The sequence below is a fragment of the Pseudoalteromonas sp. J010 genome, from assembly GCF_003934235.1.
Classification (GTDB): Bacteria; Pseudomonadota; Gammaproteobacteria; order Enterobacterales; family Alteromonadaceae; genus Pseudoalteromonas; species Pseudoalteromonas peptidolytica.
Window position 1 is genome coordinate 1 of the sequence record NZ_RDBW01000005.1, and the last position, 57,671, is coordinate 57,671.

Sequence of the window (57,671 nt, forward strand, 5' to 3'; positions counted from 1 at the left end):
GTTAAAAGCGTGCGAGGTAAACTCGCTCCTACACGGGTAATTTGCTCCCATAGGTGAACACTTTGGTAGGAGCCACTTTATGTGGCGAGCAGTGAAAAGATCGCGAGGTAAACTCGCTCCTACACGAGAGTTTTGCTCCTATAGGTGAACACTTTGGTAGGAGCCACTTTATGTGGCGCGCAGTCAAGAGATCGCGAGGTAAACTCCCTCCTACAAGTGTAATTTGCTCCCATAGGTGAACACTTTGGTAGGAGCCACTTTATGTGGCGAGCAGTGAAAAGATCGCGAGCTAAACTCGCTCCTACACGGGTAATTTGCTCCCATAGGCGAACACTATGGTAGGAGCCACTTTATGTGGCGAGCAGTTAAAAGCGTGCGAGATAAACTCGCTCCTACACGGGTAATTTGCTCCCATAGGTGAACACTTTGGTAGGAGCCGCTTTATGTGGCGCGCAGTTAACAGATCGCGAGGTAAACTCGCTCCTACACGAGAGTTTTGCTCCTGTAGGTGAACACTTTGGTAGGAGCCACTTTATGTGGCGAGCAGTGAAAAGATCGCGAGGTAAACTCGCTCCTACACGGGTAATTTGCTCCCATAGGCGAACACTATGGTAGGAGCCACTTTATGTGGCGAGCAGTTAACAGATCGCGAGGTAAACTCGCTTCTACACGAGAGTTTTGCTCCTGTAGGTGAGCACTTTGGTAGGAGACGCTTTATGTGGCGAGCAGTTAAAAGCCTGCGAGGTAAACTCGCTCCTACACGAGAGTTTTGCTCCCATAGGCGAACACTATGGTAGGAGCCACTTTATGTGGCGAGCAGTTAAGAGATCGCGAGGTAAACTCGCTCCTACACGGGTAATTTGCTCCCATAGGTGAACACTATGGTAGGAGCCGCTTTACGCGGCGAGCAGTGAAAAGATCGCGAGGTAAACTCGCTCCTACACGGGTAACTTGCTCCCAAAGGCGAACACTATGGTAGGAGCCACTGTATGTGGCGAGCAGTCAAGAGATCGCGAGGTAAACTCGCTCCTACACGGGTAATTTGCTCCCATAGGTGAACACTTTGGTAGGAGCCACTTTATGTGGCGAGCAGTGAAAAGATCGCGAGGTAAACTCGCTCCTACACGGATAATTTGCTCCCATAGGTGAACACTTTGGTAGGAGCCGCTTTACGCGGCGAGCAGTGAAAAGGTCGCGAGCTAAACTCGCTCCCACAAGCCCACAACTCTCTCAAACAAAATAACCCATCGCGCTACGCTTGCTTCTTTTCTCAAAGCTTAGCTACCATCTCTCTACATCAACTAAAAAAACTCAAAAATGAATCTCTTACTACGTGCTGCATGCACCTCATTTGCTGCTTGCGTGGCGTCAATCGCCTCTGCAAAAGCAATTTACCCAGATGTACCAGAGCAGATTAATCCATCTGCCAAATACGTTTTTTACTCTCATGGCTACATCGTTGAAGGTGATAATGAAACGCCTATTCATAAGCGCTGGGGTAAATATGACTTTCCAGCCATCAAACAAGCATTAAGTGACGATGCCTATACACTAATTGCGAAGCACCGACCTAAAGGTGTTGCACCAGAAACATACACAAAGATCCTAGTAAGCAAGGTTCACAAATTACTCGATGCGGGCGTCAGCGCCAGCAACATTACGCTCGTGGGGTTTTCTCGCGGCGGAGCGTTAACGATAATGGCAAGTGACACATTAAAAAATGATGCCATTCACTACGTGGTACTCGCGGGCTGCGCTGGGCTTATCAAAAGTAAAACCGAGCTCCAGCTCTACGGCAAGGTGTTATCCGTTTACGAAACCTCAGATCAAGTGGGCTCTTGCGACTTTGTGAAAGCACGCTCCGAAACCCTCAAAAGCTTTACAGAATTTTCTATTTCAACTGGTGAGGAGCACGGTGCTTTTTACCTCCCAAGAGACGAGTGGGTAAAGCCCGTTAAAAGCTGGATTTTAAATCACTAAATAATTAGCGTGGCGTTCTCTCAGCAGAACGCCGTAAAAAAACCTTCATTCTAATCCATCCTATCTCTTTAAATCTTTTCTGCGAGCAAACAATGCTCTGTTTACTTATTGCACTTTTAAAAACCAACCTTATAATTGAAGCGCATTCGAATATTATTCGAATTAGGTTCATTATCACAGGAGAAAACATGGCACCAGCACCAAAGTATGATAACGAAACTCAGCAACGTATGATTTTAAGTGCTGCAGAGCAGTGCATCAATGAGACGTCAGTCACTGATTTTACAATGGCTAAAGTCTCTTTGCATGCAGGGTTATCTATGGGTTCTATTTATAAGTTTGTGCAAACCAAAGAAGACTTAATCATGGCATTGGCTTATGAGTCATTTACCCATGTATCTAGTGTATTTAAACAAATCTTATCGCTGCCATTAAGCACGCCAGAGCGAATGCTCGCCGTGTGCTTGGTTTCTCCACAAAAAATTAAGCGTTTTTCCTTCGATTTCGAGCTGCAATCTTACTCTACTAACAAAGCCGTAATTAAAAGAGCTTCAGAATATTGGACCAATAAAATTATTGAATCATGTAGCGGCTGTGAAAATGTTTTCAAGCAAACCTTGCTTGATGGCATTGAGGCAGGAGAACTACAAAATATACCAAATCTGCATGATGTCATTGAAGAAATCATAATCAGCGGTTGGGCACTAACCGTGGGATATGAACAGGTTTTACGTTTGCAACAAACTAACCAAATTGTCGAAGGTACTGACTCTTTGCTGGCACCTCTTGCGCTCAATGATCCGCTCATTCGAAGCGCAGTGAGGCTGCTAAATAGTTATCCATGGCAAGCACCAATAACCCATGACTCTCTACTTCGTATAGAGAAAGAATTGCAAGCGCTCGAGCTTCGTTAACTTAAGGAAAATCACAATGAACATAAAACGCTGGCTTATCGCCTTTGTACTTATTCTCATCGTCATTACCAGTTTAGGATTTGTTAAATTTACGCAAATCCAAGCTGCTATTGCCTTTGGAGAATCCTTCCCTGAACCCTCGGCATCGGTTAAAAGTACCTATGTCTCTACAACTGAACATCTTAAAACGGTAAAAGTAGTTGGCCAACTTCATGCAAAACAGACCGTAACTGTCAGCAATGAATATGCAGGACTTATTACATATGTTGGCTTTCAACCTGGTGACTTAGTAAAAGCTAATCAAGTATTGCTGCGCCTCGACAGCAGCATTGATGAAGCAAATCTACAAGCAGCTAAAGCGCGAGTAAAACTTGCCAAGTCAACCTATCAACGTGTTGCAAAGTTACTTGAACAAAAACGCATTAGTCCCGATGAAGTAGACAAAGCGGAAGCTGAGGTTGCTATCAATGAAGCTGATGTAAAACGACTCACCACCCTTATCGAAAAAAAGACCATCCGAGCACCATTTACTGGCTATACCGGTATGGAGCAATATCAAGTTGGTCAGTTGCTTGATGCCAACAATGCCGTGACGTTTTTAGTAGGTACTAACGACAAAATTTGGGTTGATTTCAACATGCCGCAAACGTTACCACAACCAAAGTTGGGTGAAGAGGTAATGGTCGCGGTATCACACTCGCAAGTGCAGCAACCAGCACGAGTGTTAGCGAAAACCCCTAGTGTTGACGTCGCCTCCCGCCAACAACGCTATCGTGCAGAGCTTAATAATTATCACGAAGCACTAAGCCACAACCAAATGGTAATGGTAAACGTGCCAGTAGCAAAAGTAAGCGCAGCGATAGTACCGACCAATGCTATTACTCGAAACCATTTTGGTGAGTTTGTTTATATCTTAGAAAAAGATGACGCACAAAACTGGCGAGCAAAACCTGTCAAAGTCACACTTGGCGATAAGATCCATGACCAGCAGCTGGTATTAACAGGTTTGAGCGGCGGTGAGTTTATTGCTGCTGAAGGTGCATTTAAACTACAGGAGAACTTACTGGTTTACACCGACCAAGTTGCTGCGATTGATGGCAATAATGGAGAGCAGTAATGAGTGCTTTACATGAAAATAAACCATCCATTATGGATATATTTGTCAATCGCCCCGTGCTTGCGATTGTATTTTCACTCCTTATTGTACTGGCAGGGTTAAACGCTGCTAGAGATATTTCTGTACAGCAGTACCCCAAAATAGAAAGTGCGTCGTTAGTAATAAATACCGTCTACACTGGTGCCTCAGCTGAGGTAGTTAAAGGTTATGTGACAGAACCGATTGAACGCGTTGCTTCAACGGTTCCTGGTGTGGACTATGTTGATTCAGTAACAATGGCAGGTCTCAGTCGAGTTACGGCATGGTTAGAGTTAAACCATAGCACTCCTGACGCCCTAGCTGAACTCACAACACGGTTAAACCAAATAAAGTTTGAATTGCCAAGTGGTGCAGAAGACCCTGCAATTCATACTGTGCGTGCCGATAGTCCCTATGCTGTATTCTATCTAGATGTAGAGTCTCAAGGACTATCGCGTAACAATGTGAGCGATTATTTGATCAGAAATGTTGTGCCTTCAATGTCAGATATTCCTGGTGTGCAAAAAATCACCCTCGAAGGTGGCCGAAATCCAGCGATGCGTATTTGGCTTGATTCTGAAAAGCTAGCCATTTACGGGCTTAGCGCCAGTGATGTATTTGGTGCACTACGCGCCAATAATACCATTGCAACCATTGGATATAGTGAAAACAACAGACAACGTATTGATGTCATGGCAAATACGTCTTTGCGCTCAATCGCGGACTTTAATAACCTCATTGTCAAAGAGGTTGATGGTGCACAATTAAAACTAGGAGATCTGGCCACCGTAGAGCTAGGTGAAGCTGACAGCCTAGTGACTGCACGACTTGATGATCACGATACGGTCTTTTTAGCCTTATGGGCACTACCTGGCGCCAATGAAATTGACATTGGTGATGCACTTTATAAAAAGATTGATGAGATAAACCCTATCTTACCTGACGGCATGAACCTTAGAATTGGTTACGATGGCACCTTGTACATGCGAGATTCTATCAAAGAGATCTTTACCACACTGGCTGAGACGGTGTTACTTGTTGGTATTGTGGTATTGGCGATGATGGGGTCATTCAGAACCGCGATGGTGCCACTCATCACTATCCCTATCTCTATTTTAGGTGCCATAGCGGTGATCTCTGCAATGGGCTTTTCCCTTAACCTACTTACCATTTTGGCCATTGTACTTTCGGTAGGCCTAGTGGTAGATGATGCCATTGTGGTGGTGGAAAATGTTGCCCGTCATATGCGCGAGGGCAAACCTAGATTTCAAGCCGCGCTTATTAGCTCACGTCAATTACTTGTGCCTGTTATTGCGATGACACTGACCCTAGCAGCAGTATACGCACCCATTGGATTTTTAACGGGATTAACTGGCTTTTTATTTAGAGAATTTGCTTTCACACTGGCGATTGCTGTGATCATCTCAGGTTTAGTTGCCATCACCTTATCTCCAATTATGGCGGCATACGTAAACCCAGAGGGGGGTAAAGAAGGCAAGTTAACACAAAAGGTCAATAGTTACTTCGATAAGCTCCAAAAGTTCTACTTTAATGCGCTAGACACGCTATTTAAATGGCGTCCACAAATCTTCTTCATCGCTATTATATTTTCTTTGTTATCGGTACCATTTTATATGTTATCGCAAAAAGAACTTGCGCCTATCGAAGATCAAAGCAGTATCCAGGTTGTGGTGGAAGCCCCACCTGAGTCCTCTCTTGCTTATACCTCAAATAAAATGAACGATACCGCTGCGGTAATGAATGCAACCGAAGGTGCTGAATTTACTTGGCAGGTTATTACCGCTTCTGCTGGTTTTGGTGGTGTGACATTAGCGCCCTTTAGTGAGCGAGAAAACTCAGTTCACAATATGCTCTTTGACTTGTACGGCCGCTTAAGTAGCGTCACAGGGTTAACCCTGTTCCCTATTTTACCTGCGTCTTTACCAACTGCTGGGCAATTTGATGTTGAAGTGGTTTTCCGTTCTAGTGATGACCCTATCACCATGAAAGCATATGCGGATGAAATTATTCAACGAGCGACTGCGACAGGCAGTTTTATGTTCATGAATACCGACCTAAAAATCGATTTGCCACAAGCAGAACTTGAGATTGATAGGGAGTTAGTCGCAGACCTTGGGCTAAGTTTATCTTCAGTGAATGAGCAACTTAGCGTGTATATGTCTAATAACTTTGCCAACTACTTTAATAAGGATGGTAAAGCTTATCGCGTGATCCCAATTGTGGGTGATAAAGATAGATACAACCCTGAGAATATTTTAAATATGCAAGTAAGCACAGATACAGGTGTTCTAATTCCTGTTTCTGCATTTGCTACATTGCGTACATTTACCAGCCCTCGAGTACTTGGCTCCTTTAACCAACAAGGCGCGTTTAGGATTTTAGCAGGTACCCTACCTCACGTGACTAAAGAACAAGCGCTAACCCTAGTTGAAGAGATTGCGCGAGAAATACTACCAAGCCACTACTCTATTGATTACGCTGGTGAGTCCAGACAGTTAAGAAAAGAAGGTAACACCATGGTTGGCGTCTTGCTATTTGCGATGGTGATTGTGTTCTTCTTATTAACTATTCAGTTCAATAGCTTTAGAGATCCACTTGTTGTGTTACTAGGGTGTGCGCCACTGGCATTGGCAGGCGCGCTTATGCTGCCGTTTTTATCACTGACGACAGTGAATATTTATAGTCAAATTGGGTTGATCACCTTGATTGGTCTAATTGCTAAAAATGGTATCTTAATCGTTGAATTTGCCAACCATTTGCAACTTGAAGGTAAGTCTAAGTACGATGCTGTAAAAGGCGCAGCAGCCACAAGACTAAGGCCAATCTTAATGACAACGGGCGCGACTGTACTTGGTCACTTCCCTCTTGTATTGGTAACTGGTGCTGGTGCTGAAGCCCGTAACAGTATTGGTATCATTTTGGTTGCTGGCATGCTCATTGGTACTTTCTTTACACTTATCGTACTGCCTTTACTTTATGAGAAACTAGCAAGTGATCATCGTAGTGAGGCACAAGAGACTGAGTCATACCCACAAGAACAAGCGGTAGCTCAAGCTTAGTACAATCAAGAGAGGAACGATAAGCAGACTAATTTAATTTATTGTTCCACTCTGATAAGCCACTATGAGCACATGCTTAGCCTGGCTTTCGGTAAAACACGGTACCTAGTACTTAAATTAAGTTTGCTCGGTGTCGTGTTTTATTTCACCCATAGCATCACGCTCAGTGACAATATATGTTTTCAAGTAACAACTTGTTCTAGAAGGAAAGGAAAGTAAAGCAAACAGCCTGTTGTTACAAAAAAATTACACAAAACTAATCTTTAATATTCAATTATTTACACAATCAAAGGATAGGCAGTTAAAATGATTGTAGACAACATAGAAAATGTGGATCTCTGTATTGTAGGCGCAGGGCTTGCAGGATTAAATGCACTGTATGCAGCTAAGCAGTACTTACCAAAAAACGCGACTGTGGCACTCGTAGATAAGCGAGAATCTATTGGCGGTATGTGGAATGACACCTACGATTATGTAAGGTTACATCAGCCCTACAAACAATTTACGATAGGTAATATGAAGTGGGGTTTAGATCGACACGAGTCCTATTTAGCTGACAGACATGAGATCTTAGCCCACTTTAAGCGCTGTGTAAGCGAAGTAGAACAGCATTTGACTGTTATTCCCTTAATGCAGCATAGCTACCTTAGTCATGACTCACAAGATGATGGCATCGTACAAGTTCGCTTAGCCTCAAAAGAAACAACACGACAAATCCATACTAAAAAATTAATAAAAAGTGTTGGATTTGGCATTGAGCCAAGCCAAGTATTAGCCTTTTCGAGTGACAAAGTACATTCAATTACGCCTGAACAAATACCACAAAATCAACAGCACATTATAGATAGTAATAAACCAATCTATATTGTTGGTGGTGGTAAGACGGCGATGGATACTGCCCATTATTTATTACAAGCAAACCCACAGTTACCCATTCACCTTATTATCGGTAAAGGAACCTACTTCCTAAATAGAGACATCATGTTTCCGCCGGGTTTGGATAAATATTGGAAAGGGACAACTAGCCTAGATATGATGACGCAGTGTGCAACCCTCTTCAACGGCGATAATGAGGCAGAAGTCACCCAATTTGTAAAATCCAAATATGCTCTCTCACCGCACAAAGATGCCCAGCAATTTCTACTTGGTTTATTGTCTCAAAGTGAGCTGGATATTGTTACTCAAGGCTGTAAAACAATAGTAAGAGACTACTTAGATGACATAAAAGACAATGGTGACGAAACGCAATTGTGTTTTAGAAGTGGCGAAACACAGCCTATTGAATCTGGCGCTTGGATCATTAATTGTACTGGGTATCTCCTCAACTCTGACGTGCAGTCGGAGCAATACCACTCTCAATGCGGCAATGTTATCTCAATTAACAACAGTGATAACCCTCTGCTTTTTAGCTCTGGCTACTTTCTTCCACATGTTTTCTTTCAAGACAAGATTAAAGACACGCCACTATTGAGCATAGATCATGTTGCCTTGAAAAAGGCTAACGCAGAAGCCTTCCCATTTGTTGCCATGACTCAATTGCTCTATAACTTTTATACTCTGATGGACAAACTTCCATTAAAAGTCATTGACCAATTCCATGCAAACTTTGATAAGTGGTACCCTCTACACCGTCAACTATTTGGGTTTACGAAGTTTATGATCAATAAAAAGAAAAACAAAAAGCACTTTGAAAGCAGCCTATTGAGGGTCAAAGAAAAGTATAATCTTTAATCAAATGCTTACTAGCACAGTAATTTGATTGGTGAGTTAAAAAAAAGTATTAGCCAATTTTCTTCACCCTGATTTGAAATAATGCATGCAATACACGTTATCTTGAATCAGGGGCAGGGAAAATTTATTGGTAAATCAAACAACGCAAACTTCTGGACTCAAAATCAGCCGAAGCGACATTACTATCAGCTTTTTCCTAAATAAGTTAAATAAGCCATGTTCAAAAGAAGTGGCTCCTTGTGAATGAGTAAACGGTGTCCAACCATATCAAGCAAACATTTATTGACACAGCACATTACCAGTACAGAGCTGAGCCACACCTATAAATAAGTAAATACACAGACAACTTAAACAGTATAACTGCGAGAGTATTTTGTATAGGATTTGGCCTAAAATCTGGCTTTGAAAAGGCATTTTCAAAAATTCATAATCTCAGACACAAGGGTTTATTAGTTAGGTATCATCTCTGGTTTCTCTTATGAATTCGTGGACGCATAAAAAAAATTGCTAGTTTGATGATAAAGCGTGATATCTAATGACAATTAAAAATTCTAACAAACCGGTAAGGTAATTTCTTGTTATTTCCCTAATTTTCTCATATTGTAACTAAGTTCATTATTGAGATAATCCAATGACAGACGAAATACTTACGATTCAAGAGGTTGCTAAATACCTCAAGTTGAATGAAAAAACAGCTTATCGCCTTGCGAGCGAAGGTAAGCTTCCCGGCTTTAAAGTGGGTGGTTCATGGCGCTTTAAGCGAATTGACCTAGAGAAATGGATTGAAGAACAAAAACAATAAGGATATTGCATGCTCCACAATTACCAACAATTTATAAACCCATTATTACAGATCGCGAATGATACAAGTAGCAATCAAGTAAATCGACGCGATGTAATCAATCAACCAGCTTATCAATTTAGTTTATCGAATGAAGCAGAGTAAAAAGCTGGCCTGCCAAAGGCTGCTAATCAATATAATTTCGCTAATAAGAGATGCTATCGGTGTAGACGCTGAGCTTAAACCATTTGTAGAACAAGCATTTGCCAAATTTAAAAAATGGATCTTCCGCCATAATGCCCAAAGAAAAACAGCATTTACCAAAGAGCAAACCTCATGGCTTAGGTTGATAAAAGACCATATTGCAGCAAGCTGCTCTATTGAGCGCGATGACTTTGACTATAGCCCTTTTTCAGATCGTGACGGATTACAAAAAGCTTGGGGCTTGTTTAATACCGAAACTAAAAACGAATTAGATAGCCTTATGGCTGAAATGAATCAGGAATTACTTGCGTGAGTGAACAAAAATCACAGATTAAAGGCTGGACGGAAATTAAATTTGGCGATTACTTAGATATACAGGGAGGAAGTCAACCGCCTAAGAGCACATTTGTGGATTCCCCCAAGAAAGGGTACGTAAGATTACTTCAAATTCGAGACTTTGGAAATAAACCTGTGCCGACCTATGTTCCCGAAGACTCGGTTACAAAATTTTGTACTAAGGAAGATATTTTTGTTGCTAGGTACGGTGCTTCATTAGGGCGTATTCTGACAGGAATGGAAGGTGCTTATAACGTTGCGTTAGCCAAAGTTATTTATCCTAACTCTCTATTTGATAATAAGTACTTATATTATTTGTTGCACACACCTATTTTTCAGCATCCCATAAAAATGATTTCTCGATCAGCGCAGAATGGGTTTAACAAAGGCGATCTATCTCCAATTAAATTGCCAGTCCCTCCGTATGAAGAGCAATTTCGCATTTCGGAAAAATTAGATGAATTATTTTCAGAATTAGACTTTGGTGCTCAAGAGCTAAAAACAGCTCAAGTTAAACTCAAACACTATCGCCAATCCTTACTCAAAAGTGCGGTTGAAGGTGCGCTTACTCAAAAATGGCGAGATGACAATAAAGATAAAATTGAAGAAACAGGCAAAGAGCTTTTAAATCGTATCCTAATTGAACGTAAGCAACGCTGGGAACAGGAAAAACTCGCAGAGTTTAAAGAAAAAGGCAAAAAGCCACCCAAAAACTGGCAAGACAAATATCCTGAGCCAGTCCAGCCTGATACAACTGATTTACCTGAAYTTCCTGAAGGTTGGGTTTGGGCGAGCATGTCGCAAATATCTCACATTCAAGGCGGAATCCAAAAACAGCCAAAAAGAAGACCAGTAGAAAATAAATACCCGTTTCTTAGAGTCGCCAATGTATATAGAAATGAATTACGCCTTGATGAAATCCATGAAATAGAGCTGTTTGGAGATGAGTTGCAACGTTTATCTCTGTTAAAAGGTGATATTTTAATTGTGGAAGGAAATGGTAGTAAAAGTGAAATTGGTAGATGCGCAATTTGGAATAATGAGATTGAAAATGCAGTTCATCAGAATCATTTGATTAGAACGCGACCTGTTTTAGCACTTAGTAAATATGTGGCACTTTGGCTTAACTCTCCAGCAGGAATGGACATTATGTCAAATTTAGCCGCAACAACTAGTGGGCTATACACGCTAAGTGTATCTAAAATATCTAAAGTTCCTGTACCAATACCTTCACTGTGTGAACAGCAAATGATCACAAATAAAATTGATACTGAATTTGATTCGATCGACCGACAAGTTGAAGCAACAGCTCTTGGCTTAAAACAATCCGAAGCCCAGCGTAAAAACATCTTAAAGTCAGCTTTTTCTGGCCAACTAGTGCCACAAGACCCTGATGACGAACCCGCTTCAGTATTGCTTGAGAAAATTAAGCAAGAACGTGTAGCTTTAGCAAAAATATCAAAACCTCGAAAACAGAGTAAACCTAGAAAAAGAGTTGAGCTGATGAATACCTTACTCGAAGTGTTGACCGCTGAAAATGACTGGATTGATGCCCAAAATGCCTTTCAAAAATGTGGCATTGTTGACGGCACTTCAACCGATCGTATCGAAGAAATTTATACCGAACTGCGCAAACTAGAAAAAACAGGCAGAATCGAAATTCAGCGCCAAGGTGACTTCGACCAATTAAAATTAACTACGCAAGACATTAAGGAAGACTAATGCGCCTAGCCTCATTTACAATCGGATCAGATCGCGAAGGTGAGCGCCAGCGATTTAAAAACCTTAAAAATGTCACCATCGACTTTGAAGAACAAGAGTGGATCACCTTAGTCATTGGCTGGAATGGCACAGGTAAGTCAAACGTACTTGAGGCATTAGCTGTTTTATTTCGCGACCTTATTATGGGTAAAAATGAGAGAGGAGACAAAGATAAACCAACGTTTTCTTACGTCCTTCGTTATTTTTGCCATGAAAAAGAGATCGAGATAGATGCTGACCCTGATCGTGTTAAAGAGGCCTATAAAATCAGTTACAGAGATTTAGGTGAAAATAAGTCAGAAGAGTCATCTCAAGCAGATTTATTGAGCGAGCTGAAAGGAAAGAAAGAGCTAGCTGAAATTGCATTTAGTAAGTTCAAAAAGCAGCAAGACGACTTCTTGCCAAAATATGTTTTTGGTTACTACTCAGGCCATAGCGATAGGATGCAGTCAGTTTTTAGGCCGTACCTTCAGCAATATGATAAAAAGCTTCGCAATGCAAAATCTGAAGATCCGGGTTTAAGGCGTTTATTTTATGCATTACCTGTACATAGCCAATTTGTGTTACTTGCCTTTGTATTAAGACAAGATGACTTAGTTAGGCATTTTCTAGACACTCAATTAGGTCTAGAAACGGATGAAAATGCGGAAAGTATTGATTCTGTGCTGCTAGAGCTAAATGAGCCTTCATGGAACTTAAATAAAAGTAAAGATCCAAAAGGTAAATATGGCGCTTGCAAAGAAAAACCCGATATCTTTTGGGGAGCCGAAGGTGTTGTGCGTGATTTTTTAGATCGTGTCCATGAGGTTTCTACCGCACCTATAAAAATTAAGCGCAAAGATGAAGCAACGTTATGGAATAAAAAAGAGCGGGAATATCTTTATATGTTTATCAAAGATATTTACAAGCTCGATGAACTGGTTGGAGAGCAAGAGCCAAGAGAGTTTTTCCGTGATCTTGAAAGCACCTACGTTTCAGAGTTAATTAGCGAAGTTCGTATTAGAGTAAAACTTAAAAAGAATGATGGTAGTGTCACCTTCAGAGAGTTAAGTGAAGGCGAGCAACAATTGCTAACAGTGTTAGGTCTATTAAGGTTTACTGCTGAGGAAGAAAGTTTATTTTTACTTGATGAACCAGACACTCACTTAAACCCTAAGTGGAGCGTTGATTACATTGATTATCTTAATAAATTTGTAACCTCTAGCTCTAAAGGTGAAAACAATAGCCATATCGTTCTCACTACACATAACCCAATTGCAATTGCCGAATTAACCCGTGATCAAGTACAAATATTAAACCGCGACGATGAGACCCGCACCATAGCGTCACATAAACCTAACTTTGACCCCAGAGGCATGGGCTATGCGGGTATTATCACCAGTGATATGTTTGGATTAGCAACATCGCTTGATAGCTACACAGAGGATTTGCTGGAGAAAAAAAGGCAAATAACCGCTAAAGATGGCACTTTATCATCAGATGAAAAGGTCGAACTGCACGCTATAAACGCAAAACTGGATAATCTCGGTTTTAGATTCTCACACCGCGATAGAGTATTTGAAGAGTACCTGCGTGCTCGCTATGAATTTGATGCCAGTGCCAACAGCAAGCAAAAAATCGATCAACTGCCATCAGATAAAAAACGAGCAACGAGTAAAAAGTTAATCTTAGAAGTGCTGGCGAAACTGAAACAAGAAGGTGGAGGTCAAGATGAGAAGAATTGATTTACGTAAACTGAACCCTTCTCCTGATTGGCGTGCTCGCGCACTAAGCAAACAAGCTGACATTGATAATGGCGTTATCGACGCTAAAACTGCTTCGGCAATGTGGTCAGAGTTGAAGCCTCAGCTAAAGGATTTGTCTCAGAATAAGTGTTGGTATTGTGAATCTAGAGAGGATAGATCGGACAACGCAGTCGATCATTTTCGACCCAAAAGCCTCTATCCTTGGTTTGCACTTGACTATGAGAACTTTCGCTTCGCTTGTACTTTTTGCAATAGCATTAGAAAAAACCCTAAAACAGGTGAAAGTGAAGGTAAAGGTGATCATYTCCCCCTACTATCTGGGAATAAAGCGGAAAATAGAGCACAGCGTAATACGGAAAATTACATATTAATTGACCCTTGTGAACCTGCTGATGTTGGCTTACTTGATTTTACCGAGGATGGATTACCGAGAGCAAAATTCCCACACCAAAGAAATCGTAATCGGCGAGCGATAGACTCCATTAAATACTACCATTTAGATCATCCTGATTTGGTAGAGTCTAGGCGACAATTAGCCTTAGATATTCGCGATTGGGTAGAAAGTGCTGATGCTATTTATGATCCAAATGATCAGGGAGATCCTAAAATTGAAAAAGCATTTAAAGGCTATGTTAGTAACATTGCCAAAGTTATTGCAGCCGATGCCCCCTTTTCAGTCTTTGCGAAGAAAATGGTTAAAGGTTATCAAGATAGATACTGGATAGAAGTTTTACTGGAGTGCGCCTAATGTCAAAACTCAATATTGAGCCAGAGCTGTTTTCAGATATCCAAACTTTAATCACACAAGCAAAACAGCAAGCGGCAGTTGCTGTTAATGCATCATTAACTATGTTGTATTGGCAAATTGGTCAACGTATTCATCAAGCGGTATTAAAGGGTGAGCGCGCTGAATATGGTAAGCAGGTGATTGCAAATTTATCCGAGCAGCTGACCCATGATTTAGGCAAAGGCTGGGGCAAGCGTAATTTGCAATATATGGTGCAGTTTTACGAAACATTCCCTGAGCAGCAGATTGTGCACGCGCTGCGTGCAAAATTAAGCTGGACGCATTTTAAGCAATTAATTCATTTAAAAGATCCTCTACAACGTGAATTTTACGCTCAAATGTGTGCGCTAGAAGGTTGGAGTGCGCGTACCTTAGATGATCGAATTAACAGTATGTTATTTGAACGCACGGCATTGTCTAAAAAACCTCAAGAGCTGATAAAGTTGGAGTTGCAAAAATTAGCAACACAGCAATCCGTTTCAGCTCCTTTGCTGCTTAAAGATCCGTACGTGTTAGATTTTTTAGGTCTAAATGATCATTATCTAGAAAAAGATTTAGAAGATGCCATTTTGCGCGAGCTTGAGCAGTTTTTGCTTGAGCTAGGTGCTGGCTTTTCGTTTATTGCTCGGCAAAAACGCATCCAGCTTGATGGTGATGATTTTTATATCGATTTATTGTTTTATAACCGCCAACTCAAACGCTTAGTGGCCATTGATTTAAAGCTGGGCAAGTTCAAACCTCACTACAAGGGGCAAATGGAGCTTTACCTTCGCTGGTTAGATAAACATGAGCGCCAAGCGGATGAGCAAGCTCCGCTTGGAATTATTTTATGCGCACAAAAAAATCAAGAACAAATAGAATTACTAGAAATGGATGAAGCGGGCATTCACGTAGCTGAGTACTTAGCGGTATTACCAAAACGAGAAATATTGCATCAACGCTTACAAGATGCGATTAATTCTGCCAAAAATCGGTATAATCCCACTCTTTTAGACGGTAGCGATCCTGAGAGCAGTCAATCAGGTTTGGATAGAAACAAATGAATGCCCCCGCATTAGTACAAAAAGTTTGGAATTACTGTCATACATTGCGTGATGACGGTGTAGGTTATGGCGACTACTTAGAACAGCTAACCTATCTATTATTTTTAAAAATGGCGCATGAGTATGCGCAGCCGCCTTACGACAGAGATACTAAAGTCCCGACAGAGTATAACTGGGAATCTCTAAGTGGGTTAACAGGTGAAAAACTTGAAGAGCAATATAGGAAGGTTTTAAAAAACCTCGCGAAAGCTGGCGGCATGTTAGGCGCTATCTTCTATAAAGCTGAAAATAAGATCCCTGACCCTGCAAAGCTATCTCGTATTGTTACCATGATTAATAGCGAAAACTGGATAAGTTTAGATGCAGATGCAAAAGGTGATTTATATGAAGGGCTTTTGCAAAAGAATGCGGAAGATACAAAAAGTGGGGCTGGACAATACTTCACGCCTAGACCTTTAATTGATGCCATATTAGCCTGCGTTCAGCCTGAGCCAGAGAAAACCATTGCAGATCCAGCTTGTGGAACGGGAGGGTTCTTTTTAAGTGCTAGTGATTGGATTACTTATGGCGATCCGCAGTGGATTCAAAAAGAAATGACTCACTGGAATTCATCAAAGCATGATGAGAGCACCATAGCAAAATCAAAATTGAATAACGATCAAGTTCAATTTTTGCGTGATAAAACTTTCAGTGGTAATGAAATCGTCCCCTCTACTCGTCGCATGTGTTTAATGAACTTATTCTTACACAACATTGGCAGCATAGATGGTGAACCTGATATTGAACGCGCAGACGCTTTACTTACACAAGTAAAAGACGAGGATAAAGTAGATTACGTGTTAGCTAACCCACCATTTGGTAAGAAAAGTAGCATGACTATTACTAATGCTGAAGGTGGCGAAGATAAAGAAGCGTTAACCTATGTGCGTCAAGACTTTTGGGCTACCACTACCAACAAACAGCTTAACTTTTTACAGCATATTATTTCTAGCCTAAAAGACACTGGTAAAGCCGCTGTTGTATTACCTGATAACGTATTGTTTGAAGGTGGTGCAGGTGAGCGTATTCGTAGAAAGTGGTTAAATAACTGCGATGTGCATACCATCTTAAGATTACCAACTGGTATCTTTTACGCTAATGGTGTGAAAGCTAATGTTGTGTTTTTTGACAATGCCACTCGTGATGAAAAAGTTCACACCAAAGGCATTTGGTTTTACGATCTAAGGACTAATAAACATTTCACACTAAAACAACGACCAATGACACTGAATGACTTAAAAGACTTCATTAAGTGTTACAACCCTGAAAACCGTCATGAACGTCAAGAGACTGAGAGGTTCAAATATTACAGTTATGATGAGCTGGTCAACCGAGACAAAGCGAGTTTGGATATATTCTGGCTAAAAGATGACAGCTTAGATAACTTAGATAACCTGCCACCCCCTGATATTTTACAACAAGAAATAATCGACCACTTAGAAGCTGCCTTAGCTGCTTTTAAAGATGTAGCTGCTGGGTTGCCATCTAGCGTAGAAGAATAATTTTTATCCTGTAGCCAGTTATTTGATAACTGGCTACAGTCCCCTGTTAACATTAACAATAGTGATGCTGCCTTGTTAAACCTTCATATAGATGGTTAAAAAGTCAGGATTAGATCCATGCATTTAGTATGTTTTTAATCACAAATTTCCTAATATCAAACTTTACTGCAAAAATAGTAGAGGTGGCTTGTGGATACTATAGTTTGCGATTGGCAAATCTAACAAGCTTGTCCACACGCCCAGCCACAGCTCCACGCATATTGAAAATTATATCCTCCGAGCCAACCAGTAACATCGGTGACTTCGCCGATAAAGTACAGACCCTTTTGTTTTTTAGCTTCGAAGGTTTTGGAGCTGAGTTCGTCAGTATCGACACCACCAAGTGTGACTTCTGCTGTGCGATAGCCTTCGGTGCCATTTGGTTTGATTTTCCAGCTGGTTAGGGTTCTAGTTAAGGTTTCAATTTCTGTATGGCTGAGTTGGTTGGCATTTTTATCCACAATGCTGCCATCGCTGATCAGGGCTTCTATAAAGCGCTTCGGTAAGATGGTCGAAAGCAGATTTTTTAAGTGCTTTTGACCTTGTTCACTACGCCACTCATGAAGCAGTGTTTGGACGTCTAAATCAGGAAGTAGGTTAATACTCACAAACTCTCCAGCGCTCCAAAATGAGCTGATCTGCAAAATTGCTGGGCCAGATAGTCCTCTGTGAGTAAAGAGAATATTCTCTCTAAACTGAACACCGCTTTCACTGGTTACTACGCTATCAATACTGATCCCAGAGAGACCATCAAAACGTGCTTTATCATGATCGTGAAGTGTAAAAGGTACGAGAGCAGCCATAGTGGGCAAAACAGCTAGACCAAATTGTTCCGCTATTTTATAGCCGATAGGAGTTGCGCCCAGTTTTGGCATTGTTAAGCCACCTGCTGCGACCACCACCGACTCACAGTTAAAGGTTTGTGTTGTGGTTTTGACTACATAGCGGCCGTCGGCTTGATGCTCAACCGCAATGACTTCTTGACGTAAATGGAGTGAAACGCCCGCCCAATCACACTCAGTAAGCAGGATATCAACGATGTCTTGTGCACTGTTATCGCAAAACAACTGTCCAAGTGTTTTATGATGATATGCAAGACCATGACGGTCTACCAACTCAATAAAGTCATGTTGGGTATAGCGACTCAGACATGATTTTACAAAGTGTGGATTTTTACACAGATAATTGGCTGGAGAGGCATTCTCATTAGTAAAATTACATCGGCCACCGCCACTTATCAAAATCTTACGGCCTGGCTTCTTACCCATATCAACCACAGCAACTTGTCGCCCTCGATACCCTGCCTGCGCAGCGCACATTAACCCCGCAGCACCAGCACCGATCACAACTACATCTGTTTGTTGCATAACTTCACTCAACCCTATTTTTAAAACCTTGCAGCTTATACCAACTCTTTTAATTAATACCAATGTTCTTAATTAAGTGGTCTATTTTGAGGCGAGAAAATCTTGTCGATAACGAGGCAAAAATTTTGCTATTTAGTTGTTCTAAATAAGAAATTTTTAACGCTGTTAGCGTCAGATTTACTCCTTCAAATTGAACAAGTATTAAGTCAAATTGGTATAACCTGAGCTTCAGATAATTAATGTCTTTCTAGCAGTCAGTTGTAGCGCCAAAACAACTCCCCTAACTGGAGCAGATATTAAGTCAACATGGTATCACTACTTCCTGCTAACACTTAACGCACAAAGTAAACGTTTAACCAAAAACAAATTATACCGAGATCCACACAACAAGCACAGTATGGATGAGCATCACTTGGTTGCAATTTGTTCAATGTTRATAATGTACCTAAAAAAGTCCATGTCGCAGTGCTGTGATTACGAATAAGAGACTTAATATTGCCAAAAAAACCATACTTTAAAACTAAAAATAATCAATTTCAGTCCCTTCATAAGGCACATTTAGTTAAAACAACCCTTCCGTTTACACTCATTTACAATGTAACTGAAATTTATTCACACTCACATAAAAATGAAAAATAAGCACTAAAAACAACACGCTAAGAATTTTTTATAGCCATTTATCCATCTATATATAACTAAATAATTAGTGCAAATAACAAAACAGCGCTTTCTTTTTTTTAGATAGGCGTTTAATTTCACTGGCCATCAGCTTTTTATTAACAGCTGAACAACAAGTTAGAAACTAGGGAAACATTATGACAATCAATAAAAACTTTAAGCGCGCAACACTTAGCGTTGCTGTCGCTGCGCTATTTAGCGCATCAGCAGCTACCGCAGCACCAGCTATTCAAAACGATACAGCACTTGCAGCTACCGCACAGAAGCTCTCATCTCAGAACACACTTGGCACTCAATTTATTATTAAATATAAAGATGCTAGTTCACAAATGATGGGACTTGCAGCGGAGGATCTGCAACCAACAAAAATGCAACAACGTGCAGAAAGCTTTGTAAAAGGTTTTAAAAGTAACAAAGCGAGTGCCAAAGCTCACTATGTCCGTCCTATGGCGTTGAGTAACCACCATGTAATGCGTGCAGACAAAAAGCTATCAGCTAAAGAAGCACAGGTATTTATGAGTGAAGTTATGGCGTCTGGCAACGTTGAATATATTGAAATCGATCAGATGTTGAAACCATTTGCAACACCTAACGACCCTCGTTATAGCGACCAATGGCATTATTTTGAAGCTGCTGCGGGGATCAATGCTCCAGCGGCTTGGGATAAAGCGACAGGACAAGGGGTTGTAGTCGCGGTGCTTGATACAGGTTATCGACCGCACCTTGACTTAGACGCAAATATTTTGCCGGGCTATGACATGATCTCAGACACGTTTGTTGCGAATGATGGCGGTGCTCGTGACAACGATGCTCGCGATCCAGGTGATGCCGTAACACGTGGTGAATGTGGTACCGATTCTACAGGTCAGCCAGTTCCTCGTGCCGATCAAGACTCAAGCTGGCACGGCACGCACGTAGCGGGGACTGTTGCTGCAGTATCAAATAACGGCGAAGGTGTTGCCGGTGTTGCTTACGACGCAAAGGTAGTACCTGTTCGTGTGCTTGGTAAATGTGGTGGTTTAACCTCAGACATCGCTGACGGTATTATTTGGGCTTCTGGCGGTTCAGTGTCTGGAATTCCAGCAAATGCAAACCCAGCTGACGTAATTAACATGAGTCTAGGTGGTGGTGGCGCTTGTAGTGCAACAACACAAAACGCAATCAACCAAGCCCGTAATAATGGTACTGTGATTGTCATTGCAGCAGGTAACGACAACGATAATTCAGCTAACTATAACCCTGGTAACTGTAACGGCGTGGTAAACGTAGCGTCAGTCGGCCGAGATGGTAGTCGTGCTTACTACTCTAACTATGGTACAAACATTGATGTCGCAGCACCTGGTGGTGCGCAAAGTTTTGCCAACGACCCTGAAGGTATCTTATCTACGCATAACTCAGGCTCTGGTGCACCTTCTGCAGACAGCTATCATTACTCACAAGGTACCTCAATGGCTGCGCCGCACGTAGCGGGTGTTGCCGCACTGATCAAACAAGCAAAGCCTTCTGCGACTCCAGATGAAGTAGAAGCAATCTTGAAAAATACCACGCGTAACTTTGCTGGTAGCTGCTCAAACTGTGGAACCGGTGTTGTGGATGCAGCAGCAGCAGTTAACGAAGCACTAGGTGGCGATGTAACACCACCAACAAGCAATGTGCTTGAAGATGGTGTAGCAAAAACAGGATTGAGCGGAAGCGCAAGCAGTAGCCAATACTTCACTTTCGAGGTACCAGCAGGCAAAACTAATGTGACTTTCACAATGAGCGGTGGCACAGGTGATGCAGATCTCTATGTGAAATTAGGAAGTCAGCCAACTACAGCAAGTTATGATTGTCGCCCTTATGAAGGTGGCAATGCAGAAACCTGTAGTTTTGATGCCCCACAAGCTGGAACTTATCATGTAATGATCAACGGCTATCAAGCCTATTCAGGTGTTAGCTTAGTCGCGACTACCTCAGGTTCAAGCACAGGCACTCCGCAAGCAGGTGGTGGTACTATCGAAGATGTATCAGCATCAAGCGGCCAATGGGTACACTACACAATTGAAGTACCAGAAGGCATGAGCGATTTTACTGTAAAAACGTTTGGTGGTTCAGGCGATGCTGACTTGTTTGTTAAGTTTGGCGCTCGCCCAACCACGACAAGCTATGACTGTCGTCCATATGAAAGTGGAAATACTGAAACGTGTGTTATCACCAACCCACAAGCTGGTACGTGGCACTTAAGCATTAATGCTTATCGTACCTTCTCAGGTTTAACACTAGACGCACAGTACAAACCATAAAGAAACATGCAGTAGGCTCAAGATGAGCCTTCTTCCCCCATGCAAAGGCCGTACTCGGCCTTTTTTAATGAGTAACCCGGACTGCGGATAATTAATACCAATTTGCTTAATTAAGTGGTCTATTTTGAGGCGAGAAAATCTTGTCGATAACTAGGCAAAAATTTTGCTATTTAGTTATTCTAAATGAGAAGTTTTTAACGCTGTTAGCGTCAGATTTACTCCTTCAAATTGAGCAAGTATTAAGTCAAATTGGTATAATACCTTTCTAGCAGCCAGTTCTAGCGCTAACTGCGTTGAATTCACTTCCAATAGCCAGCTATTGATACACAAACTTGCCTTGTATCAAGAGATCACTTCTGACTAGACAAGGTGAAGAATCAAGCTCTGCTTTAACAACAATGAGTTAGCAAAATCTACCTGCTACAATCCTAAGGTACTGCGAATTTCTTGCATTTTTTCTTTTAGGCTTTGTTGGATTTGCTGTACTTGCTCATGAGAGCTATTAACTTGGCCTTTCATGTTATCCATAGCCTTACCGAAAGTGTCTAATAAATCAGATTGTTGGTTAGCAAGCTCCATCGCATGCGCCGCCACCTGATTGGCACTTTGCGCACTGTGCGCCACACCTTCTGAATTTCGCTTTAATTCTTGAGCATGACTAGTTTGTTGCTGCGCCTCATCGGCTAGTGCTGAAATTTGGGTAGAAACTTTATTCGAGTTATCGCTAAGGACGTTGAGTTGCTGATGAATATCCGTTAACGAAGCTTGTGTTTGTTGAGCAAGCTTGCGCACTTCATCCGCAACTACCGCAAATCCACGTCCATGCTCTCCTGCACGAGCAGATTCAATAGCAGCATTAAGCGCTAGCAAGTTGGTTTGTTCTGCAATTGAGCTAATCATATCAATGACTTTACTGACATCAGACACGCCAGTTAGCAACTCATTCAAACTCTCTAAGCCTTGTTCAACGCGCTTTTGTGTAGTCGATGACGCACTCAGCATCGATTCAGCATAAGCCACGCTTTGTGTCATCGCCTCAAATGTATTATTTGCGTTATCAGCAACTTGTGCATTAATGTGATTGGCCTCTGCACCTAATTGCCTCACTGAATCGAGTTGCGCTTGGTTTTGCTCCACTTGCTCAAAAGTCCCTCCTGCTTGAGTCGATATTTTCGCCAAGTTGGTATTCATTTCTTCCATAAAAGTATTAATAACGCCAAGCATTGCTGAACGTTCATCAGCCTCTGCTCGCTGTCTATCGATTAATTGGTTGAAGTAGCTCGCTATTTCGCCAATTTCAGTATCTTGATTCTTACTTTTAATATTACTGAGTTCATTACTCTCTATCAGTTGCGCAAAGCCATCTCGTAGTTGCCTTAATGGTGTAAGGACTTGTTTAAATTGAACAAGGTATACAGTACCTGCCAGTATCACGAGTAAACCAATTGCACCACCAAATAGCATAAATACGTTGGCTTTTACCGCAGCCTGATCAGCAATCAGCTGTGCCTCAGCTTGTAAGATATTTTCTGAGATTGATTTAATATCGCCACGTAATGCCAACATACCTGCTTGACGCTCTTTAGATTGCTGTAGCGTGTTGTTAAGATCTCGGCCATAACGTTTTGGCCAACTTACAAGCTCAGCTTTAATTTCAAGTGCTAGGTCTTCGGCTTCGGCCCCCAAAAATAACTCGTCTTCATCTACCTCACTCATCACGCCTAAATTTTCAAGTTGCTCAATTTGCTGTGCAATATCTGTTAGTCGACGTAAACTTGCCATTAAACTCTGCTCTGTTTGCGGCTCATAAGACATCACTAACTGATAGGTATATAGACTGAGATTGGAGACTTCACTAAAGTAATCAGAGGCAAGTTCAAAGTAGGCCGCTTTTAGATCGCTTTCTTGCGCTTTAATTGCATATTTTACCAGGCTGGATGCCGAGCCTGACATCTGCCTTAAGGCGTTATCTAATAGTGCTAGCTCGTTGCCGGATAGCTTGCCAAGTGCCCGGTACTTTTCAGAGATGTCTTGCTGTAATTGCTGTAACTTTTGTCTTATCTGCGCACTTAGCGCTTCAGGTAGGTTATTGACATCTTGTTGGAGTGTATTGATTTGCGCATCAGCCTTACTTAAATATTGGCTATCACCCGCGCTCAAGTAATCCTCTATCGTCCCTTCAAGCTCAATAATCACGGTGTTTTTAACCTGATTATATGCCGCACCTTGAACATCAAGTTCGGTTAGTACTTTGCTTGCCCACAATAGGCTAGCGCCAAGTAAAATACTCGCAGTCGTCAACAGTATTGCTAGCAACCGAGTAAAAGTAGATACGCGCATATAATCACAACCCCTCTATAAACATGCCCAGCAAGAGTATTAAGGATTTATGACAACTTGATTAAATCTGGAACCGTTTTGTGTACAAATACACAAAACCATACTTTTGGCGTATATCCATCCAGACACCTACCGATTAAAAAACAAACTACTTTATGGTTATTTCATTGCTGCGTTAACATAAACATCAAAGCGATTTTTTTTAGTCTTAATCTGCATACTTGGTGTTTTATTATCTAAAAAGCCAGCATAATCAGGCCGTTTAACTACAACTCGCTTGCTTGCTAATTGCAACGCAAATGGTAGTAACGCATCAGCGTCAAGATCGTTACCGACCAAGTCTTGAAACACTCGCATTTCTTTTTTTACCTGTGCCGACTTGTCACGGTGTGGAAACATGGGATCAAGATATACTACATCAGGGCGCCAATCAGCCTGCTCCAAGAGCGCATGGCTAGAGCCAAACTCTAACTTCATACTCTCTTGCACCCACTCGCCAATTTCGCCATCCTGATAGGCACGTTGCAATCCATCATATAGTAGCGCCGCAACTATGGGGTTTCGTTCATGTAGTACTACCTTACAACCCATTGAAGCCAGTACAAAGGCATCACGCCCAAGCCCCGCGGTTGCGTCTAGTACAGTTGGGACTACACCTTTATTCAACCCTACAGCTTTAGCAATAGCCTGCCCTTTGCCACCACCAAATTTACGCCTATGTGCAACAGCGCCAGTAACAAAATCAACGCGGATAGCACCAAGCTTGGGCTCATCTTTTTTTACCAGCTGTAAGCCTAATTCATCATAATGCAGTTGAAACGTTGACTCATCCAGACCAAGAGTTGGAAGGTCAAATAGCTTTGTAAGCGTATCTAGGTAGGGTCTGTTCTCTTCGAATGGGGTATGAATATACAAGCTTAACTCCCAAGGGTTATCAACCCGAGCAGTATACGCTTTTCCCACAATACTGTCTTTGAATATCCCACAAGCGTTCAAAACAATTCAATATCTACCTGCGATGCAACCTCCCCTTCATCCCAGGGTTTCGCAATTTTATTTAGGCTTTCAATAAGCTGTTGGCGCATTTCAGTAACTTCACCCAACTTATACTTGATAATGGTGAGTTCATCGCTTAGGTAGGTAAAGTGTTTATAAAGCTCTTGTAAGCGCTCGCGTTCCTGTGGCTGTAAAGCGGTGAGCTGTTCGCTTTGAATCAATGATTGAAACTCAGCCACTTTACCACTGTAGTGATTACCCACGCCGCTAAGATGATCGCTCAACTCGGCAAATACTTGACCAATATGCTCGACTTTCGTGAGCGCATCTTCACTAACCTCCATATCTTTTATTTTGGCATCTGTCGCTTCCAAAATATGAGGAAAGAGATCTTTGTAACGGCCATACACCCCAGCGTCATCGACCGGCATATTTTTGATTAACAGAGAAACTTTTGGATAATTTATAATTGTTCGACGGCCAAAATCGACAAACCGACTGCCATTTTTATGCTTTTCAAACAGCTCTTGTTCTATTGGCTGGATCACTCCTTCGCTGGAGTAAAACGTAGCGCTTTGGCGGTACCAAAAAGCGACTGCAACATCCAGTTCCATGGGAATAAAAAACTCTAAGAAATAGCTGCTTAGGGTGCTCAAATCATGGGCATGATAAGACTGGCCAACATAACGCATAATGCGCCCCATGTCGCCTGAGTCTGTCATGGCAATTTCAGCAGTTGTTTGAGCTCGTTGCACATCCTGCTTTAATTTTGAAGACGTTTTTCTGTAGTCATCAAGGACATTAATACGGGCGAGTAATTCTTCTGCATTAAAAGGCTTGACGATATAGTCCGCAGCCCCTGCATTATAACCACGCATCCGCTCCGATATATCTGTTCTCGAAGATAAAAACATTACTGGAATATCTGCAGTTTCGCTTTGCTTTTTGAGCTGCTCACAGACTTCAAATCCTGACATTCCGGGCATTTCAACGTCTAACAAAATAATGTCCGGGCGGTATTTATTTGCCAGTCGTAAGCCTTCCTCACCATTTTTAGCATGTAAAATTTTGCAGGTACGTGATAATGCTTCATCCACGATGTGGTGGACCAATTTATCATCGTCAATGGCAAGAACCAGTTTAGTCATGTGGCTTTCCCTATTAATTCATATCTTTATAGAATAGTCAGAGATAGTGAATTTGCTAGCCAAATGTCTTACTTTGATTGCAAAAAAACGCCTTCAAATGAAGGCGCCTAGAATGGAAATATTGTTACGCTGCAATACCACTGTGACGCAGCAGTGCATCGACAGTAGGTGCCCGACCTCGAAAACGAGTAAACAACACCATAGGGGATTCAGAACCCCCTTTTTCCAATATGTGCTGCATAAACTCACGGCCAGTGCTGGGGTTAAAAATACCTTCTTCTTCGAATTTAGAAAACGCATCCGCAGAGAGTACTTCAGCCCACTTGTATGAATAGTAACCTGCGCTATAACCACCAGCGAAAATATGGCTAAAGCTATGCTGGAAGCGGTTAAAGTCTGGCGCTTTTACCACTGCCGTTCGCGCACGCACAGCATCAAGAGTAGCTTGGATCTGACATGGCTTGTTTGGCTCGAAGTCTGCGTGAATATGAAAGTCAAACAATGAGAACTCTAATTGACGTAACATCTGCATAGCAGACTGAAAGTTTTTAGCTGCCAATAACTTATCAAGCATCTCTTTTGGTAATGGCTCACCCGTATCATAATGACCTGAAATAAAGTTTAGCGCCTCCTCCTCATAACACCAGTTTTCTAAAAACTGACTAGGTAACTCAACCGCATCCCATGCCACACCATTAATACCTGCTACTGGTGCCGTATCTATCTGGGTTAGCATGTGGTGAATACCATGACCAAACTCATGGAATAAAGTCGTGACTTCGTTGTGGGTAAATAGTGCAGGTTTATCACCCACCGCTTTATTAAAGTTACATACCAAATAAGCAACAGGGATCTGTAATTCACCGTTTGCACGTCGCTTACGACCCATGCAGTCATCCATCCACGCTCCACCACGCTTATGCTCTCTGGCATAGAGATCTAGGTAAAACTGACCACGTAGTTGATCTTGGGCATCGTATATTTCAAAAAAACGTACGTCCGGATGATAAACATCAACGCCTTCAACTTCCGTTACGCGAATACCAAACAGTCGGTTAACCGTCTCGAATAGCCCTGAAAGCACTTTTGCTTCAGGGAAGTACGGTCGTAATGCTTCATCAGAAATGGCGTACTTCGCTTGTTTTAACTTTTCACTATAGTACGCATAATCCCATGGCTGTAATTCACTAATGCCATACTCTTGGTGGACGAAATGGCGTAATTCAGCAACATCTTGCTCTGCCTGAGGTTTTGATTTGACGGCCAAGTCATTCAAAAACTCAAATACTTGAGCTGGACTGTCTGCCATTTTTGTCGCCAGTGACTTTTCTGCAAAGTTAGCAAAACCAAGCAATTGAGCAAGTTCATGTCGAAGCGTTAACGCCTCGCGCATAATCCCTGAGTTATCAAACTCGCCAGCATTTGGCCCTTGATCCGAGGCGCGTGTTACAAACGCACGATAAGCTTCTTCGCGAAGCGCTTGGTTATCTGCATATGTCATTATTGGCAAATAAGAAGGAATATCTAAGGTGAATACCCAACCTTCCAATCCTTTTGCTTCGCCAGTATGTGCTGCAAGCGCAAGTGCGGACTCAGGCAACCCAGTTAGCAGCGCCTTGTCTGTCACTTGCTTGTGCCATGCTTGCGTTGCATCCATGACATTATTTCCAAATTTTGAAGCCAACTCTGACAACCGCGCAACAATTTCACCATAACGTTTTTGTTGTTGTGATCCCAATGCAATACCTGATAACTGAAAATCGCGCAGGGCATTATCTATGGTTGTCTTCTGCGCTGTAGTCAGGCGCTCAAACTCCTCAGACTCTTTTAATGCCGCATAGGCTTTATATAGCCCTTGGTGCTGTCCTGCATAGGTTGAATATTCAGAAATTAAAGGCAAGCATTCATCATAGGCTTTACGTAACGCTTCTGAATTAACCACAGAGTGCATATGTGAAATTGGCGACCACACGCGATTGAGTTTATCGTCAGCCTCTTCTAAAGGTACAACAAAGTTATCCCAAGTGATGTTTTGCTGCGTTAAGATAGCATCAATGGTCTCACGGCAATGCGCAATTGCAGCCTTTAATGCTTCAACAATGTGCTCAGGCTTAATTTTCGAAAAAGGGGGCAATCCTTCTAGCCCGATTAATGGGTTACTCATGGGCACGCTCTTTATCTTCTAATCTAATATTAAGGTTGAAATAAGGGTGTTAGGCCGCATTTACAAGTATCTGAACAGATTTTTGCTTAATATCGGTCTACAGTTGTGCACTTTTTCTATTTACTTAATATAAAGTAGTAGGATTTAAGCAAAATAAATAATTGGCGAGGAATTTTTATGGCTCAACATTTTGACTATATCGCAATCGGCGGTGGTAGCGGCGGAATAGCATCTGCAAACAGAGCAGCGATGCGAGGTGCTAAAGTTGCACTAATAGAGGCAAAACATTTAGGCGGCACTTGCGTAAACGTGGGCTGTGTACCAAAAAAAGCGATGTGGCATGGTGCTCAAGTTGCAGAAGCAATTAAGTTATACGCTCCAGATTATGGTTTTGATGTTGAACTAAAGAATTTTGATTGGGCAAAACTTGTCGAAAGCCGAGAAGCCTACATTGGTCGGATCCACCAAGGTTATAACAACTACCTTGCCAAAAATGGCGTTATCGTGATCAATGGCTTTGCTAAATTCGTCGATAACCGCACTATTGAAGTCAACGGCGAGCAATATACTGCTGACCATATCAATATCACCGTAGGCGGCCGCCCAACCATTCCAAATATTCCAGGTGCTGAGCATGGCATCGATTCTAATGGTTTTTTTGAGCTTAAAGAGCAGCCTCGTCGCGTTGCGGTTGTTGGCGCAGGTTATATTGCAGTAGAGCTTGCAGGTGTATTACATAGCTTAGGCACTGAAACACACTTATTTGTTCGTAAGCACGCTCCACTGCGTAACTTTGATCCCATCTTAGTTGAAACATTAACTGAGGTAATGGAAAAAGAAGGGCCTACACTACATACCCACGCAACACCAAAATCTGTCACCAAAGAAGAAGATGGCTCAGTCACCTTACACCTTGAAAATGGTGAATCATATACCGTAGACACATTGATCTGGGCGATTGGTCGTGAGCCCATGACTGATCTTATCAATCTTGCCGCAACAGATGTAGAAACAACACCTAGTGGCCATATTAAAGTTGATGAGTGGCAAAACACTACAGCTAAAGGTATTTATGCCTTAGGCGACATTATGGATGGTGGAATAGAGCTGACTCCTGTTGCCGTAAAAGCGGGAAGAATGCTCGCTGAGCGCCTATTTAATCCTGAATTGCCAAATGCCAAAATGGACTACGACTTAGTCCCTACCGTCGTCTTTAGCCACCCGCCAATTGGTACCATTGGTCTAACCGAGCCAGAAGCCGAAGAGAAATACGGCAAAGACAATATCAAGGTTTATACCTCTACCTTTGCTGCGATGTACACGGCGGTTACTCAGCATCGCCAGCCATGTCGTATGAAACTTGTGTGTGCGGGTAAAGAAGAGAAAATTGTTGGCCTGCATGGTATCGGTTTTGCGGTAGATGAAATGATCCAAGGCTTCGCCGTTGCCATGAAAATGGGCGCAACCAAAGCAGACTTTGACTCGGTAGTCGCGATACACCCAACCGGCTCCGAGGAGTTTGTGACCATGAGGTAACAGGCTGATTTGATTATCAAATAGCCTTGTAAAAATAAAACGCGAGCAGATTTCTCTCTCGCGTTTTTTATATCTCAACTCAACGTTTCAGACGTTCATCTAGCAAATTGGATAGACGTCATTGGTTTGCAAGCTCAGCCAATGCCTGCTTAATAAGCTCAGGGTGTGTGAGCGGGATCAGATGCTCTGTAGAGGTTATTGGCAAATATTGCCCTCCGCTTATTTCCGCGACTTCTTGAGACCATTTTCGACCTTCGGCTTCCCACTTAATCAAACCCGCTCTGGCTTCTTCTGTTTCTGCTTTTTCAATATCTAACTGTTCAAACTCACTATCGATCACGGTAATTGGAATACTGCTATCTGGTTGCCAGTTTCTCACTAACTCCAGATCGTCATGATAGTTCATCATTTCATTTACTCGGATAAGTTGGGCTTCAATACTATAACGTGTTTGCATGATTTGATTGAAGTAATCCCAATCCATATGCTGGGCAAACTCACTTTCTTCTAGCAAAGACTCTACATGCGCCTGCTCCTCAGCTATTTTGCCATTCATTTTTTCCTGCCACTTTCCTGCACTCACGTGGTCTATCAAATGCTGACCCCACTCGCGATAAATATCAACAGGGTAACCCTGATACTGTGCAATTGAGTGCGGTAATAAAATGTCCGGATCCATCCACAACATACTGGCAATCTTTTGTTTGAAGTCTTCCGACTGTTGCATAGCAATAAGCGGTACAGAGTTGCTATTAGCAAAACTCACCAAATGCACATTGCTCAAATCAAGCTTCTCAAATAGCACTGGAAGATCTGTTGCAAACTTTTGCATTGACGGTGCGCTGGTGTTACTACTAAGCCCTTGCCCAAGCCTATCAATCACATACACATTAAACTGTGTTGATAAATAAGGTTGTAGCAGTGCAAACCATGCGCTATCACTATGAAAATGTAAATTGGCTCCTGACAACATCACCACGGTTGGCTTGTCTGTTTGCGGTGTTACATTCCGCACATGGTAGTAGTCTTCATTAATAGCAATAAGATCAGAACCTTGCGGAAGCGGATGCTTACTAGCCTTTTCAAAAAACTCCATGATTGATTGAGTTGTGTTTATTGGCGAAAGGTTCCAGCTGTGACCAGCTCCATCAACACTGATAAGCTCTGTTTGAATAGCACGGTTTGGATAATAAGTTAACGTGACGCCTTGCTCTACTTTTTTATCTGTAGAAAGTGCTGACTCATAGTTCAAGTTACCTATGATCTTGATCGCTTGTGGTGATGAGAGTAGACCAAAATTAGCATGACTTCTGCCGGTGTATGGCAACACTGTATCCGCCTTGCCATGCATAATACGATAATGTGTAGGTGTATCAAAACTACAGCTATCACCTAGCTGATATGACATGGGTGCTCCAACGGTCACGATTGCATTAAAGACCTCAGAGCGATTACATAATAAGTTTTGTACAAAGAGCCCGCCTTGAGAAAAACCAGTAGCATAAATTTCGCCATCAATTAGTTGATATTTGGCTTTAAGTTCAGCAATCATGTCATCTACAAAACCAAGATCATCCACACCTAAGCGATCTGCTTTATTACAACGGCAGCCTTCATTCCACTCTTCATTTTTTGATTTTGGATAAACCACTAAGTAGTCATCACTTTGTTCATGCAGCTTGGTCATCGCAGCCATACCTTGACTGTTCCCTCCAGAGCCGTGAAAAGCAAATAGTAACTTATACGCTTTATTGGTGTTTTCTACTGGCTTCATATAGTAGAAGCGCTCATTTACTTCATGTTGTTCAAAACCACCAACCATCTTTGAATCATTACCATTACTCACTGGCGCTTCATCATTAATGTGATTGCTACCGCCACATCCAACAAGTAATGCAGCTAGCGTAAGGCTTAACACCCGTGGTAAAAAAAGGTTACTTGTCATGTTGGTCATTCCTATTTTATCGTTTTCCTGTACTCTAACTACCACGGGATAAAGCGCGACGATTTAATATGAAATCGTCATGACGAATTCATTACCATAAAATATAAATAATAAAATCAAGGGGATAAAAAGAGATGCGCTATGAGTTTGCAGCAATTCAGTTTGATACTGTTAATCGTACGCTGACAAATAGCACGAGTACTATCAGGCTTGAGCCTAAACCTTATTCATTACTACTCACCTTAATTGAAGGCGGTGGTGATGTTGTCTCTCGCGATACATTAATAGAAAAAGTATGGCTGGGGCGTATTGTTACAGAAAGCGCCGTAAATAAAGCGGTCTCTACATTACGTCAACATATCAATAAGTTAGATGGACAAAATGAATATATTGAAACCATTCCAACACTTGGATATCGGCTCGTACCTGCGGTTACGCAGTTACACAAAGATGTCACTCCTACGGTTTCGAGCCGCAAAAATATTCCGTTAATAGCGGCTACATTCATATTTAGTATTTGTATAGCGCTATTCGTAGCTTACTTTTTTCAAGCACAACCAAACGCCTCGCCTCTCGTTCCACACAAGTTGACTAGTCAAAATGGTATTGAATTACAATTAAGTGGCGCACCATTATCAAAGAGCTTTAGCTATCTGCATCCAATTTCTCCACCATACTCGGAGCTTTGGCTCAACCGTAATGGCACAAACATTCAGTTATTGAGTGGTAACTTGAGAGCGCAAACACTGAGCCAAGATGCAAAATACATTGCCTATATTGATGATGAACAAAACTGTTCAGTTAAACAACTAGATATAACAGCACAAAAAACACAGACACTATTCCCCTGCCAAGCAATAGAAAATATAAAACTCAGTTGGGGCAGAAACCATCAAGAGCTTATCTATCGTAAGCGCACTAACATACACAGTGGCTATGGACTTTACCGCTTTGACCTCAACACTCGTAGACATACCCAGCTTACACTCCCTCCAGCAACAGGAAACCTGAAAGGCGACCACCTTTTTAGTTTGTCTCAAGCAAAGGACAAACTTAGTGTTGCAACGTACCTTGGTGAAGATAAACACCGCTTAACGATTTATCGCTATCCAGAGATGACTGTTGAGCAAACTATTGCGCTCCCTCACCATTTGTCATCGATAACATGGTCAGCTGATGACAAATTAGTGTACTTTACTGATGCAAATAGTATCTACAGTGCTAATGTTGGTAATAAAGCGGTGACATTGGTACACAAACTCACAGCCCCTATAGAGAGTATTACTCTGTTAAATAGCAATAATACTCTGCTGTTTAATCAATATAAGCTCACGAGTGTAGTTAAACTCTTTGATATATCAGAAAACACCATAACGCCTGTCGTTAATAACCAAGCACTTAACCGCCTGCCCCGTGCAAACCACTCACAACAAGTATGGTACATCTCTGATCATGGTGCTGATTCAGCTTTATGGTCTGTCGATACAAGCACACAAACCAATGTCGCTACGCCACTACCACATACTTTTAATTTTCAACGCTTTACACTTAATCATGATGCTTCAAAAGTCCTGTTTGAGTATCGAGATGCAATTTATCAATTTGATACCAAATCACAGCATGTAACTGAAGTTATCAGTGACGAATTAAAAGCTTATGTTGCTAACTATGGCAAACATGATGATGAGATAATCTACAGCAGTGAACGCTCAGGTAGTTGGCAATTATGGTCAGTCAACTTAAATACAGACAAACACCAACAGCTCACCACAAAGGGAGGATACAGTGGTTATGCACATGGTGATGCTATTTATTTCACCAAGTTTAGCCAACCAGGTATTTGGCAGCTACAGGAAGGCCTAGAGTCTCTGATTGTTCCTGATGTGGCGATTAGAAATTGGTTAAACTGGCGGCCAAGAGGCAACGCATTATACTATGAAAAAGATAACCATATTTGGCAGTTTGAGCTCAGCACACATCAAGAAAAACAATACCTAGCGCTGCCATCAAGCTTTATTGGTCAATTTGATGTGTTAGCAAATGGGGATATTGTTTTTGCACAGCTAAACCAGCCCAGCGGCGAGCTTTGGCGGCTATCACTAAACAACTAAACAACTAAACAACTAAACAACTAAACAAAGGATTGTTTAGCTGAAAACAAAAAACCCAGCCGAGGCTGGGTTTTTATTGATTCTTGAAACGAATTACTTGATTTTCGCTTCTTTGAAGATCACGTGTTTACGAACCTTAGGGTCGAACTTTTTGATCTCCATTTTTTCAGGCATGTTACGCTTGTTCTTGTCGGTAGTGTAGAAATAACCAGTACCAGCTGTAGAAACTAAACGGATCTTATCACGCATGATTTAAGCTCCTTAAATTTTTTCGCCGCGAGCACGGATATCTGCTAGTACCGCGTCGATGCCTTTTTTATCGATAATACGCATACCTTTAGTAGTAGTGCGTAGAGAAACGAAACGCTTTTCGCTTTCAACCCAAAAACGGTGTGTTTGTAGGTTAGGTAGGAAGCGACGCTTAGTAGCGTTGCGCGCGTGCGAACGGTGGTTACCAACCACTGGGCGCTTACCTGTAACTTGACAGACTTTAGACATGTCTATGTATCTCCAATAACTTCGCTCGAGCTTAATTTTCCCTTAAAGGCCTTTTAACTGCGTGCCCTAGGTAAAATCAAAGGGCGCTCTTTATACAGTATCTACAGGCAGAGATCAAGGATCTGATCCTACTGAAATCAGCTCATGGGTAAATTTGATAGCGGCCAATTATAATGATCCGAAGCCCTTGAGGAAAGTAAAAACTGCATTTAAATTGAACTAATTTATAAAATTTATACAAATATGCTGATTTAACGAGCAAAATTCTTATTTTCCTCATTTCTAGCTATTTATTTTTGTTGTTTGATTTTCACTCTTAGCCATCCACTTTGTACTTATTTCTACAACATCTGCGTTAAAGTTGAGGAGCAAAGTCCAAACAACACTAAAACCCCTGAAATTTTATGTCCGCAACAACAAAGTCATATCATTGTCTAAACAAGCCCTCGTTCAGCAAAAGAAATACAATGATTGCCTGCAACAATTAAGTGATCCAGCACATTGATATCAACTAGCCCCAGACCTTTTTGCAGCTTGTTGGTRATAAGTTTGTCAGCCTCGCTTGGTTCAGCCACTCCTGATGGGTGGTTGTGGGCAAAAATAACCGATGCGGCATGATGCTTAAGCGCAGCTTTAACAACCTCCCTTGGATACACCGATGCGCTATTTATTGTGCCATGAAATAACACTTCATCTTTTATTAGACGATTCTGATTATCTAGATAAAGCACCATAAAGACTTCATGCCCAAGTCCTCGCAGCTGAGCAGTTAAGTATTCGCGCACCGCGCTGGGATTGTGAAACACAGTATCTCGTTGACATTCTTCTCTCAAATAGCGACGACTCAACTCTAACACGGCTTGTAACTGGGTATATTTTGCAACACCTAACCCTTTTAACGCAGAAAACTCTTCCAACGATGCGTTAAATAGACATTGTAGTGTTTGCTGTTGTTCTAATAAGGACTCAGCCAACTCAATAGCGTTCAACCCTTGAATACCGGTGCGCAAGAAGATAGCCAACAGCTCAGCATCACTGAGCGCTTGTGCGCCATATTTAATCAGTTTTTCTCTCGGTCTAGCCGACTTTGGTAAAGCGGATATTTGCATGATATGTCCCTTATCTAGTAGATTTCCTAGCAATTTGCTCAATTAACCTAAACTGCGACTAATTAATTACAACCTCCCTTGCAGCCTCATTGAACTTGTTTGTATTCGATTACTTCTCTTCCAATTGAACAAGTATAAAGCTAATTTGTGTAAACTAAGCTTAGCTGCCGTGCTCGATTATTCAAAAGCAAATACAGACTGTGTTATCTTAACGCTATGAACCCCATCAATGTATAAAACTCACATGCAAAGAAATAAACGTCTCTTACTTGGGATCAGTGGCGGTATTGCTGCTTATAAATGCGCAGAACTTGTGCGACGCTTAAAAGAGCAGCACGTGGATGTCAAAGTAGTGATGACTGAATCAGCAAAACATTTTATCACTCCATTGACCATGCAAGCGGTATCTGGAGAAGTAGTGTCTGACTCTTTGCTTGATCCACAAGCTGAAGCATCGATGGGTCACATTGAATTTGCGAAGTGGGCAGATCTTGTTTTAGTCGCACCAGCAACTGCTAACATGATAGCGAAAATGGCTGGCGGAATAGCGGATGACTTACTAACGACCTTGTTACTAGCCACCCCTGCGCCAGTTGCTATTGCACCTGCTATGAATCAACAAATGTATGCTCACCTCTCCACGCAAGCAAACCTAAGCACGCTCGCATCACGCAATGTACACGTGTGGGGGCCTGGGAAAGGCGAGCAAGCGTGTGGAGATGTTGGTGCTGGTCGTATGCTTGAACCACACGAATTAGTCCAGCTTTGCCTTAATGTACTTACTCCTTTACCACAAGTTTTAGCAGGAAAAACAGTAACGATAACAGCAGGTCCAACACGTGAAGCACTAGACCCTGTACGCTTCATCACCAATCATAGCTCTGGAAAAATGGGCTTTAGCCTTGCCGAGGCTGCACATGCACTGGGTGCCAAAGTCAACCTAATAGCAGGGCCAGTTTCACTACCCACTCCAAGCGGTTGTAAACGCATTAACGTTGAAAGTGCAGCGCAAATGCACCAATCTGCACTGGAGTATGCTCCACAATCTGACATTTTTATCGGCTGTGCCGCGGTGGCAGACTACCGCGCCGCATCCGTTGCAAGTCAGAAAATCAAAAAGCAAGGTGATGAGATCACGCTTACCCTCACCAAAAATCCAGACATTATTGCCAGCGTTGCAGCCTTACCCACATCGCGCCCTTATACCGTCGGCTTTGCTGCGGAAACACAAAATGTTGCACAATATGCACAAGGCAAATTAATCAATAAGGGGTTAGATATGATTTGTGCCAATGATGTATCGAATAGTAATGTTGGCTTCAATTCTGATAACAATGCACTGACCCTTTATTGGAAAAAAGAACGAATAGAGCTTCCCCAATCTAGCAAAAAAGAGTTAGCACTCACTGTCATGCAAGCCATTGCTGAAAAGATAAAATAACCTTCATGTAAAAAACTGGAAAGAAACTGAATAAAACATTAACATGATACCTCGATAGCGTGTAAACGAGTCGGGGTTTACATGGCTGTGCATTACTCTCTGTGCTTAATAAACCCGACAAAAAACATAACAATTAGAAAAATAAGGGAAATTTCATGCCAGCGACAAAACGCAGTAATCGCAAAGAGCAAATACTTCAATCTCTCGCACAGATGCTGGAAACCAGTCCGGGGCAACGTATCACCACCGCTAAGCTGGCCACCGAGGTCGGTGTATCTGAAGCTGCACTATATCGCCACTTTCCGAGTAAAGCGCGAATGTTTGAAGGCTTAATTGAATTTATCGAAGATACTTTACTATCGCGTATCAATTTAATTTTAGAAAATGAAAAAGAAACGCGTAGCCGCATTTACAATATTCTGACGTTACTACTTACTTTCGCCGAAAAAAACCCAGGGATCACGCGGATCCTAACAGGTGACGCTTTGCAAGGTGAACAAGAGCGTTTGCGTGAGCGCGTGCAAAGCTTATTTGAAAAGTTAGAAACACAATTCAAACAAGTATTAAGAGAGCGCAAGCTTCGTGAAGGCAAGGCGTTTACAAGTGAGGAAAGTGTCCTTGCGAACTTCTTTTTGGCATTTGTTGAAGGCAAAATGAACCAATTTGTGCGCAGTGACTTTAAAGCAAAGCCAACAGCACAGTTTGATAAACAATGGGTTGAACTAGAGAAAATTTGGCTGTGATTTAGTCGCTTAATAGCCACCTCACACCGCAGAGCATTTTAGTTTCACAGATAAAAGTGATAAAAATACAATAAATAATTAACTAAAATGCTCATCTTATGACTTTAAAACTATCCTTGCTAAGCGCAGCACTCATCAGTGCTAGCAGTTTTGCAGCAAAGCCCAGTCTTGAATTTAAAGACGTTTTTGATTTTCGTTACCCTCATGGCACCGTCATGTCCGAGCAAGGAAAGTACCTTGGCTTGAGCGCTAAGCCCTACCGTGGCGATAGCGAAGGGCAAGTGTACGCATTACAAAATCATTCCTTAATCGCTACCGTGCCACGCGGCACAAACCCTGTCATTAATAAAAATGCACAATGGGTTGGCTTTACTCAGGTTCCCACTTTACTCGCTAAAGAAACTGCCAGTAAAAAAGAAAAAAAAGCGCTAAAAAATAACTTAGTGTTAGTCAATACACGCACTAAAGCGCAGCACACCTTTGCTGATGTGAAGGATTACCAACTATCAGATGATGGGTTATGGCTGGTATATCGGGAAGATAAAAAGAGTGCTAAGCAAGCAGAGTCAGCAGCCAAAGACGAAAAAGCCTCAAGCGATCTGAAAATCACAGCAGATAAGAAAGACCAAGCACTTACCTTAGTTGTCACCGACCTCACAACCAACAAGAGTACTCGTTACGACAACATAGCAGCTTATGATTTAGCACCAGACAGCCGCGGTATCCTTGTCAGCCAACATAGCGAAGATGGCGGAAAAAACCGCGTCGCATTTGTTGATTTACAAAATCTTCAACTTACCAGCTTGATAGATGAGCCAGGCGTAACCTTAGGTGATATTGCTTGGCAGCCAAATGCCGAGCGAGTTGCATTTTATTTAGGTAACTATGTTAACGATGATAAGCGCCGCCGCGACTATCAGCTAAAACTATGGTCTCCTGTAGACAATAAGCTGACTGACATCACTAACCCCAGCGGTTGGTTTTCAGGCAAGACTGCAAAATTAGAATGGTCAGAAGATAGTACTCGTCTCTTTTTTGAAAACCGCCCGGTTTTGGAGGCAAAAGTACCAGCAGCTAAATACGAAGGTGAGCGCTCACTTTATGATTACGACACAATCCGTGAGCAAAAAGGTTTAAAAGTTTGGCATAACGCTGATCTTGAGATAAAGCCCAGAGAAATAAAAACATGGAATGAAAGTCGCCGCGATCAACACTACCAAGCGGTGTTTCATATTAATGGCCAGCGCATAGTACAACTTGAAAACCAACAGGTGCCAAGCATTACATTACGTAGCAATGCAAACTTTGTATTAGGTAGTAATGATGAGCCTTATCTAAAACAAATCATGTATAAAGGCTTTTATCAAGATTATTACGCTGTAAACGTCAATACTGGACATGCCCAGCTCATCGTAAAAGAAAGTGCCAATCGTCCAAGCCTTTCACCAACGGGTAAACATGCTGCATATTTTGACGGCGAGCAACTGTGGTTAACAGCACTCTCCACTCAAAAGCGCACAGCCATTAGCCAAGCGGTAAAAGAGGCGATATTTGTTGATGACAAGCACGATTACCCCGGACCAAACTCTGGCTATGGTTTTGCTGGTTGGCAGCTTGATGGCTCCGTACTTTACGCTTACAGTAAATATGACATTTGGGCATTTGATACCAGCACATTTAATGCGACACGCTTAACTGATGGTTACAAAACAAAAACCCAATACCGCATTGAATATAAGCCTAAAGATAGCCTTGGCTTTAAGGCTGATGACACCATGGTTTTGCGGGCACATAACCTCGAAAATAAGCAAACACATATCGCCACACTTGCACTAAAAGACGGCCAGTTGCAGCATGTGTTAACAGGTGAATCAAAACATCGTGTAGTCAAGAAATCTAAAGACGCTGACACTTACTTAGTAACTAGGCAGTCCTATCATGAATTTCCTGATTACTGGGTCACAAATGGCCAGTTCGCTCAGCCTACCAAGCTCACTAATTTGAATCCACAACAACAAACTTTTGCTTGGGGTCAAAAGCCTGAGCTTGTGCAATACAAGGGCTATAACGGCGAAGCACTACAAGGTGTACTAATCAAACCTGCCAACTATAAAGCTGGTGATAAAGTGCCTGTGGTCATTTATTTCTATCGTTATATGAGTCAGCGTATGTATGACTTCCCAAAAATGGAGCTAAATCACAGGCCAAACTTCCCGATGTTCACTTCAAATGGCTATGCGATATTCTTACCGGATATTCGTTTTGAGGTGGGTCATCCAGGTCCGTCATCTACACAAACCATGATCAATGCAGCTCAAGCGCTGATAGATATGGGTGTTGCGGATCCTGAAAAAATTGGCTTGCAAGGTCACTCTTGGGCGGGCTACCAAAGTGCATTTATGATCACCCAGACGGATATGTTTAAAGCAGTTGTCTCTGGTGCACCGGTTTCAAACATGACCTCTGCGTACAGTGGTATTCGCTTGAAGTCAGGCCTTGCGAGACAATTTCAGTATGAATCAGGGCAAAGCCGTATTGGTAAAACACTGACGGAAGCACCCGATTTATATATCGAAAACTCTCCGGTGTTTTTTGCAGATAAAGTAAATACGCCTATTCTCATCATGTTTGGCGATAAAGATGGCGCAGTACCTTGGCAAGAAGGTATTCAATACTATTTAGCATTAAGAAGACATGATAAAGACGCTATTTTCTTACAATACGAAGGTGAGCCGCACCACCTGAAACAGTTCCCTAACCAAGTCGATTTTTCAATTCGAATGAAAGAATATTTTGACTACCACCTAAAAGGGATGCCACCAGCTAAATGGATAACCTCTGGAGAGGCGTTTAAAGCCGAGCAGTAAATCCTTAACACTCAGGTGTGATAACTCATGTTATCGTGCCTGAGTCCCCCCTCCTCAATATATTTATACCACTTTATCATCAAGCAAATTCGCCATACTCACATTTTGTTACTGACTAAATTAACAGCTAAGTGTTGAATATAGGTTCAATGACATGTAACTTCGATGTTGCAGGATAATTTTCCTATAACGCAAACAAATAAATATATAAGGAAATAAGATGAAACTTTCAAACCTAACGGCGACGATTAGGCTTTCACTGCTTGCTTGTACAACATTAACAGCCGGTATCTCCAGCATTGCTCATGCTGAAACTGAGACCACTGCTAGCAATAATGTTGAGCGGATCGAAGTCACTGGTACTCGCATTAAACGTGCTGCAATGACTGGTGCAAGCCCGGTAACCAGCCTAACTGCAGAAGATATAGAAATTGCAGGTATTACACGTGTTGAAGATCTACTAAACAACATGCCAGCGGTCTTCGCTGATCAAACTTCAGGTACTGCTAACGGTGCAACAGGTACTGCAACCGTAGATCTTCGCAACCTAGGCCCCTCAAGAACGTTAGTCTTGGTAAATGGTCGCCGCTTGCCCTCGGGCTCTCCTGCGGGACTTGATGGGGTTGGCGCTGATGTTAACCAAATCCCCGCATCACTAGTTGAGCGTGTTGATGTATTGACTGGTGGCTCATCAGCGACGTATGGCTCTGATGCTGTTGCAGGTGTTGTAAACTTTATCATGAAAGACGACTTTGAAGGTTTTGAAGTCGACTATCAAGGCAGTGTTTACAATCATAAAAATGACCACAAAGATATGCAGCGAGCACTCAATGCAGCTGGGTTCGATATCCCTGATTCTTCTGTAACCGACGGGGATACTCATGATATTTCAGTTATTTTTGGTATTAACTCAGATAATGACAAAGGTAATATCACCGGCTATATGACATGGCGTGATATTGATGATATTCGCCAAGACTCTCGTGACTTTAGCGCCTGTGCGATGGACATGGAGCGTGATAGAAGTAAAGACAATGCAGGCGTAAGAACTTGTAGTGGCTCAAGTACTATCCCCACTGTACGTTTAACCAACTTTGATACTTTTGATTATACGGTTTCGGGCCGAGATTTGGTCGACCGTAACGGTAAAGTCTACAACTATGGCCCACTTAACTACTTCCAGCGTCCAGATAAACGTAAGACATTCGGTTTATTAGGTCATTATAACCTGACGGACAAGCACACTTTTTACGCTGAGCTGAATTATATGGACAACCGTACTGTTGCCCAAATCGCGCCTTCTGGTTCCTTCTTTAATGATGAGCTATCTATAAAGTGTGATAACCCGCTGCTCTCAGATTCACAACGTGAAACCTTGTGTGGTCCAAATGGCCATGCCGTCGATGGTGCAGTTACCGCTTTCGTTGGTAAGCGTAATGTCGAAGGTGGCCCACGCCAAGACGATCTTCGCCATACCTCAACGCGTTTCGTACTGGGAATGCGCGGTGAAATCAATGATAACTGGACTTATGATGCCTTTTTTAATTACGGCAACGTTTCTTACGAGCAAACCTATCTGAATGATCTTTCTAAGCGTAAGATCAGCAAGGCACTGCAAGCAACACGAGACGACCAAGGTAATATTGTTTGTCAGTCAGTTGTCGATGGCAGTGATCCTGACTGTGTACCTTGGAATATCTTTGATTTAGATAATATCACCCAAGATCAGATTGATTATCTTACCATTCCATTATTCGCACGCGGTGATACTCGCTCAAAGCAAATTAACGGCTATGTAACTGGTGATCTGACAGATTATGGCGTTATAGTTCCTGGAACATCAACTGGTGTGGGAATTGTACTGGGTCTTGAACACCGAAAAGAGTCTATTAAGTTCAACCCAGATTACAACTTCATTACTAATGATGGCGCAGGTCAAGGTGGTCCAAGAAAACCAGTCTCTGGGGAATTTGATGTCAACGAGTTCTTTACTGAGTTAAATATCCCATTGGTAGAAGATACCTCGTTTGCAGATTACATTACCCTAGAACTGGCCTATCGCTATTCAGATTATTCGACAGATAAGCAAACGGACACTTACAAAGCCGCATTTGATGTTCGTATTAACGATGACTTAGGACTACGCACAAGTTATCAACGAGCAGTTCGAGCAGGTAATATCCAAGACTTATTTAGACCCTCATCGCTGGAGCTTGTAAACTGGGATGATCCGTGTGGTGGCGCTAACCCCACCTACACTTTAGAACAGTGTTTAAGGACTGGCTTAGCAGCAGAACGTTATGGTTCCGACGGCTTACTAAACCCCGCTGGTCAGTACAACTCAGTGCAAGCTGGTAACCCAGATCTGCGCCCAGAAAAGTCTGACACTTACTCCTTTGGGATACTTTACTCGCCTGAGTTTTTAGATGGACTTGATATTGCTATCGACTACTTTGATATCACCATCAAAGACGCTATTCAGCCATTCCCAGTATCTTATATTGTAGAACAATGTGCTGTTAATAATAGCGCAGAGTTCTGTGATCTGATCAACCGTGGTAGCACTGGCTCTTTATGGGTAGGCGAAGATGCGGTCACCTCAACAGACACCAATATTGGTAGTGTAGAGACTTCAGGTATTGATTTTGACGCGTCATATCGTTATTCGTTACCAGAGGATATGGGCCTACTTAGATTCTCATTGGTTGGTACATGGATGGAAAAGTTTGATACGCAAAACTCTCCAGGTGGTATCGTTGATGAATGCGCAGGAAAGTGGGATAAGAACGTATGTGAGAACCCAGTTCCAGACATGCGCTATAACTTCAAAACAACTTGGGTAACGCCATGGGATATCAATATCACAGCAACGTATCGTTATGTTAGCGAAGTAGAGGAGTTTTACCGCCCAACAGCTGAGGAACTCGCTGATCCTTCAAAACTACCGGTGCTAGTGCCGCTTACTGCACGAGACTATGTAGATATTGCTGCAACGTGGAATGCGACGGAAAATCTATCTTTCAGAGCCGGTGTTAATAATGTATTTGATAACACGCCGCCTTTAGTTCCTGATGGTCCTTCCGGTATAGCAAATGGTAATACCTACCCTGGTTTCCATGATATTCTCGGCCGTTATATTTTCGCAGGCTTTACTTTCAGAATGTAAAAAAACAAAAAAGCCCCTATCGGGGCTTTTTACTTAATCTGAGGCCGAATAAAGAGTGCTTCAACCCATTGTTTTTTTTTAAGAATTAGTTAATTATAATCTTTGTCTAACTAGAGAGCTTAAGGAGAAACACTGCTTATGCGCCATGCTCTCACTGAGGATTTATACCATGTCAGTAAGGCGAATTTACGTACCAATACGATAGCTGGTTATTGAAAATGGATCCAACGCAGTTAGCGCCGAAACTGACAGCTAGAAAGGCAGTAATTATCCTAAGCTTAAGTTATTTAACCACCGTTGTAGCTTATTGAGTACCAACAGATGATGCTCGACGTCGTAGCATTTCTTTTGCTTCTTGTTCAGCCGCTGCTTTTTGCTCAGCAGTACGGCAACGCCTTTTGGTGAAGCGTGAGCCGGTAATAATATCTTGTTCGCAATATAGTTTATCTCGTGACTGTACTTCATTTTGTGCCACTTCTTCGCCACTTTTAACCACTGATGTTGTGGTGCTACATGCGCTCAGCCCTAGCACGATACATATAGTAAAGACATATTTCATGATGATTTTCCTTAAATTACTGTAAAAGTCCCGAATCCAGAGAAATACTATCTACTAAATATGAACACTTTTCAATCAAAATGAATACCGGAAGGCAGATGTCAGTAGCTAGAGACTTTGATAAGCATAGAAGCGATAATCAGATCGCGTACACGTTCCAACTGTTGCCACCTTTAATTCGTTTTTTGGTTCGCCAAAAATTCAAGTAAGGCTTTTTCTGGCATCGGTTTCGCAAGCAAGAACCCTTGTACTTCATCACATCCTAGCTTTTGTAGCACCGCCATTTGATCTTCTGTTTCAACTCCCTCAGCAATCGTCTTCAGCCCTAGCATTTGGCTCAGCGAGATCACAAGATCAGCAATAGCACCGCTGTCATCATGCGGTATATCCTTCACAAAAGCGCGGTCTATTTTTAATCTGGCAAGCGGCAGTCTTTGTAAATAACTTAAAGAAGAAAAGCCTGTACCAAAGTCATCAATGGCGACTTCAACACCAAACTCCTGCAACTCTTGTAGTGTATTAATCACCGCGTTAACTTCGTCCATAACGACACTTTCTGTGACTTCTAGCTCAATATGCTTGGGATCGACATTGAAAGCACGGATGGTATCTTTAACTTGCTGTGCATAATGAGGAACTTTAAATTGGGGTACTGATACGTTCACCGCAACACTTAAATTACCATACCCTTGCTGCTGTAAAGTCGCTTGTAGTTGACAAGCTTGCTCTAGCACCCACTGACCTATCTCAACGATTAAGCCTACATTCTCTGCCAAAGGCACAAAAATCCCTGGTGAAATGTAGTTACCATTACCAGAAGGCCACCTTAGTAACGCTTCACAGCCAATCACTTTTCGATCTGCAATAGAAAATTGTGGTTGATACCACACTTCTAGCTTATTCATCTCAAAGTCTTGGCGAAGCTGCCTGATCAAGCCGAGCTTCCAAGCCATTTTTTCTTCAAGGTCAGGCGTATACCAATCAAGTGGAATACTAGATTGTTTAGCTTGGTTCAAGGCAATATATGCCAGCTTTAGGGTTTCTATACCTTGCGCCTGAAAGTCTTCTTGGCGGCATACGCCGATATGAAAGTGCATTGTCAATACATGTTCACCAACTTGATATGGTACGCATAAGTTGTCTATAAATGATGCTTCGTCAAATTGTGCCTCTGCTAATAACAAACCAAAGACATCAGCACCTATCCTTGATATCAGCTGGGCTTCAGGAAATTCCATAGCAATACGCTCTGCAACCCCTTGCAGTAACAAGTTACCAACCTCCTGTCCCAAACCATTATTAATGTCTGAAAATTGGGCAATATCGATGAGGATAAATACAAGCGACTGCTGTTGGTTAAAGTAGCCCTCAATCTTCTCAATGAAATTAGTGCGGTTTGGAAGTTTAGTGAGATTGTCCTTGTACGCAACCTCACGTAATTCGTGAAATAATTTAATATTGTCCAAGCCGACACCAACATTAGTTAAAAATATTTCCGCAAACTTCAGTTGTGCCGCGGATGGCTCAGCCTCCAGCTCTAAGAATATCGCAGCTTTTTTGTTTTTACTCTCCAGTAAAAATGTAACATCGTGCTCGGTAGATTGATGTGTTTCTGTATCAATACAGTTTTGCACCTGCATGATAACGCGGCCATTATCGAGCTGCTCAATACCATGACCAAAAAATGCTCGATATTCCTCACTACCACCAAACACCCGCAAGTGCACCTCATCCTCAGGGGAACCTATCACCACCCCTTCACCAGGCGCCCTTAGTATATTAGCCAATTGTGCGACCACTGCGGCGGCAAAGGAACTCATATCGGTGTGACCAAGTATGGCTCGAGAAGCAGTTAATATGTGCTCAAGCGCATGGCTTTGGGCTTCAAGTTCACAGATCTGTTGATAAGATCGAATTGCGGTAAGTAGGGAGGTAACAAGCTTGCTACGTGTAAGCTCCGTCTTCATTTTATAGTCATTAATATCAAACTCTCTAATGACTTTTTCTTCAGGCGCATAACCTGGTTGACCAGTACGCATGATAATTCGCACTGCCATATTTTTAATTTCTTCACGAACCCTACGCACCACATTAAGACCAGCGTCATCGGTTTCCATCACAACATCAAGCAGCATAATGCTAATGTCATTTTGCTGTTTTAGTATTTCGATTGCCTCAGCGCCTGAATAGGCATGCAAAAACCTGAGTCTTTTCCCCCAAAATTCTAGGTTTGACAGCGCAAGTTTAGTAACAGAATGGATTTCTGGGTCATCATCAACAACTAATACATCCCAAAAAGCACTTGTTATTTCTTCTTCTTGAGTAACTTCATCGTGCTCTGCAAACAAATAATCATCTTGCTCAGGTGCCATGCTTTACCCTTTAAATCCGTACTACTCTTTCATTATAGGCACTGATCCAACGCAGTGTTTACCATCAAATAAAATATGGTACATTTTTACTATTACAGTTCAGTTTGATTAAAAAACGTGAAATATTATAGTCGAGCATAGAACAAAATAGATGATTTAGCATACTTTTTACTAAAGAGGATTTTGTATCAAACGACTATCGACTCCCATGAGAACACTGATGCTTCTAGCATTGCTGATTATCATTTCAGGATTAGCGATGCCGCACGACTATAAAGTAGTGAAGCAAAGCAGAGCTGAAGTAACGAACACTGCGCTAACTCCCCTTGTGTTAACTCACTGGCCAACACTATTTAATTGGCAATCAACACAGAGTGTTTATTTTCGAATACTCCCAAAGAAGCAACACGTAGGTAGTTCAGCGGTTTTAGTCCACCCATGGGGCGAAGCTGAGTTAACCGTGACCAAAAGTACGGCTCAACATCTTGGGTTATCTTTATATATTGATGATGAACACTTTGCCAACATAACCCTTAACTTATTGACTGCACAAGCCGATACACAATTAATGGTCTCCATCGAAGGCAGAGTGAATACTCCATTTTTAGGAAGCTTTATTGCCCTATTTATGCAGCAATATTTGCAGCAAATCACAGACTCCGCCGTTAACCATATGAACACACATTATAAATTAAGAGCATGATATGGCAGTCAAAAATGCACAGGTAAAGTCAGCACTGGCACTTTCTATTGAAGAGCAGCTTGGCTACCCAATGGTCAAAAGGATCACGCCTCTCGTGACACAAAATGACCATTACCAGTCTGATAAGAACAAAGATAATCAATATACCGTCAGCACCCCGCACAGCACGCTGAAGCGCGCGCTAAAGCGCCAGCAATTGATAAAAATCCAACAGCAGCAAAATTTAGAAACCATTATGGGCATGTCACTCACAATCTGCCCTGAGGTAACTTCAAGAGGTCGACCAGATCCAGATTGGCTAGCGCACTTTAATACGATGGCTGAAGACATTGCTAATCACTCAATGCAAAAGTTATGGGCAAAGATTTTAGTCGGCGAAAGTATCAACCCTGGTACATTTTCAATTAAAAGTTTGCAAACATTGAAAATGATGACACAACGCGAAGCAACGGCACTACAAAAGTGTGCACCGCTTTGCGGTTACTTAGAAAAAGAAGATAGCTATTTGATACTTCACGGTTACTATAAAAAGCCATCTATTTTTGATTTGTTGAGAAAAGGCAGTACTGAATCTGTAAACCTTAGCCAAGCGGGGTTAAGCTTTCCGAACGTACTGACACTTATGGATATCAATATCCTGTATCGACAAGAGATAGAGTCTGCTTCTTTGCAAAAAGGGCAATCTATGCAGCTGGTTTATCAGCGTAAAAAACTCACACTGACAGCCAAGTCTAATGACCTCGTATTAAGTTACTACAAACTAACGCAGACAGGAGATGAGCTGAAAAAGCTACTACAAAATCCAATCAACAAAAACTATAAGCAACTACTAGAAAAAGCACTAGAGAATGAGTTTTTACTAGAGTGGGAAAGTAGATAACTAACCAGAGGTTTGGATAAAGAATGTTCCAACTCATTGTTGCTAAAACACAACTTAGTTTTCCCCTTGTCTAGCCAGAGCTTTAGGGAAAACTCCGCTCCCGTATCCTGCTCTCGCTAAGGCACCTACATTCTGTAGGCAAGGCGAGTTCACTCCCAATAGTTGGCAATTGGGAGTGAATTCAACGCAGTTAGCGCTAAAACCGGCTGCTAGAAAGGCATTAATGCTCTAAAGCTCAGGTTATTTATCATTTTATAGCTGTTTTTAAGTTAGAAATGTAACTGGATCCCAGCAAAAGGTCCCGATACATCTAAATCAGTATAAATATCATCAATATCATCTAACTCAAGTACCATTGAGCGATAACCTACTTTAACGGCAACATCAACAGCCATATTATCGATGAACTCGTAAGCAAGACCTACTTGATAATCTTGAATTTTACTATCGTCAATCGCCAACATACTGCCCTCAGCAAAAATGCTCAGCCCAGTTAATGGTAATCCAACTTCACCACGTAAGTAACCTAAAGGTACAAAGCCCGAAAACTCAACTTCTTCCGTTCTAGTTTGGCCATTCGCAGTACCTGTAACCATAATTGAGCCGTCAAATTGTTTGAAGTTCAAACCAAAGTCAAACGTCAACAAGTCGCTGTCTAGTACTTCGTAGTACAGCGTATAATCAATATGGTTTAGATCGGCACTCGTCGTTGCATTGGTACCCACCGTGTACACTTGGCCGCCAAAGTCAAAAGACTCGGTCAGCGTCGTTTGACCCGCTAATTCGAGTTCGGTGTAGCGCAACTTGATATTTGGCACTAAAGGTACTGGGTGCTCCAATGCCGCATAAAAGCTAGTAAGCGTCTCGTCGTCAAAATTAAAGGTTTGCATATTGCCTTTTTCAGCAAAGCTTCCTTCGGTTTCGGTATCCCACCCTTCTGCACCGACATAAAGTCCAAGTACCGTATCTGCATGCGCAGCCGGCGCTAGGCAAGCGAGAGATAATGCCGCTGCTAAAAAGTGTTTTTTCATGATGTTATCCTTGCGCTAAAAGTTCACTAAGTTCGATAAGAGCCGCATTGGCTCGCGAAATATAATTTGCCATAACCAACGAATGGTTCGCCACTAAGCCAAACCCACTACCGTTTAAAACCATAGGGCTCCACACTGTTTCCTGTGTTGCTTCTAATTCTCTAATGATCTGTTGGAGGCTCACCAACGCATTTTTCTTTTCGAGTACCGGCCTAAAATCATGTTCAACTGCTTTTAGGTAATGCAGCAACGCCCAGGTGGCGCCTCTTGCTTCGTAAAATACATCGTCAATTTTCCACCAAGAGGTTTTCACCACATTATGACTAGGAGCCGATGTTGCCTGATCAGCAGCCGAGTCGCCAGCTAAATCTGTGTTCAGCCTATCTTGACCAACACTGGCGCTGAGTCTTTGGCTTAAACTACCCATACGTTTTTCAGCTTCTTTTAGCCAAGCTCTCAGGTTGTCAGCGCGCGCATAAAATTGACTATCACGATTACTGTTATCAGAAATTTGCGTCAAATACTGGCGCAACAAATCATTGCCTTTTTGGTATTCACCTTCAGCACTTGGCCACATCCACGCCGTTGAGCTGATATTAAACTGTGGTTGAGCTAATTTTAAACTTGGGTGTTCTGTCGATTGAGATTGTGAACGACTGAAGTCTTTGCGCATCGAAAGCGTAAGATCTCGTGTCATTTCAAGCGCGCCATACTCCCAAGCAGGCATATTATCCATTATTACACTTGGTGGCATCATATCATTAGATAAATAGCCTCCAGGCTTATTCAGCAAGGTATCCGTCACTTTTATCAAGGTATGTGTTGTCACATATCCAGTAACTAATGTATTACCATTTTTCTGCGCATCTGCCTTTGCAGCTGCGACAACGTCAAACTGATCCGGCTCGACACTCCAGTAAACAGCAATAACATACCCAAGCAGTATGACAGCGATAATACCAGAGATGATTTTTCCCGTATGATTTCCCATTTAATACCCCACAGAGTTAATGATGAGTGTGATGTGGTGTGTCTGACTTTGCTTTACCACCAAACATATCTGCAAGTGCCACGATATCTGCCATCGTGTAGACTCGATCACCATCAGCAAAATATAGCGTAAGCTTGTGCTTATCACCGACTTTTAGTGTCTTAAGTGGCTCAAAAACCATTAAGTGATACCCGCCAGGTTGAAATACCACTGACTTTCCTGCTGGGATCGTCAACTCATCAACACGCTGCATAGTCATCATGTCTTCTTTGTGAATATGTTCATGAATTTCAACGCGTTTCACCCCCTCAAGCGACGCCTTCACTAGTATTTTGTCGTGTTGGGTTGGGTTGTCGATAACAAGATAACCCGCTGTTGAGGGCGCTGCCGGTAAAAACGCACGCACCGTCGCGCTGTGTACCATAAGCTGCTCAGAACTATGATGATGGTGAGCTTGCTCATCGTTTTGATGAGAAAAAGCGTTAAAGCCGATAAAAGTTGATAAAGCAAAAAATAAGGTTTTGATTACACTTGATTTCATATTGGCTTTCCTTGGAATTATACTGCAAATAACTATATCACAGATCCCAATTTAGCGTGTTTTTATCTCCTACATCAATATAAGTCAAAGGCTCAAGCTTGCGCCTGAGCAGACTTATCAACCACTAGCCACACTATCGCAATAATACAGATGAGTGGAAATAGGACAATCAGCGAATTAAATAGCAGTGTCATTACTAGCCCAATGAACACGATAAGGAGTAGACCTAAAATACCCGCACTAAGGAGTGCAACTATTACCACCAAGGCCACGATTGCCAAAAGCAACGCCAATATCTCAAAACCGACCCAACCTAGGTCAACACCCATTTCCAATTGCAAGTCGCTGATGTCCAGCCACATTAGTGGTAGCGACACCCACGAAAGCGCCAATAAACATACCAACGCAAAAAATATACCGGCAACAACTTTCATAGTGCCTACCTCGCCACCTTGTCTTAGTTATCGTATTTGGCTTTTGGCATCGCAAACCACGCCACACCGTAAGCCAACATTACAAACATTGGGAACTTAAAAAACAGTAGTACTGTAAGTAAACGCGTTAGCCAAATTGGCATATCAAAGCGTTGTGCTAATTGCGCACAAACGCCGCCGATTTTCTTTGAACTATTCATTTGAGACAGTGTTGATTGATATCTATTTTTCATCTTAATCCCCTTTTGCTTTAGTTGTTCAGCCGTCATTTAAAGCGAGCTTAGCTCGCTATTTTTTGCTTCAATTGTGCCAGCTCATCGTCAATTTTCTGTTGCTTTTGCTCATCTTCAAAGCGTTGCCACACATCAGGCTGCCCCAAATCGTAAGACTCAACTTCAGCCTCTATCCGCGCCACTTTACGCTCCAACTCATCAAATTTGCGTGTCGCTGAGCGCATTTCATCACTACTTAGTGTTTGCTTAATATTTAGCCTTGCTTGCCCTGCCTCCAGACGGCGTAGCATTCCTTTCTCTTTTGCTTTCAACTGTTGAATTTTGCTTTGCAACTTATCAGCATCTGCACTGAGTTTTTCTAGTGCAGGGGCTAGGTCATCAACCTTTTGCTGTGCTTCTTGCGCTTTTTCTATTTCTCGCTGCTTTTGCTCAAGGGCAGAGCGAGCGAGATCTTCACGATCTTTTTCAAGTGAATGTTCAGCTTTGCTTTGCCACGTTGCAGAAGCGCTATTCGCTTGCTCAATTTGGCGCTGTGCAATTTTTTGCTGACAAATAAACTCCGCAGCGGTTGCACGACAGTCAGCTAGCGCCTCTTCTAAGTCACGAATCAACTGAGATGTCAGTTTTTGTGGATCTTCAGCTTTGTCTAGTAACGCGTTAAATTCTGCTTTGATAAGATCTTCAATTCTGTTGATGATGGTCATTGTTCGGCTCCTTTTATAATATAGTTAAACTATTCCAAGAGCCGTGCCAAAAATAAAAACAGAATTAAATCATGAGGTTATATATTTTTTAGAAGGTAGCTAGATTAATTGAAAAGCATTAAATAGTGAAAAAGACGATAAAATCGCCTTTTTCACACTGAAGGTGGGAGTAATATATTTTACACTTCAGGCACAAAAGACAGTGCCTTTTCCATCACCTCAATACCAGCCTCTTTTTTGTGGCCATTTTCTGATAAGTGACGGCGAAAGCCTCGCGCACCAGGTTGGTTTTGAAAAATACCCAACATATGACGCGCGATATGCCAAAAGTTTGCGCCATTCGACATCTCACTTTCAAAGTAGTCATACATGCTTCTTACCACCTGATGGCGAGTTTGCGTAAACGCAGCTTCGCCATACAGTAGCTCATCAACTTGCGACAACATAACCGGGTTACTGTAGGCTTCGCGGCCAACCATTACACCGTCAAGATGAGCCAAATGGTGCTGACACTCCTCAAGGGTTTTAACACCACCATTAATACTTATGTGCAGATCAGGGTAGTCTTTCTTTAATTGATAAACACGGGGGTAATCAAGCGGTGGGATCTCGCGATTTTCTTTCGGGCTTAACCCTTGCAACCACGCTTTTCGAGCATGGATAATAAAATCATCACAGCCAACGGCCTTTGAAGCTTCAATCAACGCCGTAAGAAACTCATAAGAGTCTTGTTCATCAATACCGATGCGTGTCTTTACTGTAACCGGAATACTCACTTGCGCCTTCATTGCGGCCACACAGTCGGCAACGAGCTGAGGTTCAGCCATTAAACACGCCCCAAAGCGACCATTTTGCACACGATCTGACGGGCAGCCTACATTCAGGTTTACTTCACTGTAGCCATATTCTTCTGCGCGTTTAGCGCATTCTGCTAATGCTTTAGGATCAGAGCCACCCAACTGTAGCGCTACCGGCAATTCATGCGCACCAAATGCCAAATAATCCCCTTTACCAAAAATAATCGCACCTGTGGTGATCATCTCAGTATAAAGTACCGCATGTTTTGTCAGTTTACGGTGAAAGGTTCTGCAATGTCGATCCGTCCAATCCAGCATGGGTGCAACGCTAAAGCGGCGAAAGGCGTCAACGCAGTGGTTCGGTGTTTGTGGCGCTAAGGGCGGAGTTGGTTGTTGGCTCATGGTATGACTTTCTCAATCAGATTTGCTATCAGCGAGCTGCACTAACTATCTATAGCAGTACATAGCTCAAATAGGTGATTGCGTATTATACCGCAGCTTCTAATACTTCTTAAGTATAAATACACAAAAAAGCCGCAAGCCCTTGAACTTGCGGCTCTTAACCTGCCGGGCTTGTGGCCTTTTGATGACTTATAGATAACGCTCTACTTCCGCCATTTTATTTTTTGCAAACTGGCTATTTGGGTTGATGGTAAGTAGTTGCTGGTAGTGCGCAAACGCTTGTGCATATTGCTTATTTAACTCATACGCTTGTGCGATACTGCTGTGGTAATAGGGCTGCTCGTTATTTTGCGTCAGCGCAAATTTAAAGATTTCAATGCCATTATTAACTTCGCCATTTTCAACAAGTTTGTTGCCCCACTCCACCAAAATCTCTAAATCATACATTACGCCAGTATCTTGTTGCGCTGTTGCAAACGTCGCGGCAAAGTTGCTAAAGCCTCGCTCATCTGTGAGCTGCGATAAGTATGCCATTGGCTGATAGGCCTTTTGCTTACTTGGCTCATTAAATTCTGGAATATAATATGCGGCAATATCATCGACAAAAGTAATGGGTAACCCGCCCAGTAGATTAGTAAGCACGATTACTGACACCTTGTCTTCAGGATAGGTGATCACTGTCACCGCGTCGCCACCGCTGGCACTGATCGCTGAGTGATATTTGCGCTGCGTTACCTGCCAGCCCATTGCATAGCCGTTTTCTTTGTTGTTAAAGGCCTCAGTGCGACCATTATTCAGCTTAACTGGTGTCCATAGCATATCCAGCTCTTTAATTAGTTTACCTTGTTGTAACGATACAAGATAATTAGCCAATTCTGTTGCAGTTGAGCTCATTCCTGCTGCAGTTCTTAGTATGTAAGGGAATTCACCGTAAAAGTTTTTATAGTTCCCCTCACCTAAATGAATATATTGACGAGCCTGATGAGGCACCATGCGTTCAAGATAATCAAATCCAGCTTGCGCCGTTTGCGGCATATTGGCGCGTGCTAACTGCATCTTGGTAATAAAAGCAGGAAACCCTTCTGGTACATATTTATCAATAATCTTACCCAAAATCACATAGCCAGTTTGGTTATAACTAAAACGCGAATTAGGTGTAAATTGAAAAGGCTGCTTTTGTACAGCTTGCCATGAGGCCTCTGCATCGTTTGGGACAATGGTTTCTAAGCCAGCACTTAATTCGAGGATAGGCGGTAACCCAGTTGTATGACCCATTAACTGATTAATTTTGAGTGGCTGCCAAGCCTCTGGTAACTCCGGTAAGTGCTTACCAATTTCATCATCAATATTTAAATAGCCTTGCTCAGCGAGCTGCACAATTGCAACACCGGTAAACGCCTTTGTCATCGAGTTAATCGGAAATAATGTCTGCTCCGTCACTGGTACTTGATGCTGTAAATCTGCAAAACCATAACTTCCTTGCTTAACAACTTTATCGTCCTTAATAACGGCCAACTGTAAGCCCGGAATGTGTCTTTCTTTCATGAGGGTTTTGATCAGCTTATCGACCGACTCAGCTTTGACCAAAGATGAAAATAATGCTGACCATAACAGCGTGCCAAGCCATAACACAGTTGATAATAATACTTTGTTGTTCTTATACATGTTCGTTCCATTGCTCATTTCGTTTGAGAGATAGTGCTATCTTTCCAAGTACTATACCAATATTAAAATTCATTTATAATCAAAAGGTTAAATTAGATCTAGAGCCATTTGTAGTAAAAGAATTAATAAAAAGTGGTGAGATGGACAAAGAAGTGGTGTATTTAACAAGAAGTAGTAAAGTGGAAGTCTCAAGCGTAAACATCTCATGTTGGGATGTTTACGCTTGAGGTGTGAGTCAGCCTATAAGCCGGGTTCTGTTCTCTCCCGAGGGAGATCGATAATCATTCGTCTAGGCCTAGGATCGCTCCTAGGCTCAAGCAACCTACCCGGTTCCGATGCGGGCCACACCATAAGGAACCCTATTTGGTCTTGCTCCGGGTGGAGTTTACCTTGCAACCAACTGTTACCAGTGGCCCGGTGCGCTCTTACCGCACCCTTTCACCCTTACCGGTCCCGAAGGACTTAGGCGGTCTTCTCTCTGCTGCACTTGTCGTAGGCTCACGCCCCCCAGCCGTTAGCTGGCACCCTGCCCATTGGAGCCCGGACTTTCCTCCCCCTGATCATTTTCGTCACAGGCAGCGATTATCCGGCTGACTCAGGCGGTGGATTATACGCAGTATTATGCCAAATAGATATAGCCCATTATTGATAAATTGTTTCCGCAATAGTTTGCTTTTGGCTTTTCATTAGGTGCAGTTGAACAATGACTAACACCAGTATTTGCAGAGCAGCTCCGAATCCAAGTATATACTCGGCTTGAAGTGGCTCTATTGAAAATTGACTTTGCAACCAAGGACTCAGCAATAGCGATAGCAATCCTCCCAAAAGTACCCCAAGCATGCAAACAAGAGTAAACTCTCCGGCAACGGCAATGCTTTGTTTACGGTGACTGATCCCAAGCGCACGTAATATTCCCATAGTTTTTTGTCTCGCCACAAAGTTAAACTTTACGACCCCCCAGACAGTTGCAAAAACCACCAACATAAATGCCCCCATCACAGCAGATAGCATAGCGCTCAATGCAAAATCTTTTCTCAGTCCAGCAGCGCGATAGCTTGGTAATGCGCCGCTTTTTGCTATTACTCGCTTTAGCGCTTGCTGTTGCAGCGCATTCTCCAGCATACTTTGTGCTATCGCGGTGTCTGTATCTGGCGCAAATTTCACTAACATCGATGTCCACTTGCCCAGCTTCACTTGAGGTAACACGACCACAAACTGGCCTCGTGTAGATTTAAAGTTTGCGCCCACCAGCGGATCAATCACTCCTACTACGGTATAGCTACTATCACCTGCGGTGATAACTTTGCCAACAACAGAATATTCACCAAACAACTTGAGTGCGAGCGCCTTGTTGATTAAGGCCACACTGGTATCTTCATCACTACTGACCACATCATTCGAAGTAAAGTTTCTACCTGCAATGATGTCCACCGCCAGGGTTGGGACAAACTGCTCATCGGCATAAAACACACTACTGGTTAATTCATCATTGCTATTGGGCTGCTGTAACTTCAGCTCAGGACCGCCACCTCCAAATGGCACGGGGGTCGCAAAACTGACAGTCTCCACTTCAGCCATCGCTAGTAGTATTGCCTCATCCTTTTTCGCTTGCATATCATAGTCAACATCCTGTTCAAGGTACTTGAGCCATACCGAGAATGTTGTTTCACCAAAATGAGGCGTGTGCTTTATCTCTCCTTGTGCTTTATTCAGCACTGCTGCGGCATTCACCATCACCAACAAGGCTAAGGCAATAATAACGGCCATCAACAAATAAGGGAGTTTTCGATACGCTAAAAATTGAAGTGTTGTTTTTATTATCATTTCTTACCTCTGCACCGTTAACCCATCAGCATTACAGTACTTACCTATTGGCAATGCACTGGCCAAGAATACACCAATAAAGCATGTTGCCACTGCCAACATCACCGGCACTACATTCATATTGGCGACCTGTGCATAACTGCTGCCATACAGAAGCTCCATGTAAGACAGCCCTATTGCTATAAATATCACGCCTAGCAAACATCCAAGTGCAGTTAAAACACTTAACTCCGCTAACAACAGTTTTATGAGATATTGCTTTGATGCGCCTATGGCTCGGTATACGTTTAAGGCATGTTGTCTTGAGGCATAACTTGCAAAGAGCAACCCTGCAACACAGAGCAAGCAAATTAATAAAAATACAATCGCCAAAAAGAGTAGAAATTGACTATCACTATTAACTACTTCGTTTTCACGCAACCATTGAGATGGGGTCAGTAGTCTAAATTTATCTTGACCGCGTAACATTCGGCCAGATTGGTGTAGCGCGTTTGCATACCCAGCCACACGCTGCTCATAGGCTTGCATTTGTGCGCCACTGTCAAAACTAACCCACAGCTGTAACCAGATAATGGTGGTATTAAACACGTCCTGAAAACCACTCAGCGGCTCATTGCGCCACCCTAATAAGCGCCCGTGTGGCAAGACACTGTTTTTAACTGCGGTAGAAAATGGAATGAACACGCCCTCAATATCTGAGTATGGTGCTACATGTAAATCGTATATCTTAGGTGTCATGCTAAATTCAAACAGCACACCGACAACCGTATAGGGACGATTATCTAGCATTAGCGTTTTACCAACGCTATTTATACCGTTAAATAATTGCGCGTTTGCTTGTTGAGACAAAACTACCACCTCAGTTTCATCATGCTCATCTTGCATAGACCAAGCATTTCCATATCGAAATGGTATCGCAAATATGGAAAAAAAGTCGGGGGTGGTAGCTCTGGCTGTGAATTCATAGATATAAGGCGAATCAGGTACTTGTGACACGAGCTTTGAGTCGTAAGTTAAAGCACTTTTACCCATTTCGTTCAGTGCTGCGAGCTGCTTTGCATCTTGAT

43 protein-coding genes and 1 other RNA gene (1 of these 44 running past the window's edge) are annotated in these 57,671 nt (G+C 42.3%); 22 read left to right on the plus strand and 22 right to left on the minus strand.

What is annotated here, in order from left to right; translation table 11 throughout:
* Positions 1 to 1,317: 1,317 nt before the first annotated feature.
* The 13 genes from EAG18_RS03955 (at position 1,318) to EAG18_RS04015 (ending at position 17,038) form a co-directional block, all read left to right on the plus strand.
* Positions 1,318 to 1,980, plus strand: a complete 663-nt coding sequence (locus EAG18_RS03955) for an alpha/beta hydrolase (RefSeq protein ID WP_125251108.1) — start codon at positions 1,318 to 1,320, stop codon at positions 1,978 to 1,980.
* Positions 1,981 to 2,168: 188 nt separating this feature from the next.
* Positions 2,169 to 2,894, plus strand: coding sequence for a TetR/AcrR family transcriptional regulator (locus EAG18_RS03960; protein WP_125251109.1), 726 nt, complete (start codon positions 2,169 to 2,171; stop codon positions 2,892 to 2,894).
* 16 nt (positions 2,895 to 2,910) lie between these two features.
* The gene (locus EAG18_RS03965) at positions 2,911 to 4,011 is read left to right on the plus strand and encodes an efflux RND transporter periplasmic adaptor subunit (RefSeq protein WP_125251110.1); all 1,101 of its coding nucleotides are present in this window, start codon (positions 2,911 to 2,913) and stop codon (positions 4,009 to 4,011) included.
* Positions 4,011 to 7,109: an efflux RND transporter permease subunit gene (locus EAG18_RS03970; protein ID WP_125251111.1), complete on the plus strand. Its 3,099-nt coding sequence runs from the start codon at positions 4,011 to 4,013 to the stop codon at positions 7,107 to 7,109. The genes EAG18_RS03965 and EAG18_RS03970 overlap by 1 nt, the downstream gene beginning before the upstream one ends.
* A 306-nt stretch (positions 7,110 to 7,415) precedes the next feature.
* Entirely contained in the window at positions 7,416 to 8,840 is a 1,425-nt protein-coding gene (locus EAG18_RS03975) for an FAD-dependent oxidoreductase (RefSeq protein ID WP_125251112.1), read from the plus strand.
* Positions 8,841 to 9,471: 631 nt separating this feature from the next.
* On the plus strand, positions 9,472 to 9,642 hold the full coding sequence (locus tag EAG18_RS03985; RefSeq protein ID WP_125251113.1) for a helix-turn-helix domain-containing protein: 171 nt from the start codon (positions 9,472 to 9,474) through the stop codon (positions 9,640 to 9,642).
* 9 nt (positions 9,643 to 9,651) lie between these two features.
* Positions 9,652 to 9,786: a hypothetical protein gene (locus EAG18_RS22305; RefSeq protein ID WP_263972612.1), complete on the plus strand. Its 135-nt coding sequence runs from the start codon at positions 9,652 to 9,654 to the stop codon at positions 9,784 to 9,786.
* Entirely contained in the window at positions 9,773 to 10,138 is a 366-nt protein-coding gene (locus EAG18_RS03990; protein ID WP_185745550.1) for a type I restriction-modification enzyme R subunit C-terminal domain-containing protein, read from the plus strand. The genes EAG18_RS22305 and EAG18_RS03990 overlap by 14 nt, the downstream gene beginning before the upstream one ends.
* Positions 10,135 to 11,883, plus strand: a complete 1,749-nt coding sequence (locus EAG18_RS03995; RefSeq protein ID WP_275557225.1) for a restriction endonuclease subunit S — start codon at positions 10,135 to 10,137, stop codon at positions 11,881 to 11,883. Before EAG18_RS03990 ends, EAG18_RS03995 begins: the two co-directional genes overlap by 4 nt.
* Positions 11,883 to 13,646 (plus strand): AAA family ATPase, encoded by a 1,764-nt coding sequence (locus EAG18_RS04000; RefSeq protein WP_125251115.1) that lies wholly within the window; start codon positions 11,883 to 11,885, stop codon positions 13,644 to 13,646. The genes EAG18_RS03995 and EAG18_RS04000 overlap by 1 nt, the downstream gene beginning before the upstream one ends.
* Complete coding sequence (locus EAG18_RS04005) at positions 13,633 to 14,415, plus strand: HNH endonuclease (RefSeq protein ID WP_125251116.1); 783 nt, start codon at positions 13,633 to 13,635, stop codon at positions 14,413 to 14,415. The genes EAG18_RS04000 and EAG18_RS04005 overlap by 14 nt, the downstream gene beginning before the upstream one ends.
* On the plus strand, positions 14,415 to 15,497 hold the full coding sequence (locus EAG18_RS04010) for a PDDEXK nuclease domain-containing protein (protein ID WP_125251117.1): 1,083 nt from the start codon (positions 14,415 to 14,417) through the stop codon (positions 15,495 to 15,497). The genes EAG18_RS04005 and EAG18_RS04010 overlap by 1 nt, the downstream gene beginning before the upstream one ends.
* Positions 15,494 to 17,038: a class I SAM-dependent DNA methyltransferase gene (locus tag EAG18_RS04015; RefSeq protein ID WP_125251118.1), complete on the plus strand. Its 1,545-nt coding sequence runs from the start codon at positions 15,494 to 15,496 to the stop codon at positions 17,036 to 17,038. Before EAG18_RS04010 ends, EAG18_RS04015 begins: the two co-directional genes overlap by 4 nt.
* Positions 17,039 to 17,256: 218 nt before the next feature.
* On the opposite strand, the gene EAG18_RS04020 is transcribed toward EAG18_RS04015, so the two are convergent.
* On the minus strand, positions 17,257 to 18,444 hold the full coding sequence (locus EAG18_RS04020) for an NAD(P)/FAD-dependent oxidoreductase (RefSeq protein WP_125251119.1): 1,188 nt from the start codon (positions 18,442 to 18,444) through the stop codon (positions 17,257 to 17,259).
* An 815-nt stretch (positions 18,445 to 19,259) separates the two neighbouring features.
* On the opposite strand from EAG18_RS04020, the gene EAG18_RS04025 reads away from it, so the two are divergent.
* On the plus strand, positions 19,260 to 21,404 hold the full coding sequence (locus tag EAG18_RS04025) for a S8 family peptidase (RefSeq protein WP_125251120.1): 2,145 nt from the start codon (positions 19,260 to 19,262) through the stop codon (positions 21,402 to 21,404).
* A 420-nt stretch (positions 21,405 to 21,824) separates the two neighbouring features.
* Here the strand turns inward: EAG18_RS04025 and EAG18_RS04030 are convergent, their stop codons facing one another.
* The 4 genes from EAG18_RS04030 to prlC all read right to left on the minus strand — a co-directional run bounded on the left by EAG18_RS04030 (position 21,825) and on the right by prlC (position 28,052).
* A complete protein-coding gene (locus EAG18_RS04030) occupies positions 21,825 to 23,744 on the minus strand; it encodes a methyl-accepting chemotaxis protein (RefSeq protein WP_125251121.1) in 1,920 nt (639 codons plus the stop codon).
* A gap of 159 nt (positions 23,745 to 23,903) precedes the next feature.
* Complete coding sequence (locus EAG18_RS04035; RefSeq protein WP_125251210.1) at positions 23,904 to 24,659, minus strand: class I SAM-dependent methyltransferase; 756 nt, start codon at positions 24,657 to 24,659, stop codon at positions 23,904 to 23,906.
* 77 nt (positions 24,660 to 24,736) lie between these two features.
* Entirely contained in the window at positions 24,737 to 25,888 is a 1,152-nt protein-coding gene (locus EAG18_RS04040) for a response regulator (RefSeq protein WP_125251122.1), read from the minus strand.
* A 124-nt stretch (positions 25,889 to 26,012) separates the two neighbouring features.
* On the minus strand, positions 26,013 to 28,052 hold the full coding sequence (gene prlC, locus EAG18_RS04045) for an oligopeptidase A (protein ID WP_125251123.1): 2,040 nt from the start codon (positions 28,050 to 28,052) through the stop codon (positions 26,013 to 26,015).
* A gap of 177 nt (positions 28,053 to 28,229) precedes the next feature.
* On the opposite strand from prlC, the gene gorA reads away from it, so the two are divergent.
* Positions 28,230 to 29,588: a glutathione-disulfide reductase gene (gorA, locus tag EAG18_RS04050; protein ID WP_125251124.1), complete on the plus strand. Its 1,359-nt coding sequence runs from the start codon at positions 28,230 to 28,232 to the stop codon at positions 29,586 to 29,588.
* A 118-nt stretch (positions 29,589 to 29,706) separates the two neighbouring features.
* On the opposite strand, the gene EAG18_RS04055 is transcribed toward gorA, so the two are convergent.
* The gene (locus tag EAG18_RS04055) at positions 29,707 to 31,533 is read right to left on the minus strand and encodes an alpha/beta hydrolase (RefSeq protein ID WP_125251125.1); all 1,827 of its coding nucleotides are present in this window, start codon (positions 31,531 to 31,533) and stop codon (positions 29,707 to 29,709) included.
* A gap of 134 nt (positions 31,534 to 31,667) precedes the next feature.
* On the opposite strand from EAG18_RS04055, the gene EAG18_RS04060 reads away from it, so the two are divergent.
* Positions 31,668 to 33,644: a winged helix-turn-helix domain-containing protein gene (locus EAG18_RS04060; protein ID WP_125251126.1), complete on the plus strand. Its 1,977-nt coding sequence runs from the start codon at positions 31,668 to 31,670 to the stop codon at positions 33,642 to 33,644.
* 93 nt (positions 33,645 to 33,737) lie between these two features.
* On the opposite strand, the gene rpmG is transcribed toward EAG18_RS04060, so the two are convergent.
* The 3 genes from rpmG to radC all read right to left on the minus strand — a co-directional run bounded on the left by rpmG (position 33,738) and on the right by radC (position 35,251).
* Entirely contained in the window at positions 33,738 to 33,893 is a 156-nt protein-coding gene (gene rpmG, locus EAG18_RS04065) for a 50S ribosomal protein L33 (protein WP_010364212.1), read from the minus strand.
* Positions 33,894 to 33,905: 12 nt separating this feature from the next.
* Positions 33,906 to 34,142: a 50S ribosomal protein L28 gene (gene rpmB / locus EAG18_RS04070; RefSeq protein WP_099643122.1), complete on the minus strand. Its 237-nt coding sequence runs from the start codon at positions 34,140 to 34,142 to the stop codon at positions 33,906 to 33,908.
* Between the two features lie 434 nt (positions 34,143 to 34,576).
* The gene (gene radC / locus EAG18_RS04075) at positions 34,577 to 35,251 is read right to left on the minus strand and encodes a DNA repair protein RadC (RefSeq protein ID WP_125251127.1); all 675 of its coding nucleotides are present in this window, start codon (positions 35,249 to 35,251) and stop codon (positions 34,577 to 34,579) included.
* Between the two features lie 244 nt (positions 35,252 to 35,495).
* Here radC and coaBC point away from each other — a divergent pair, with 244 nt between their 5' ends.
* The 4 genes from coaBC to EAG18_RS04095 all read left to right on the plus strand — a co-directional run bounded on the left by coaBC (position 35,496) and on the right by EAG18_RS04095 (position 43,468).
* Complete coding sequence (coaBC, locus tag EAG18_RS04080) at positions 35,496 to 36,692, plus strand: bifunctional phosphopantothenoylcysteine decarboxylase/phosphopantothenate--cysteine ligase CoaBC (RefSeq protein WP_125251211.1); 1,197 nt, start codon at positions 35,496 to 35,498, stop codon at positions 36,690 to 36,692.
* A 155-nt stretch (positions 36,693 to 36,847) separates the two neighbouring features.
* Positions 36,848 to 37,435, plus strand: coding sequence for a nucleoid occlusion factor SlmA (gene slmA, locus EAG18_RS04085; RefSeq protein ID WP_125251128.1), 588 nt, complete (start codon positions 36,848 to 36,850; stop codon positions 37,433 to 37,435).
* Positions 37,436 to 37,533: 98 nt separating this feature from the next.
* Positions 37,534 to 40,302, plus strand: a complete 2,769-nt coding sequence (locus EAG18_RS04090) for a prolyl oligopeptidase family serine peptidase (RefSeq protein ID WP_125251129.1) — start codon at positions 37,534 to 37,536, stop codon at positions 40,300 to 40,302.
* 220 nt (positions 40,303 to 40,522) lie between these two features.
* Positions 40,523 to 43,468, plus strand: coding sequence for a TonB-dependent receptor (locus EAG18_RS04095; RefSeq protein ID WP_125251130.1), 2,946 nt, complete (start codon positions 40,523 to 40,525; stop codon positions 43,466 to 43,468).
* A 304-nt stretch (positions 43,469 to 43,772) separates the two neighbouring features.
* Here the strand turns inward: EAG18_RS04095 and EAG18_RS04100 are convergent, their stop codons facing one another.
* On the minus strand, positions 43,773 to 44,027 hold the full coding sequence (locus EAG18_RS04100; protein ID WP_125251131.1) for a hypothetical protein: 255 nt from the start codon (positions 44,025 to 44,027) through the stop codon (positions 43,773 to 43,775).
* 173 nt (positions 44,028 to 44,200) lie between these two features.
* A complete protein-coding gene (locus EAG18_RS04105; protein WP_125251132.1) occupies positions 44,201 to 46,399 on the minus strand; it encodes an EAL domain-containing protein in 2,199 nt (732 codons plus the stop codon).
* A 220-nt stretch (positions 46,400 to 46,619) separates the two neighbouring features.
* Here EAG18_RS04105 and EAG18_RS04110 point away from each other — a divergent pair, with 220 nt between their 5' ends.
* Together EAG18_RS04110 and EAG18_RS04115 are read left to right on the plus strand one after the other, a co-directional pair.
* Positions 46,620 to 47,102 carry a hypothetical protein gene (locus tag EAG18_RS04110; protein ID WP_125251133.1) on the plus strand — a complete coding sequence of 161 codons (483 nt, stop codon included), beginning with the start codon at positions 46,620 to 46,622 and terminating at the stop codon, positions 47,100 to 47,102.
* A gap of 1 nt (position 47,103) precedes the next feature.
* Positions 47,104 to 47,982 carry a TIGR03899 family protein gene (locus EAG18_RS04115; RefSeq protein WP_125251134.1) on the plus strand — a complete coding sequence of 293 codons (879 nt, stop codon included), beginning with the start codon at positions 47,104 to 47,106 and terminating at the stop codon, positions 47,980 to 47,982.
* 269 nt (positions 47,983 to 48,251) lie between these two features.
* On the opposite strand, the gene EAG18_RS04120 is transcribed toward EAG18_RS04115, so the two are convergent.
* The 11 genes from EAG18_RS04120 to EAG18_RS04170 form a co-directional block, all read right to left on the minus strand.
* Positions 48,252 to 49,013 (minus strand): TIGR04219 family outer membrane beta-barrel protein, encoded by a 762-nt coding sequence (locus EAG18_RS04120; RefSeq protein WP_125251135.1) that lies wholly within the window; start codon positions 49,011 to 49,013, stop codon positions 48,252 to 48,254.
* Positions 49,014 to 49,017: 4 nt separating this feature from the next.
* Positions 49,018 to 50,004: a DUF2333 family protein gene (locus tag EAG18_RS04125; protein WP_125251136.1), complete on the minus strand. Its 987-nt coding sequence runs from the start codon at positions 50,002 to 50,004 to the stop codon at positions 49,018 to 49,020.
* 16 nt (positions 50,005 to 50,020) lie between these two features.
* The gene (locus EAG18_RS04130) at positions 50,021 to 50,545 is read right to left on the minus strand and encodes a copper chaperone PCu(A)C (protein ID WP_125251137.1); all 525 of its coding nucleotides are present in this window, start codon (positions 50,543 to 50,545) and stop codon (positions 50,021 to 50,023) included.
* A 92-nt stretch (positions 50,546 to 50,637) separates the two neighbouring features.
* Positions 50,638 to 50,979 carry a hypothetical protein gene (locus EAG18_RS04135; protein ID WP_125251138.1) on the minus strand — a complete coding sequence of 114 codons (342 nt, stop codon included), beginning with the start codon at positions 50,977 to 50,979 and terminating at the stop codon, positions 50,638 to 50,640.
* A gap of 23 nt (positions 50,980 to 51,002) precedes the next feature.
* Positions 51,003 to 51,212, minus strand: coding sequence for a PspC domain-containing protein (locus tag EAG18_RS04140; RefSeq protein ID WP_125251139.1), 210 nt, complete (start codon positions 51,210 to 51,212; stop codon positions 51,003 to 51,005).
* A gap of 47 nt (positions 51,213 to 51,259) precedes the next feature.
* Positions 51,260 to 51,916: a PspA/IM30 family protein gene (locus EAG18_RS04145; protein WP_125251140.1), complete on the minus strand. Its 657-nt coding sequence runs from the start codon at positions 51,914 to 51,916 to the stop codon at positions 51,260 to 51,262.
* Between the two features lie 179 nt (positions 51,917 to 52,095).
* The gene (dusA, locus tag EAG18_RS04150; RefSeq protein ID WP_125251141.1) at positions 52,096 to 53,115 is read right to left on the minus strand and encodes a tRNA dihydrouridine(20/20a) synthase DusA; all 1,020 of its coding nucleotides are present in this window, start codon (positions 53,113 to 53,115) and stop codon (positions 52,096 to 52,098) included.
* Positions 53,116 to 53,304: 189 nt separating this feature from the next.
* A complete protein-coding gene (locus tag EAG18_RS04155; RefSeq protein WP_125251142.1) occupies positions 53,305 to 54,780 on the minus strand; it encodes a serine hydrolase domain-containing protein in 1,476 nt (491 codons plus the stop codon).
* Between the two features lie 227 nt (positions 54,781 to 55,007).
* Positions 55,008 to 55,378: RNase P RNA component class A (gene rnpB / locus EAG18_RS04160), an RNA gene on the minus strand.
* A 44-nt stretch (positions 55,379 to 55,422) separates the two neighbouring features.
* On the minus strand, positions 55,423 to 56,604 hold the full coding sequence (locus EAG18_RS04165) for an ABC transporter permease (protein WP_125251143.1): 1,182 nt from the start codon (positions 56,602 to 56,604) through the stop codon (positions 55,423 to 55,425).
* A 3-nt stretch (positions 56,605 to 56,607) separates the two neighbouring features.
* Positions 56,608 to 57,671, minus strand: partial view of an ABC transporter permease gene (locus tag EAG18_RS04170; RefSeq protein ID WP_125251144.1) — the 3' portion only. The gene runs 226 nt beyond the window's last position; only the last 1,064 of its 1,290 coding nucleotides appear in the window; its start codon lies off the right edge, out of view; it ends in the stop codon at positions 56,608 to 56,610.

Excerpts from the sequence above, each read along its gene's own strand:
- EAG18_RS03955 (WP_125251108.1), top strand. The coding sequence starts at position 1,318 with ATGAATCTCTTACTACGTGCTGCATGCACCTCATTTGCTGCTTGCGTG.
- EAG18_RS03960 (WP_125251109.1), top strand. The coding sequence starts at position 2,169 with ATGGCACCAGCACCAAAGTATGATAACGAAACTCAGCAACGTATGATT.
- EAG18_RS03965 (WP_125251110.1), top strand. The coding sequence starts at position 2,911 with ATGAACATAAAACGCTGGCTTATCGCCTTTGTACTTATTCTCATCGTC.
- EAG18_RS03970 (WP_125251111.1), top strand. The coding sequence starts at position 4,011 with ATGAGTGCTTTACATGAAAATAAACCATCCATTATGGATATATTTGTC.
- EAG18_RS03975 (WP_125251112.1), top strand. The coding sequence starts at position 7,416 with ATGATTGTAGACAACATAGAAAATGTGGATCTCTGTATTGTAGGCGCA.
- EAG18_RS03985 (WP_125251113.1), top strand. The coding sequence starts at position 9,472 with ATGACAGACGAAATACTTACGATTCAAGAGGTTGCTAAATACCTCAAG.
- EAG18_RS22305 (WP_263972612.1), top strand. The coding sequence starts at position 9,652 with ATGCTCCACAATTACCAACAATTTATAAACCCATTATTACAGATCGCG.
- EAG18_RS03990 (WP_185745550.1), top strand. The coding sequence starts at position 9,773 with ATGAAGCAGAGTAAAAAGCTGGCCTGCCAAAGGCTGCTAATCAATATA.
- EAG18_RS04000 (WP_125251115.1), top strand. The coding sequence starts at position 11,883 with ATGCGCCTAGCCTCATTTACAATCGGATCAGATCGCGAAGGTGAGCGC.
- EAG18_RS04010 (WP_125251117.1), top strand. The coding sequence starts at position 14,415 with ATGTCAAAACTCAATATTGAGCCAGAGCTGTTTTCAGATATCCAAACT.
- EAG18_RS04015 (WP_125251118.1), top strand. The coding sequence starts at position 15,494 with ATGAATGCCCCCGCATTAGTACAAAAAGTTTGGAATTACTGTCATACA.
- EAG18_RS04020 (WP_125251119.1), bottom strand. The coding sequence starts at position 18,444 with ATGCAACAAACAGATGTAGTTGTGATCGGTGCTGGTGCTGCGGGGTTA.
- EAG18_RS04025 (WP_125251120.1), top strand. The coding sequence starts at position 19,260 with ATGACAATCAATAAAAACTTTAAGCGCGCAACACTTAGCGTTGCTGTC.
- EAG18_RS04030 (WP_125251121.1), bottom strand. The coding sequence starts at position 23,744 with ATGCGCGTATCTACTTTTACTCGGTTGCTAGCAATACTGTTGACGACT.
- EAG18_RS04040 (WP_125251122.1), bottom strand. The coding sequence starts at position 25,888 with ATGACTAAACTGGTTCTTGCCATTGACGATGATAAATTGGTCCACCAC.
- prlC (WP_125251123.1), bottom strand. The coding sequence starts at position 28,052 with ATGAGTAACCCATTAATCGGGCTAGAAGGATTGCCCCCTTTTTCGAAA.
- gorA (WP_125251124.1), top strand. The coding sequence starts at position 28,230 with ATGGCTCAACATTTTGACTATATCGCAATCGGCGGTGGTAGCGGCGGA.
- EAG18_RS04055 (WP_125251125.1), bottom strand. The coding sequence starts at position 31,533 with ATGACAAGTAACCTTTTTTTACCACGGGTGTTAAGCCTTACGCTAGCT.
- EAG18_RS04060 (WP_125251126.1), top strand. The coding sequence starts at position 31,668 with ATGCGCTATGAGTTTGCAGCAATTCAGTTTGATACTGTTAATCGTACG.
- rpmG (WP_010364212.1), bottom strand. The coding sequence starts at position 33,893 with ATGCGTGATAAGATCCGTTTAGTTTCTACAGCTGGTACTGGTTATTTC.
- rpmB (WP_099643122.1), bottom strand. The coding sequence starts at position 34,142 with ATGTCTAAAGTCTGTCAAGTTACAGGTAAGCGCCCAGTGGTTGGTAAC.
- coaBC (WP_125251211.1), top strand. The coding sequence starts at position 35,496 with ATGCAAAGAAATAAACGTCTCTTACTTGGGATCAGTGGCGGTATTGCT.
- slmA (WP_125251128.1), top strand. The coding sequence starts at position 36,848 with ATGCCAGCGACAAAACGCAGTAATCGCAAAGAGCAAATACTTCAATCT.
- EAG18_RS04090 (WP_125251129.1), top strand. The coding sequence starts at position 37,534 with ATGACTTTAAAACTATCCTTGCTAAGCGCAGCACTCATCAGTGCTAGC.
- EAG18_RS04095 (WP_125251130.1), top strand. The coding sequence starts at position 40,523 with ATGAAACTTTCAAACCTAACGGCGACGATTAGGCTTTCACTGCTTGCT.
- EAG18_RS04100 (WP_125251131.1), bottom strand. The coding sequence starts at position 44,027 with ATGAAATATGTCTTTACTATATGTATCGTGCTAGGGCTGAGCGCATGT.
- EAG18_RS04105 (WP_125251132.1), bottom strand. The coding sequence starts at position 46,399 with ATGGCACCTGAGCAAGATGATTATTTGTTTGCAGAGCACGATGAAGTT.
- EAG18_RS04110 (WP_125251133.1), top strand. The coding sequence starts at position 46,620 with ATGCTTCTAGCATTGCTGATTATCATTTCAGGATTAGCGATGCCGCAC.
- EAG18_RS04115 (WP_125251134.1), top strand. The coding sequence starts at position 47,104 with ATGGCAGTCAAAAATGCACAGGTAAAGTCAGCACTGGCACTTTCTATT.
- EAG18_RS04120 (WP_125251135.1), bottom strand. The coding sequence starts at position 49,013 with ATGAAAAAACACTTTTTAGCAGCGGCATTATCTCTCGCTTGCCTAGCG.
- EAG18_RS04125 (WP_125251136.1), bottom strand. The coding sequence starts at position 50,004 with ATGGGAAATCATACGGGAAAAATCATCTCTGGTATTATCGCTGTCATA.
- EAG18_RS04130 (WP_125251137.1), bottom strand. The coding sequence starts at position 50,545 with ATGAAATCAAGTGTAATCAAAACCTTATTTTTTGCTTTATCAACTTTT.
- EAG18_RS04135 (WP_125251138.1), bottom strand. The coding sequence starts at position 50,979 with ATGAAAGTTGTTGCCGGTATATTTTTTGCGTTGGTATGTTTATTGGCG.
- EAG18_RS04140 (WP_125251139.1), bottom strand. The coding sequence starts at position 51,212 with ATGAAAAATAGATATCAATCAACACTGTCTCAAATGAATAGTTCAAAG.
- EAG18_RS04145 (WP_125251140.1), bottom strand. The coding sequence starts at position 51,916 with ATGACCATCATCAACAGAATTGAAGATCTTATCAAAGCAGAATTTAAC.
- dusA (WP_125251141.1), bottom strand. The coding sequence starts at position 53,115 with ATGAGCCAACAACCAACTCCGCCCTTAGCGCCACAAACACCGAACCAC.
- EAG18_RS04155 (WP_125251142.1), bottom strand. The coding sequence starts at position 54,780 with ATGTATAAGAACAACAAAGTATTATTATCAACTGTGTTATGGCTTGGC.
- EAG18_RS04165 (WP_125251143.1), bottom strand. The coding sequence starts at position 56,604 with ATGATAATAAAAACAACACTTCAATTTTTAGCGTATCGAAAACTCCCT.